This window comes from Thioflexithrix psekupsensis (assembly GCF_002149925.1).
Taxonomy (GTDB): domain Bacteria; phylum Pseudomonadota; class Gammaproteobacteria; order Beggiatoales; family Beggiatoaceae; genus Thioflexithrix; species Thioflexithrix psekupsensis.
Window position 1 is genome coordinate 519,045 of record NZ_MSLT01000006.1, and the last position, 55,506, is coordinate 574,550.

The 55,506-nt window shown below is 44.9% G+C and carries 70 protein-coding genes (2 of these 70 running past the window's edge); 50 read left to right on the forward strand and 20 right to left on the reverse strand.

The genetic code is table 11. The features are described 5' to 3' along the window. The 5 genes from TPSD3_RS03330 to TPSD3_RS03350 all read left to right on the forward strand — a co-directional run. On the forward strand, window positions 1–112 hold the final stretch of the coding sequence (locus tag TPSD3_RS03330; RefSeq protein WP_140048468.1) for a hypothetical protein. Its footprint begins 329 nt before the window's first position; 112 of the gene's 441 nt are visible here — the last part of the coding sequence; its start codon lies beyond the left edge, outside the window; its stop codon occupies window positions 110–112. Continuing rightward, on the forward strand, window positions 109–303 hold the full coding sequence (locus TPSD3_RS17425) for a hypothetical protein (protein WP_086487165.1): 195 nt from the start codon (window positions 109–111) through the stop codon (window positions 301–303). Before TPSD3_RS03330 ends, TPSD3_RS17425 begins: the two co-directional genes overlap by 4 nt. Further along, the gene (locus tag TPSD3_RS03340) at window positions 300–1,646 is read left to right on the forward strand and encodes a sigma 54-interacting transcriptional regulator (RefSeq protein WP_086487166.1); all 1,347 of its coding nucleotides are present in this window, start codon (window positions 300–302) and stop codon (window positions 1,644–1,646) included. The genes TPSD3_RS17425 and TPSD3_RS03340 overlap by 4 nt, the downstream gene beginning before the upstream one ends. Before the next feature lie 82 nt (window positions 1,647–1,728). Further along, window positions 1,729–1,923 (forward strand): hypothetical protein, encoded by a 195-nt coding sequence (locus TPSD3_RS03345; protein WP_140048469.1) that lies wholly within the window; start codon window positions 1,729–1,731, stop codon window positions 1,921–1,923. After that, entirely contained in the window at window positions 1,923–3,182 is a 1,260-nt protein-coding gene (locus TPSD3_RS03350; protein WP_086487168.1) for a zinc ribbon domain-containing protein, read from the forward strand. The genes TPSD3_RS03345 and TPSD3_RS03350 overlap by 1 nt, the downstream gene beginning before the upstream one ends. A gap of 7 nt (window positions 3,183–3,189) precedes the next feature. Here TPSD3_RS03350 and TPSD3_RS03355 read toward each other — a convergent pair whose 3' ends face one another. The 18 genes from TPSD3_RS03355 to TPSD3_RS03445 form a co-directional block, all read right to left on the reverse strand. Continuing rightward, window positions 3,190–3,663 (reverse strand): thioesterase family protein, encoded by a 474-nt coding sequence (locus tag TPSD3_RS03355; RefSeq protein WP_086487169.1) that lies wholly within the window; start codon window positions 3,661–3,663, stop codon window positions 3,190–3,192. Between the two features lie 37 nt (window positions 3,664–3,700). Continuing rightward, window positions 3,701–4,150 (reverse strand): ExbD/TolR family protein, encoded by a 450-nt coding sequence (locus TPSD3_RS03360; protein WP_176329709.1) that lies wholly within the window; start codon window positions 4,148–4,150, stop codon window positions 3,701–3,703. Between the two features lie 4 nt (window positions 4,151–4,154). Beyond that, window positions 4,155–4,925, reverse strand: coding sequence for a protein TolQ (gene tolQ, locus TPSD3_RS03365; protein WP_086487171.1), 771 nt, complete (start codon window positions 4,923–4,925; stop codon window positions 4,155–4,157). Then, window positions 4,922–5,341, reverse strand: coding sequence for a tol-pal system-associated acyl-CoA thioesterase (ybgC, locus tag TPSD3_RS03370; RefSeq protein ID WP_086487172.1), 420 nt, complete (start codon window positions 5,339–5,341; stop codon window positions 4,922–4,924). Before ybgC ends, tolQ begins: the two co-directional genes overlap by 4 nt. Before the next feature lie 48 nt (window positions 5,342–5,389). Next, window positions 5,390–7,024, reverse strand: coding sequence for an alpha-D-glucose phosphate-specific phosphoglucomutase (locus tag TPSD3_RS03375; protein WP_086487173.1), 1,635 nt, complete (start codon window positions 7,022–7,024; stop codon window positions 5,390–5,392). A gap of 24 nt (window positions 7,025–7,048) precedes the next feature. Further along, window positions 7,049–8,128, reverse strand: a complete 1,080-nt coding sequence (locus tag TPSD3_RS03380; protein WP_086487174.1) for a response regulator — start codon at window positions 8,126–8,128, stop codon at window positions 7,049–7,051. 141 nt (window positions 8,129–8,269) lie between these two features. Continuing rightward, window positions 8,270–9,022 carry a WecB/TagA/CpsF family glycosyltransferase gene (locus tag TPSD3_RS03385; RefSeq protein WP_086487175.1) on the reverse strand — a complete coding sequence of 251 codons (753 nt, stop codon included), beginning with the start codon at window positions 9,020–9,022 and terminating at the stop codon, window positions 8,270–8,272. Further along, entirely contained in the window at window positions 9,006–9,554 is a 549-nt protein-coding gene (locus tag TPSD3_RS03390) for a serine O-acetyltransferase (protein WP_086487176.1), read from the reverse strand. Before TPSD3_RS03390 ends, TPSD3_RS03385 begins: the two co-directional genes overlap by 17 nt. Beyond that, a complete protein-coding gene (locus TPSD3_RS03395; protein ID WP_086487177.1) occupies window positions 9,555–10,304 on the reverse strand; it encodes a DUF2259 domain-containing protein in 750 nt (249 codons plus the stop codon). Between the two features lie 456 nt (window positions 10,305–10,760). After that, window positions 10,761–11,888 (reverse strand): glutamate 5-kinase, encoded by a 1,128-nt coding sequence (gene proB, locus TPSD3_RS03400; protein WP_086487178.1) that lies wholly within the window; start codon window positions 11,886–11,888, stop codon window positions 10,761–10,763. Next, window positions 11,885–12,976, reverse strand: coding sequence for an Obg family GTPase CgtA (gene cgtA / locus TPSD3_RS03405; protein ID WP_086487367.1), 1,092 nt, complete (start codon window positions 12,974–12,976; stop codon window positions 11,885–11,887). Before cgtA ends, proB begins: the two co-directional genes overlap by 4 nt. A gap of 92 nt (window positions 12,977–13,068) precedes the next feature. Next, the gene (rpmA, locus tag TPSD3_RS03410; RefSeq protein ID WP_086487179.1) at window positions 13,069–13,335 is read right to left on the reverse strand and encodes a 50S ribosomal protein L27; all 267 of its coding nucleotides are present in this window, start codon (window positions 13,333–13,335) and stop codon (window positions 13,069–13,071) included. Window positions 13,336–13,362: 27 nt separating this feature from the next. Next, on the reverse strand, window positions 13,363–13,713 hold the full coding sequence (rplU, locus tag TPSD3_RS03415) for a 50S ribosomal protein L21 (protein WP_086487368.1): 351 nt from the start codon (window positions 13,711–13,713) through the stop codon (window positions 13,363–13,365). Window positions 13,714–14,178: 465 nt separating this feature from the next. Beyond that, the gene (locus tag TPSD3_RS03425) at window positions 14,179–15,141 is read right to left on the reverse strand and encodes an ImmA/IrrE family metallo-endopeptidase (RefSeq protein WP_086487181.1); all 963 of its coding nucleotides are present in this window, start codon (window positions 15,139–15,141) and stop codon (window positions 14,179–14,181) included. Continuing rightward, window positions 15,138–15,449 (reverse strand): hypothetical protein, encoded by a 312-nt coding sequence (locus TPSD3_RS03430; protein WP_086487182.1) that lies wholly within the window; start codon window positions 15,447–15,449, stop codon window positions 15,138–15,140. The genes TPSD3_RS03425 and TPSD3_RS03430 overlap by 4 nt, the downstream gene beginning before the upstream one ends. A gap of 9 nt (window positions 15,450–15,458) precedes the next feature. Then, complete coding sequence (locus tag TPSD3_RS18285; RefSeq protein ID WP_086487183.1) at window positions 15,459–15,698, reverse strand: colicin E3/pyocin S6 family cytotoxin; 240 nt, start codon at window positions 15,696–15,698, stop codon at window positions 15,459–15,461. A gap of 395 nt (window positions 15,699–16,093) precedes the next feature. After that, entirely contained in the window at window positions 16,094–16,957 is an 864-nt protein-coding gene (locus TPSD3_RS03440) for an FAD/NAD(P)-binding protein (RefSeq protein WP_086487184.1), read from the reverse strand. Further along, entirely contained in the window at window positions 16,950–18,050 is a 1,101-nt protein-coding gene (locus TPSD3_RS03445; RefSeq protein ID WP_086487185.1) for a 4Fe-4S dicluster domain-containing protein, read from the reverse strand. Before TPSD3_RS03445 ends, TPSD3_RS03440 begins: the two co-directional genes overlap by 8 nt. A gap of 65 nt (window positions 18,051–18,115) precedes the next feature. Between TPSD3_RS03445 and bioB the strand changes: the two genes are divergently transcribed. From bioB to TPSD3_RS03465, 4 genes are read left to right on the forward strand one after another with little or no spacing between them, the layout of a single operon-like run. Next, a complete protein-coding gene (bioB, locus tag TPSD3_RS03450) occupies window positions 18,116–19,093 on the forward strand; it encodes a biotin synthase BioB (protein ID WP_086487186.1) in 978 nt (325 codons plus the stop codon). Between the two features lie 23 nt (window positions 19,094–19,116). Further along, entirely contained in the window at window positions 19,117–19,569 is a 453-nt protein-coding gene (locus tag TPSD3_RS03455) for an outer membrane lipoprotein (RefSeq protein WP_086487187.1), read from the forward strand. Further along, a complete protein-coding gene (locus TPSD3_RS03460) occupies window positions 19,570–20,358 on the forward strand; it encodes a class I SAM-dependent methyltransferase (protein ID WP_086487188.1) in 789 nt (262 codons plus the stop codon). A 3-nt stretch (window positions 20,359–20,361) separates the two neighbouring features. Continuing rightward, window positions 20,362–21,108 carry an SDR family oxidoreductase gene (locus tag TPSD3_RS03465; RefSeq protein WP_086487189.1) on the forward strand — a complete coding sequence of 249 codons (747 nt, stop codon included), beginning with the start codon at window positions 20,362–20,364 and terminating at the stop codon, window positions 21,106–21,108. Window positions 21,109–21,188: 80 nt separating this feature from the next. Here the strand turns inward: TPSD3_RS03465 and TPSD3_RS03470 are convergent, their stop codons facing one another. Beyond that, the gene (locus TPSD3_RS03470) at window positions 21,189–21,548 is read right to left on the reverse strand and encodes a phasin family protein (RefSeq protein WP_086487190.1); all 360 of its coding nucleotides are present in this window, start codon (window positions 21,546–21,548) and stop codon (window positions 21,189–21,191) included. A 142-nt stretch (window positions 21,549–21,690) separates the two neighbouring features. Then, complete coding sequence (locus TPSD3_RS03475; RefSeq protein ID WP_086487191.1) at window positions 21,691–22,689, reverse strand: YhdH/YhfP family quinone oxidoreductase; 999 nt, start codon at window positions 22,687–22,689, stop codon at window positions 21,691–21,693. A 228-nt stretch (window positions 22,690–22,917) separates the two neighbouring features. On the opposite strand from TPSD3_RS03475, the gene rpoZ reads away from it, so the two are divergent. From rpoZ to TPSD3_RS03685, 41 genes are all read left to right on the forward strand, one after another. Beyond that, the gene (gene rpoZ / locus TPSD3_RS03480) at window positions 22,918–23,145 is read left to right on the forward strand and encodes a DNA-directed RNA polymerase subunit omega (protein WP_086487192.1); all 228 of its coding nucleotides are present in this window, start codon (window positions 22,918–22,920) and stop codon (window positions 23,143–23,145) included. A 20-nt stretch (window positions 23,146–23,165) separates the two neighbouring features. Beyond that, window positions 23,166–25,382 (forward strand): RelA/SpoT family protein, encoded by a 2,217-nt coding sequence (locus TPSD3_RS03485; RefSeq protein WP_086487193.1) that lies wholly within the window; start codon window positions 23,166–23,168, stop codon window positions 25,380–25,382. Between the two features lie 37 nt (window positions 25,383–25,419). Further along, entirely contained in the window at window positions 25,420–25,662 is a 243-nt protein-coding gene (locus tag TPSD3_RS03490; RefSeq protein ID WP_086487194.1) for a BolA family protein, read from the forward strand. Window positions 25,663–25,733: 71 nt separating this feature from the next. Next, window positions 25,734–26,993, forward strand: coding sequence for a UDP-N-acetylglucosamine 1-carboxyvinyltransferase (murA, locus tag TPSD3_RS03495; protein ID WP_086487195.1), 1,260 nt, complete (start codon window positions 25,734–25,736; stop codon window positions 26,991–26,993). A 336-nt stretch (window positions 26,994–27,329) separates the two neighbouring features. Then, complete coding sequence (locus TPSD3_RS03500) at window positions 27,330–28,361, forward strand: IS630 family transposase (RefSeq protein WP_086486662.1); 1,032 nt, start codon at window positions 27,330–27,332, stop codon at window positions 28,359–28,361. A gap of 82 nt (window positions 28,362–28,443) precedes the next feature. Next, window positions 28,444–29,484, forward strand: coding sequence for a TonB-dependent receptor plug domain-containing protein (locus TPSD3_RS03505; protein ID WP_086487196.1), 1,041 nt, complete (start codon window positions 28,444–28,446; stop codon window positions 29,482–29,484). Window positions 29,485–29,574: 90 nt separating this feature from the next. Further along, window positions 29,575–30,675 (forward strand): TonB-dependent receptor domain-containing protein, encoded by a 1,101-nt coding sequence (locus TPSD3_RS03510; protein WP_086487197.1) that lies wholly within the window; start codon window positions 29,575–29,577, stop codon window positions 30,673–30,675. Between the two features lie 423 nt (window positions 30,676–31,098). After that, window positions 31,099–31,473 carry a 30S ribosomal protein S12 gene (rpsL, locus tag TPSD3_RS03515; RefSeq protein WP_086487198.1) on the forward strand — a complete coding sequence of 125 codons (375 nt, stop codon included), beginning with the start codon at window positions 31,099–31,101 and terminating at the stop codon, window positions 31,471–31,473. Window positions 31,474–31,518: 45 nt separating this feature from the next. Then, window positions 31,519–31,995 carry a 30S ribosomal protein S7 gene (gene rpsG, locus TPSD3_RS03520; protein WP_086487199.1) on the forward strand — a complete coding sequence of 159 codons (477 nt, stop codon included), beginning with the start codon at window positions 31,519–31,521 and terminating at the stop codon, window positions 31,993–31,995. 309 nt (window positions 31,996–32,304) lie between these two features. Then, a complete protein-coding gene (fusA, locus tag TPSD3_RS03525) occupies window positions 32,305–34,398 on the forward strand; it encodes an elongation factor G (protein ID WP_086487200.1) in 2,094 nt (697 codons plus the stop codon). A 574-nt stretch (window positions 34,399–34,972) separates the two neighbouring features. Then, complete coding sequence (gene rpsJ, locus TPSD3_RS03535; protein ID WP_086487202.1) at window positions 34,973–35,284, forward strand: 30S ribosomal protein S10; 312 nt, start codon at window positions 34,973–34,975, stop codon at window positions 35,282–35,284. A 55-nt stretch (window positions 35,285–35,339) separates the two neighbouring features. Then, window positions 35,340–35,984, forward strand: coding sequence for a 50S ribosomal protein L3 (gene rplC, locus TPSD3_RS03540; RefSeq protein WP_086487203.1), 645 nt, complete (start codon window positions 35,340–35,342; stop codon window positions 35,982–35,984). 10 nt (window positions 35,985–35,994) lie between these two features. Continuing rightward, window positions 35,995–36,606, forward strand: a complete 612-nt coding sequence (gene rplD, locus TPSD3_RS03545) for a 50S ribosomal protein L4 (protein WP_086487204.1) — start codon at window positions 35,995–35,997, stop codon at window positions 36,604–36,606. Next, complete coding sequence (gene rplW / locus TPSD3_RS03550) at window positions 36,603–36,902, forward strand: 50S ribosomal protein L23 (RefSeq protein ID WP_086487205.1); 300 nt, start codon at window positions 36,603–36,605, stop codon at window positions 36,900–36,902. The genes rplD and rplW overlap by 4 nt, the downstream gene beginning before the upstream one ends. 39 nt (window positions 36,903–36,941) lie before the next feature. Further along, entirely contained in the window at window positions 36,942–37,763 is an 822-nt protein-coding gene (rplB, locus tag TPSD3_RS03555; protein WP_086487206.1) for a 50S ribosomal protein L2, read from the forward strand. A 64-nt stretch (window positions 37,764–37,827) separates the two neighbouring features. Next, window positions 37,828–38,103, forward strand: a complete 276-nt coding sequence (rpsS, locus tag TPSD3_RS03560) for a 30S ribosomal protein S19 (protein WP_086487207.1) — start codon at window positions 37,828–37,830, stop codon at window positions 38,101–38,103. A 12-nt stretch (window positions 38,104–38,115) separates the two neighbouring features. Beyond that, window positions 38,116–38,454 (forward strand): 50S ribosomal protein L22, encoded by a 339-nt coding sequence (gene rplV, locus TPSD3_RS03565; RefSeq protein WP_176329710.1) that lies wholly within the window; start codon window positions 38,116–38,118, stop codon window positions 38,452–38,454. 11 nt (window positions 38,455–38,465) lie between these two features. Next, window positions 38,466–39,134, forward strand: a complete 669-nt coding sequence (rpsC, locus tag TPSD3_RS03570) for a 30S ribosomal protein S3 (RefSeq protein ID WP_086487208.1) — start codon at window positions 38,466–38,468, stop codon at window positions 39,132–39,134. A 30-nt stretch (window positions 39,135–39,164) separates the two neighbouring features. Next, window positions 39,165–39,578, forward strand: a complete 414-nt coding sequence (gene rplP / locus TPSD3_RS03575; protein ID WP_086487209.1) for a 50S ribosomal protein L16 — start codon at window positions 39,165–39,167, stop codon at window positions 39,576–39,578. Between the two features lies 1 nt (window position 39,579). Then, window positions 39,580–39,774 (forward strand): 50S ribosomal protein L29, encoded by a 195-nt coding sequence (rpmC, locus tag TPSD3_RS03580; RefSeq protein ID WP_086487210.1) that lies wholly within the window; start codon window positions 39,580–39,582, stop codon window positions 39,772–39,774. 2 nt (window positions 39,775–39,776) lie between these two features. Then, window positions 39,777–40,055, forward strand: coding sequence for a 30S ribosomal protein S17 (rpsQ, locus tag TPSD3_RS03585; protein WP_086487211.1), 279 nt, complete (start codon window positions 39,777–39,779; stop codon window positions 40,053–40,055). A 107-nt stretch (window positions 40,056–40,162) separates the two neighbouring features. Next, a complete protein-coding gene (gene rplN, locus TPSD3_RS03590; RefSeq protein ID WP_086487212.1) occupies window positions 40,163–40,531 on the forward strand; it encodes a 50S ribosomal protein L14 in 369 nt (122 codons plus the stop codon). Window positions 40,532–40,543: 12 nt separating this feature from the next. Then, window positions 40,544–40,858 (forward strand): 50S ribosomal protein L24, encoded by a 315-nt coding sequence (rplX, locus tag TPSD3_RS03595; protein ID WP_086487213.1) that lies wholly within the window; start codon window positions 40,544–40,546, stop codon window positions 40,856–40,858. Between the two features lies 1 nt (window position 40,859). Beyond that, window positions 40,860–41,399, forward strand: a complete 540-nt coding sequence (gene rplE / locus TPSD3_RS03600) for a 50S ribosomal protein L5 (RefSeq protein WP_086487214.1) — start codon at window positions 40,860–40,862, stop codon at window positions 41,397–41,399. A gap of 89 nt (window positions 41,400–41,488) precedes the next feature. Beyond that, window positions 41,489–41,794 carry a 30S ribosomal protein S14 gene (rpsN, locus tag TPSD3_RS03605; protein ID WP_086487215.1) on the forward strand — a complete coding sequence of 102 codons (306 nt, stop codon included), beginning with the start codon at window positions 41,489–41,491 and terminating at the stop codon, window positions 41,792–41,794. Between the two features lie 21 nt (window positions 41,795–41,815). Next, window positions 41,816–42,208, forward strand: a complete 393-nt coding sequence (gene rpsH, locus TPSD3_RS03610; protein WP_086487216.1) for a 30S ribosomal protein S8 — start codon at window positions 41,816–41,818, stop codon at window positions 42,206–42,208. 15 nt (window positions 42,209–42,223) lie between these two features. Then, complete coding sequence (gene rplF, locus TPSD3_RS03615; RefSeq protein ID WP_086487217.1) at window positions 42,224–42,760, forward strand: 50S ribosomal protein L6; 537 nt, start codon at window positions 42,224–42,226, stop codon at window positions 42,758–42,760. Window positions 42,761–42,769: 9 nt separating this feature from the next. After that, window positions 42,770–43,123, forward strand: a complete 354-nt coding sequence (rplR, locus tag TPSD3_RS03620) for a 50S ribosomal protein L18 (RefSeq protein ID WP_086487218.1) — start codon at window positions 42,770–42,772, stop codon at window positions 43,121–43,123. 10 nt (window positions 43,124–43,133) lie between these two features. Continuing rightward, window positions 43,134–43,643, forward strand: a complete 510-nt coding sequence (gene rpsE / locus TPSD3_RS03625; protein ID WP_086487219.1) for a 30S ribosomal protein S5 — start codon at window positions 43,134–43,136, stop codon at window positions 43,641–43,643. 160 nt (window positions 43,644–43,803) lie between these two features. After that, on the forward strand, window positions 43,804–43,986 hold the full coding sequence (gene rpmD, locus TPSD3_RS03630) for a 50S ribosomal protein L30 (protein ID WP_086487220.1): 183 nt from the start codon (window positions 43,804–43,806) through the stop codon (window positions 43,984–43,986). Between the two features lies 1 nt (window position 43,987). Beyond that, a complete protein-coding gene (gene rplO, locus TPSD3_RS03635; RefSeq protein WP_086487221.1) occupies window positions 43,988–44,422 on the forward strand; it encodes a 50S ribosomal protein L15 in 435 nt (144 codons plus the stop codon). Then, a complete protein-coding gene (secY, locus tag TPSD3_RS03640; RefSeq protein WP_086487222.1) occupies window positions 44,423–45,751 on the forward strand; it encodes a preprotein translocase subunit SecY in 1,329 nt (442 codons plus the stop codon). A 65-nt stretch (window positions 45,752–45,816) separates the two neighbouring features. Further along, on the forward strand, window positions 45,817–45,930 hold the full coding sequence (rpmJ, locus tag TPSD3_RS03645) for a 50S ribosomal protein L36 (RefSeq protein WP_086487223.1): 114 nt from the start codon (window positions 45,817–45,819) through the stop codon (window positions 45,928–45,930). A 287-nt stretch (window positions 45,931–46,217) separates the two neighbouring features. Then, window positions 46,218–46,574, forward strand: coding sequence for a 30S ribosomal protein S13 (gene rpsM, locus TPSD3_RS03650; protein ID WP_086487224.1), 357 nt, complete (start codon window positions 46,218–46,220; stop codon window positions 46,572–46,574). A gap of 77 nt (window positions 46,575–46,651) precedes the next feature. After that, window positions 46,652–47,047: a 30S ribosomal protein S11 gene (rpsK, locus tag TPSD3_RS03655; protein ID WP_086487225.1), complete on the forward strand. Its 396-nt coding sequence runs from the start codon at window positions 46,652–46,654 to the stop codon at window positions 47,045–47,047. Between the two features lie 18 nt (window positions 47,048–47,065). Continuing rightward, on the forward strand, window positions 47,066–47,686 hold the full coding sequence (gene rpsD, locus TPSD3_RS03660) for a 30S ribosomal protein S4 (RefSeq protein WP_086487226.1): 621 nt from the start codon (window positions 47,066–47,068) through the stop codon (window positions 47,684–47,686). A 27-nt stretch (window positions 47,687–47,713) separates the two neighbouring features. Further along, window positions 47,714–48,718 carry a DNA-directed RNA polymerase subunit alpha gene (locus TPSD3_RS03665; protein WP_086487227.1) on the forward strand — a complete coding sequence of 335 codons (1,005 nt, stop codon included), beginning with the start codon at window positions 47,714–47,716 and terminating at the stop codon, window positions 48,716–48,718. Between the two features lie 33 nt (window positions 48,719–48,751). Continuing rightward, on the forward strand, window positions 48,752–49,141 hold the full coding sequence (gene rplQ, locus TPSD3_RS03670; RefSeq protein ID WP_086487228.1) for a 50S ribosomal protein L17: 390 nt from the start codon (window positions 48,752–48,754) through the stop codon (window positions 49,139–49,141). 513 nt (window positions 49,142–49,654) lie between these two features. After that, the gene (locus TPSD3_RS03675) at window positions 49,655–52,375 is read left to right on the forward strand and encodes a hypothetical protein (protein WP_086487229.1); all 2,721 of its coding nucleotides are present in this window, start codon (window positions 49,655–49,657) and stop codon (window positions 52,373–52,375) included. A gap of 103 nt (window positions 52,376–52,478) precedes the next feature. After that, entirely contained in the window at window positions 52,479–54,449 is a 1,971-nt protein-coding gene (locus TPSD3_RS03680) for a HEAT repeat domain-containing protein (protein WP_086487230.1), read from the forward strand. A gap of 50 nt (window positions 54,450–54,499) precedes the next feature. Next, a protein-coding gene (locus TPSD3_RS03685; RefSeq protein WP_086487231.1) for an ABC transporter substrate-binding protein crosses the window boundary here: on the forward strand, window positions 54,500–55,506 show its 5' portion. It continues 127 nt past the right edge of the window; 1,007 of the gene's 1,134 nt are visible here — the first part of the coding sequence; it begins with the start codon at window positions 54,500–54,502; the stop codon falls past the right edge of the window.

Sequence of the window (55,506 nt, forward strand, 5' to 3'; positions counted from 1 at the left end):
GCGCCATGCTGATCCAGAACAAGCCTTAAAATGGCTTGAAGGCTTTTCTGAGCAAGAATTGGAAACAGACCCTTCTTTACGGCTTATGTATCTTTATTACACAGCCAATTGAAACAGCAAGCCCAACAAAGCAAATTGCAAATGCAATTGCAAGAAAGTAAAATGCAGCAGGTGAAATTGCAAAGCGAATTGCAACAAACCCATGCCCAAAAAGCACAATTAGAAAGTAAACTGGAAGCTCTAAAAACCATAGAGACCCAATTTTCCAGTCGTCCCGCCATCACCCCCACGGTCACACCATGAATGTCCCTGCAAAAACCATCTTAATCGTTGATGACGACGAAGATTTGCGTCGTTTATTGGGTTTGCGTCTCAAAAGTGCGGGTTATCAGGTGGTTACAGCCGAAAGTGGGGAACAAGCCCTCGCCCACTTGAGCATCACCCAACCCCAATTGGTTATTACTGACTTACAAATGTCAGGGATGGATGGACTTACTTTTTTTCGCCAGCTTCACCAACAGCGACCCGCTTTACCCGTTCTGATTCTGACGGCACACGGCACTATTCCCAGTGCTGTCACCGCATTACAAGAGGGCGTTTTCTGCTATTTAACCAAACCATTTGAACCTGACGAATTGTTAGAACAAGTGGCAAAAGCACTATTATTAAACACAGAAATTCCCCTTGCTTCAGACAGCGAACAATGGCGCGCTGATATTATCACTCGCAATTCTGAATTATTAGAATTATTAAATGAAGCAAAATTAGCAGCGGCCAGCGAAGCCAATATTTTTATTAGTGGAGAAAGTGGCACAGGAAAAGAATTATTAGCACAAGCCATTCACCGTGCCAGTTTGCGCCATGAGAAACCCTTTATTGCCGTCAATTGCAGTGCCATTCCTGAACATTTATTTGAATCGGAATTATTTGGTCATGTGCGGGGAGCATTTACGGGGGCAATTGCGCACCATCAAGGTTTATTTCAAGCGGCGCATGGGGGGACTTTATTTTTAGACGAAATTGGCGATCTTCCACTTCCATTACAAACCAAATTATTGCGTGTGTTGCAAGAGCGGCAAGTGAGAGCGGTAGGCGCGACCCAAACCGTTGATATTGATGTGCGCATTATTTCTGCCACGCATTTAAATTTAGAACAACGAATGCAAAGCGGACAATTTCGAGAAGATTTATATTATCGGTTAAAAGTAGTGACATTTAATTTGCCGCCATTAAGTGCGCGTCGGGAAGATATTCCTTTGTTGGCTCAACATTTTCTCAACCAATTGGCACAACGCAATCACAAAGTCATTACAGGATTTTCGCCCGAAGCATTAGAATTACTGGTTCATGCTAATTTACCGGGTAACGTTCGGCAACTATTTAATATTATTGAACAAACAGTAGTACTTTCTGTCAGTCCCATTATCCCTGCGGCTTTGGTACAAAAAGCGTTACAGACAAAAGAACCTGATTTATTGTCTTTTAATGAAGCGCGCAGTCGTTTTGAACGTGATTATTTGGTGCAATTATTAAAAATTGCTCACGGCAATGTTACGCAAGCGGCTCGTATGGCTAAACGCAATCGCACTGATTTTTATAAATTACTGAATCGGCATGAATTAGACCCTAGTTTTTTTAAAGAATAAAAACTACCATGATAGATGTATCGTCTGAATTAGAATTGTACAGAATTTTTTAATTGAATGATTTAACTTTCTACAGGTAAAAATGATGATAAATCCAAACTCATCTCAAAGTGAATCAGATCGTTTTGATCCCCAAGTGCATTTAAGTTTTAGCCTGCATTTTCACGAGCGAGAACAGTTAAAGCAACTGGCCATCACACGCGGTTGCAGTGTGGAAGAATTACTGCAACAACAAGTGCGGCAATTATTAGATCAACAGGCGCAAATGAAAAAATAATGATGCCTGATTTTGATCGCTGTCCCGTTTGCGAATTTAACATCGATTCGACGGCGAATCGCTGCCCACAATGCGGTTGGGAATTGCCTTATTTTCTTAATTTAACTCCAGAAGATATTGCCAATTATCGCGTGGCGTTAAAACAAGCACAATTGGCGTGGCAGCAGCAGCAACAACAGCCCCCTCCATCGCCTTCCACAAGCGCACCGTCTGCCCCTGCAACGCCACCATTACACAGCGAAGCCGAAGAATCAGCCCACGATTTTGCCCAACGTCTCTATGAGAGTGGTCCCCACGCAGCGGGGTATGCTAATGTGTTATTGGGGCATTATGATGAGAAAAAGCACAGTTTACCGTTATTAATCACGTGGCCGTCATGGATGTCTATGTCACTCAATGGCTTATATGTTCACGTAGAACCAGAAACGGTGAAAACGCTAACCGCACAAACCCGCTATCCTGTGTGGGTGCAACTAGATGCTGATGAACAAAAACACATCATTGTGCGCGGTTTGTCCTTAGAAATGCCTGACAAGCAACATTTAGGCATTAAACAGTTTGAAGATGAGCAATACTGGACGTGGGCAACGCAGCATCACACATTAGGCGGCTATCAACAATATTTGGCTGCACACACCTTAAAAAATCATCACCAAACCGCACGCGATTGTGTACAAACATTACAAAAACAACAACGTAGACAAGAACAATTAGTATTAATTAGCGGTTTTGTGATTGCGGGATTTGGCAGTGCATTAGGGACGGGATTAGCGTTTCATTGGTTTGAACATTTCGCTTTAATTATTGCGGGAGGATTAGTTGGTACATTACTGTTATTAGGCAGTAGTTTCTTAATTTACATGGCCATGACCACATTAAGTGTTTGTCAAGAAGCTACTTTATTTGCCATTGAGTCGATCAATGGACAGCGATTAACGCAAAATTATATCCGAATTAATCGCCACGATACGCCCGTGATGCAAATTCGCGGTTGGGCGATTGATAAAGTGGCTGAAATGCCCGCAGGTGGCGTGCTAATTGTTGCGGGTTCGGATGTAATTACCGCGCTATACGGGCGCGAACGTCCTGATGTGGTGCGCACTTTGGGGGGAGAACAATATCGTTATTGCGGTTTTTCTGCGGCATTTTATAGCGAATTATTGCCTCAAGGTCATTATGATTTACCATTAAGAATTTTACGCCATGATCGCAGTGCTTATTTTTCTCCTGAGAAAACAGTGCGTTTATTGGTTGAATAAGCAATAATTAACCGACCAAATAACTGCCCGTTCCCACCGCAATTAACACATTTTCATCGTTAAATAATTCCATTCGCGTCACCGCAACTTTACGTCCACTACGCAACACGTTTGCCGTCGCAATAAAATATTGACCGCGTCCCGGCCGCAAGTAATCAATCCGAATGTCAATGGTGCTGGTTTTATCGATCCCTTCCATGCGTTCATTTTCCGAGAGATTCTCCTTAGTTTTAAAGGCATTGGCAATCGCAATCATCCCACCCGCCACATCTAACACCGATGCAATCACGCCTCCGTGCAAAATGCCGTGGACATAATTGCCAATTAATTCCTCGCGCATTTCCAAACGCAAACGCACTTCACCTAAATGCAGACTATCAATTTTTAAACCCAGTAATTTATTAAATGGCATTTTGTTTTCAAACGCCACCAATAAGCGATTTAATAATTCATCTAAAGATTGTTCTTCGCGGCTGTCCATAACGTTCTCGTGATGTGAATGGAAATAGAAAAATGCACTATTCTTTTTGGATCACTAAACTGACTTTAACAAAATCCATTTCGCGCAATTTTGCCATTAATCTTATCACTTCTCCATAAGGTAAACGCTCATCGGCTTTTAAATGTACCGTGGGGACTTCTTGCATATTTTTTTTATAGTCCATTACTAAAGACAATAAACGCGCTTTTAATTCGTCTTCAGAAATAGAAAAATCCTCATTTTGAAAGAAAATCTCACCCGCTGCATTTAAACTAATGACCATTAATTCGCCTTTATCATTGGCTTTAATATCATCCATTTGTGCCGAAGATTTAGGCAATTGAACATTCACGCCTTCAACCAACAAAGGCGAGGTGATCATGAAAATAATCAGTAACACTAACATCACATCAATATACGGCACCACATTCATGTCTGCCATGCGATGTTTACGGCGACGGTGTTGGCGGGGAACTGCGCTGGCCATAACGTTATACTCCAAACTCTGGATTGTGATCCAAATCAATGACGGGCGCAGGCGCAGGCGTTGGATTGGACGCAGGTGCGGCACGCGCATAGGCTTGACGCTGTAATAATCCTGTAAACTCGTCTAAAAATGCGTCATAACGGGTGGTTAAACGGTCTAAATCATCCGCATAATGGTTATACGCCATGACCGCAGGAATCGCCGCAAATAAACCCATCGCCGTGGCAATTAACGCCTCCGAAATACCAGGCGCAACCATCGCCAATGTCACCTGTTGTACGCCTCCAAGCGCATGAAACGAACTCATAATGCCCCACACCGTACCAAATAAACCAATGTAAGGACTGACCGAACCAATGGTCGCTAAAGTGGTCAAATCGCGGTCTAACAAGTCCAATTCTCGATTAAATGTCACACGCATCACACGCTGGCAACTCTCAACAACACTTTCCGGCAGAATATGATGCTGCCGCCGCAATTTTGCGTATTCGGAATAACCCGCAGCAAAAATATTAGCCATGCCAGTGGGCGGTTTTTTGAGGCTATTTAAGCGATTGTATAAACCATTTAAATCACGACCTTTCCAAAATTCTTCTTCAAAATCATTAGCTTGTTTTTTAGCACGATGCAATACCCGACTGCGCCGCAAAATCAGCATCCATGATAATACGGACAATAACAACAACAATGCCATCACGCCTTGGACTAAAGGGCTGGCATGTAAAACAAGTTCAACAAGAGATAATTGGCTGGCGGCTTGGGTAAATTCATTCATGATGTGAGTATGTTTACAATAGACAAAGGAATCGCCCGCGCTCGCCCTGTGCTGGCATTGACGGCAGCCAACGTTATTTGTGCTTCATTGAGTATTTCAATATCCCGACAAACCCATTGCCGTAACACTAAAGAAGCCCGACGACAATCGATCAGTTGTACACCAATCAACAAGTGATCATCAAAACGAGCGGGCTTTATGTAATTTATTTCCAGTCGTTTTACCATAAAAATCACGTCGTGATCAGCTTTTAAAAGCGATTGTTGAAACCCTAATTGCCGCAACCATTCCGTACGAGCGCGTTCTAAATATTTTAAATAATTGGCGTAATAAACTACACCCGCCAAATCGGTGTCTTCATAATAAACTCGGACTGGCCAGAGAAATTCAGGATAATGCTTGGTTATTTCTGCCATTTTTTACCTATTTTTTAGCGATAAAAATAAGGTTCATTTCACAATAAATTAGGTAATGACAGAAGGTTCTGTTCTCCCTGTTAATTCAGTAATCTTTGCCAATTCATTTGCCACTTTAATTAAAGGAGCTAACACGTGTTGTGTGTCTTGCGTATGTTCCGCATTATCGTTGGACATGGCTTCAATATAAACGCGCAATGTTGCACCTTCAGTACCTGTTCCAGATAAGCGGAAAATAATGCGCGCTTGATGATCGAATAAAATGCGCAATCCTTGATTTTCACTCAAACTATTATCGACAGGATCGCGGTAACTAAAATCATCACAATGCTGCACACAATAGCCCGCAAAACATTGTTTAGATAATAAGGGCATTTGTTGTCTTAAATGCGCCATGACACGATGAGCCGCTTCTGTATCAATGGCTTCATAATCGTGGCGCGTGTAAAAATTACGCCCATATTTTAACCAATGTTCCCGTACAATTTCACTGACAGATTGCTGTTTGACGGCTAAAATATTTAACCAAAATAAAACAGCCCACAAACCATCTTTTTCTCGCACATGATTAGACCCCGTGCCGAAACTTTCTTCACCGCACAAGGTAACTTTTCCTGCATCCAATAAATTACCAAAAAATTTCCACCCTGTTGGCGTTTCAAAACAAGGAATTCCTAATGTTTCCGCGACCTTATCGACGGCTGCGCTGGTGGGCATAGAGCGTGCCACGCCCGCTAAACCGTGTTGATAGCCCGGCACCAAGTGGGCATTGGCGGCTAAAATTGCAATACTGTCTGAGGGCGTGACAAAGAAATTCGCCCCTAAAATCATATTACGGTCGCCATCCCCATCCGAAGCCGCGCCAAAATCGGGCGCGTTATCGCCATACATAATACGAACCAGCTCGTCCGCGTAAGTCAAGTTAGGGTCTGGATGGCCGCCCCCGAAATCAGGCAACGGCATGCCATTGATCACACTGCCTTCTGGCGCACCCAATTGTTTTTCAAGGATAAATTTCGCATACGGCCCTGTCACCGCGTGCATGGCATCGTAGCAAATACGAAATCCTGAGTGAAATAAGGCTTGAATCTTTGGAAAATCAAAAATCTGTTGCATTAATTCAGCATAATCTAACACCGAATTAACCACCTCAATGTGCATTTCGCCTAAACGGTGATGTCCCAATTGACTTAAATCAATAAAGGTTTCATTTTTTATCATGCGATAATGGCTAATTTCTTGGCTGCATTGATAAATTAAATCCGTTATTTTCTCTGGTGCGGGGCCACCATTCCCCATATTATATTTAATGCCGAAATCGCCTTCTATTCCCCCAGGATTATGACTGGCTGATAAAATAATGCCACCAAACGCCCGCGATTGACGAATTAATGCTGAAGCGGCAGGGGTCGATAAAATGCCATTTAAACCGACTAAAACCCGCCCAAATCCATTTGCTGCTGCCATTTTTAAAATAATTTGAATCGCTTCAACATTATAATAACGCCCATCCCCTCCTAAAACTAAAGTCGTGCCTTGAAAATTATCTAAGGCATTAAAAATAGACTGCACAAAATTCTCTAAATAATGCGGTTGTTGAAACACCGTTACTTTTTTGCGTAAACCAGAGGTGCCGGGCTTTTGTCCTGCAATGGGATGGGTAGAAATGATTTGTAATGTCATAAAGGCATTCCTTAATAATGTAAATTAAGCCAAAGGTAAAGTAAAAGATAAAATATTGCCATTGCCTTTATTGGGAACGTCTAAGCCCAATTGTCCTTTCATACGCTGTATTAAACCATTAATCACTGCAAATTCTAACGTTTTACTGTCTAGGCTATTTAACTCGTTAATAATATCAGTATTAATCCATTGCAGCCACTGAGAACGTGACCACGTGACACCATAATCTCGCAACCAAAATTGCGCCTGTTTAGAGGACACCGTCACCCCAATATCAAGCTGCGCAGAAAGGCTATTTTGAACCAAAGCATGACGAATATAAACCTCCCAAATCTTCGCCAACCACGGACGATAACCTAACACAATGGGAAACGAGTGAGATACTAAATTAATTTTAGCGTTATATTTATCCAATAAATAACTTAATTGCACGCGAGTATCCTGAATAATATCCCGCATCATAATTTTTTCTACATCCACATTAGGCTTACGAATATCTTCTAGCAATAATAAGTTATCAATACTCGCTAACATGTGATAACGGCTGTCTTCAATTTCTTGCACATAAGACTGTGGATTCGTGGATAATTTATCCCAATCTTTTAATAAAATTTTAGTAAAACCACTCATGCGAATTAATGGAGCTTTTAAATCCTTTGCGGCAATTTTAGAAAAATTACGCAATAGTTCATTTTGCTGTTTTAATAAGCGTTTTTGCGAAATTAATTGCAAATGATTATAAATGCGGGCTAACACCTCTTCTTTTTGAAATGGCTTGATAATATAATCAATTGCACCGGCTTGAAAGCCTTTTACTTTCTGTTCCACATCATCTAAAGAAGTGATAAAAATAATCGGAATATCACAAGTTTTCTTATCTTCTTTTAAAGCTTTACACGTCGCCAAACCATCTAATTTTGGCATTAAAATATCAAGCAAAATTAAATCAGGAATGGCCTGTTCGACTTGTTTTAAGGCTTCGATACCATTTGTGGCGGTTCGTACCGAATAACTTGCCCGTGTTAAGACCAATTTTAAAATGTCTAAATTAACAGGAGTATCATCGACAATTAAAATATCAGCGGCTTGGGTGTGATTTAACATGGGTTTTATGTTCCTAAAAAGAATGGTTTAAAATACGTGCTTTTTCTACCGCTATTTGCTGAGGAAAGAGAAAAATAAAATTAGAGTATTTTATTAAAATTTAATAATAAAAACAATTTGTTATTCTCTCTCCGAGTCTGGTTATCCTCTTCGTTTTTCTTGCCACACCAAATAAAAAAAGCGTAAATCGCCCCAATAACGTTTGGTTAAACGTTTCGGGTCTTGTCCCCAGCGAAACAACCATTCTAAACCCACTCGTTGCATCCAGCGCGGAGCGCGTTTTTCCGTGCCTGCGGCGAAGGCAATGGCCGCACCAATGCCTAACATCACTCCGACATGAAGTTGTGATTGGTATTTTGCCATCCAAAACTCTTGTTTTGGCGATCCCAAGCCGACAAATAAAATATGTGGTTTTACGGCATTGATTTGTCGAATTATTTTTTCAATTTCTTCCTGATTTTTCTCAAAACCCAACGGTGGGCTATACGTGCCAACCACGGACAAAGCCGCGTAACGTTTTTGCAAAATTTCCGCGGCTTGCTGTGCCACACCAGGCGGCGCACCCAACAGGTAAACACTCAAGCCATTTTTTGCCGCTTGTTCACACAACGCAGGCAGCAAATCTGCGCCCGTTACGCGCTCAGGCAAGGGATTTTTTAACCACCGAGAAGCCCAAATCAACGGCATTCCATCCGCAACCCGTAAAGCCGCTTTAGCATACACTTCACGAAAAGCCGCGTCATCGGCCAAGCGCACAATGTGATCGGCATTGGGGGTGACGATGAGTTGAGATTGCTGTTGACGGGCTAATTCGATAATTTTCTCTACAGTCTCAGCAAAAGTTAAATGATTGATCGCAATTCCATTTAAAATCAAATCATTCCGTGCTTTCATGTTGCATATCCTGCTGGTTTTGTGAGGTGGTTTTTTGTCTGGGTTTGACGCGGGCAGGAACACCCACCGCGATGCTGTTGGCGGGTACATCATGTATAACAACTGCGTTGGCACCAATCACCACATCATCGCCAATCGTAATCGCTCCCAGTAATTTCGCACCCGCACCAATATCCACTCGATGGCCGATTTTGGGTGCGCCCCGCCGATCCGTGTGGCGCAAACCAATGGTGACTCCATTGCGAATAATCACATCATCTCCTATTTCCGCATCACCACTGATGATAATGCCACCAAAATGATCAATACGTACCCGCCGCCCTAATTTTGTCTCACAAGGCAGTTCGATCCCCGTCAAAATTTGTACCAGTAAATACAAAAATTTGTAGAGAAATGAAAAAGGTAAACGCAACCAGCGCGATTTTATACCATAACGCCACTGCCCAAAGCGATACACCACCATCACCCAAAGCCCTTGCCGTGCTGGATTACGATAGTGAGTACGCCAATCTTCTCTCAAGTTATCAAACATTTAGCCCTTCACCGCGTCGCGTTGATCCGCCGGTACGGGCAAGCGTCCCGTCACCACTAGGTAACGCATACTTTGCCCTTCAAATCCCAAAGTAAATAGGTTAAGAAAAACACTAACCCATTGATTATCATAAATATAAACATCTTGAATACGATAACCTAACGCACAGCCCCGACTGGGGGGCAATTGACGATCTGCTTGTAGAACTTGTGTTGTTTTGGTTTGATCGTGGGTAATTTTTAAACGAAACCGCTTGGCTTCACCAAAACCAAAACAATCCGCCTCATTCGCCGCATTAATTTCTTCTAAAGTCACCGTGTAAGTATCTTGCATTAAAGGAGCTAATGGCGGATGTAAAGAAAACTGCACTTTGCCACGATCTGCACCTATATCTGTGAATAAACGACCCACCACTTGCTGTCCTTTATTGTCAGGAATAATTTGATAAGGCGCAAGAAAAGTATGTTGTAATGAAGCAAGGCTTTGACGAAAATCAGATAGCGTTAAATGACCTTCTACATTTTCGTGAAGTTGGGGCTTAATCGCATATTTATTTTTAGCCACATCTATCACATAAGTATTGGAAAAATGACCGCCTTGTCCATCGTAAGTACCAAACTGCTCAAAAGCTAAATATTGACCTTCTTGAGAAAAGCCAATGAAATTTAAAACAGCCGCTTCCCCCGCTTGTGTCCACACGGGAAACAGTAAAAAAACCAGTGATAATACTTTACGCGATAATTTAAACACTGATAAACTCCTTTATGCACAAAATGTAAAACAGAAAATAGCACCACTCCCATCACTTTCCTTATGGTTTGGACAATTTCCTGCGTTTTCAATTCGTGGCGCATTATCCTTTGTTGAAAGGTTAATGTGTTCGCCCAATTTTTTAAATTGCTCTTTCAAGTGCTGAAACGATAGAGACTGGCTGAAAAACATCATTCGCATAACGTTTAAGAGCCGATCAATAGGGTTCAAAATCGGATTTTAACTTGAAAAGCACGCTGAGTGTGATTTTTAGGTGGTTTGGTAGGGTTTAAATTGAGAATGGTTGGATGGCCTAAAGTGGGCTTGATTTAGGCCATACGGATAAAAGTACCCAAACAAAAATAATTTCTCTCCCGCTCTCACATTCCAGCGTGGGAGCGAGAAATGGCGAGAATAATCAGAAAATATCTATTTATATTAATAACATTAATCCATTCACAATAATACTAAATTATCCCGATGAATTAATTCAGATTCAGACACATAGCCTAATAATTCAGCAATGCGGTGACTCGGTTGGCGCATAATTTTTAATGTTTCTTCAGCGGAATAATTAATTAAACCCCGCGCAATTTCTCGTCCTTCGCTGTCCACACAACTGACCATATCACCGCGGGTAAATTGTCCGCTGACTGCGGTGACTCCAATGGATAAAAGACTACTGCCCGAACGGGTTAATTTTTGTACTGCGCCTGCGTCTAAAGTAATCTCGCCTCTGACTTTTAAATGCGCGGCAATCCATTGTTTTCTGGCTAATAATTTCGGTTGAGCGGGTAATAATAACGTGCCATAATCCGCGCCTTCAGCGATTTTGAGTAAAACAGAAGGCACTCGTCCCGACACAATCCACGTCGCTGTATCCGAACGAGCGGCTAAACGAGCAGCACGTAATTTAGTCAACATGCCACCACGACCTAAACGGCCACCACTGCCACCGGCCATGGCTTCTAACTGTTCATCTCCTGCAAAACCTTGTTTTACCAACGCAGCGGTGGGGTCTTGGCGCGGATCACGTTCGTATAAGCCTTGTTGATCCGTTAAAATCACCAATAACTGGGCTTCAATCAAATTTGCCACCAAACCGCCTAAAGTATCATTATCACCGAAACGAATTTCATCTGTGGCGACGGTATCATTTTCATTGATCACGGGAACAACGCCTAGACTTATCAAGGTTTTCAAGGCACTGCGGGCATTTAAATAACGTTTACGATTCGACAAATCATCATGCGTCAACAACACTTGTGCAGTATGAATGCCGTGTTGTTCAAAAAATGATTCGTAAGCCCGCACCATGCCCATTTGTCCCACAGCAGCCGCGGCTTGTAAGTGATGCAACTCGTCGGGGCGTTCTTGCCAGCCCAAACGCTTCATGCCCTCGGCCACCGCACCCGATGACACCAGCACCAATTCAATACCGCTTTGGCGCAATCGCGCCATCTGCGCCACCCAATCGGCAATTGCTTCTTTATCTAAACCACGGCCTTCGTTGGTCAGCAAAGCACTGCCGATTTTGACTACCCAACGTTTAGCCCGACCTAAATTTTCCCGTTCCGTCGTCATGTTGACTCTCTGTCAATGTCTAAATCAGTTTTTGGACGTTCTTCTTCTGCTTGGGAGAATGCTGCAACGGCTGATTTTGGCGGAGGAAGTGTTTCTAAATACTGCATCACTTGCTGACACAAGTTTAAACATCCCGCGCCCGTTGCCGCAGACACGTGAAACACTCGCCCTGTCCAACCCATTTCTGTCACCAACGTTTCAACCCAATCTTCTTGTTCATCGCTGGCCAATAAATCCAATTTATTCAACACTAACCAACGTTCTCGCTGTGCTAAATCTGCGCTATATTCGGCCAATTCAGCTTCAATCGTGTGAAAAGCCGACACAGGATCGCCCTCCACCGGCATCACATCCACGATGTGTAACAACAAACGAGTCCGCGCCAAATGTTTTAAAAACTGAATCCCCAAACCCGCGCCGTGCGCTGCTCCCGCAATCAAACCGGGAATATCAGCAATCACAAAATTCTGCTCATAAGACAACTGTACCACGCCCAATTGTGGGTATAACGTGGTAAAAGGATAATCAGCCACTTTCGGCCGCGCCGAAGAAACCGCACGAATAAACGTGGATTTACCCGCATTGGGCAAACCCAACAAACCCACATCGGCTAACACTTGCAATTCTAAACGCAATTCGCGCTGCTCACCGGGCGTACCGGGCGTGGCATAATGTGGGGCGCGATTGGTGCTACTTTTAAAATTAAGATTACCCAAACCGCGCAGCCCACCGCGTGCCACTAACAGCGTTTGTTCATGTTTCACCAAATCGCCTAAATATTCGTTGGTTGTTTGATCAAAAACCACCGTACCAATAGGGACGCGAATATAAAGATTCTCACCACTTTTACCGGTGCATTGGTTGCCTTTGCCGTTTTCACCGGGTTGGGCGCGGTAAAGGCGTTGATAACGAAAATCAGCTAATGTATTCAAGCCGCTGTCTGCGACCAAATACACTCCGCCCCCGTGGCCGCCGTCGCCCCCGTCGGGGCCACCGAAAGGAATAAATTTTTCGCGGCGAAAGCTCATTGAACCGTCTCCACCGCGGCCAGCGATAACTTCTATCGTGGCTTCATCGACAAATTTCATAGTGACATGCCAAAAAAAACCCCAAAACGGGGCTTTTTTAAAAAAATACAGCGCAGAACGCAAAAATGCACATTCCAATCAATTAATACGAACTAAGCCGTTGCATGAGGAATAATGCTGACAAATTGGCGATTTTTGGGGCCTTTGACTTCAAATTTAACCGTGCCATCCGCCTTAGCAAATAAAGTATCATCTTTACCGATACCAACATTCAGACCGGGGTGGAAACGTGTTCCGCGTTGCCGTACCAGAATGTTACCGGCCAGCACGTCTTGGCCGCCAAAGCGTTTAACGCCCAAGCGTTTGGAATGGGAATCGCGGCCGTTGCGACTACTGCCGCCTGCTTTTTTGTGTGCCATTTGGGCTATCTCCAGAAAAAAACGGGTTTATTTATCCAAACTCGTGTGAATGGCCGTCGTGAAACCATCGGCAGCAATTTGGGTGACTTGCACTTCAGTATAATACTGGCGGTGTCCCATTTGTTTGCGGTAATGTTTGCGGCGGCGGAATTTGATAATTTTTACTTTTGGCGCACGGGCTTGTAAGCGCACCGTGGCAGACACTTTGCCTCCGCTGACGATGGGGGTGCCGACTTCAACCTTGTCATCGTCGCCAACCAGCAATACTTGATCAAAATCAACATTTTCGCCGGCTTCGGCGGTTAATTTTTCAATTTTCAACACATCGCCGGGGCGTACTTTGTACTGTTTGCCTCCGGTCTTGATCACAGCATACATCATTCCCAGTTCTCCCAAAATAAATGCGCGCTCCCTGAGCTGAACACGTGAGGTTTTTTGGGAGCAGCCGTAAAAAACAGTGAAGTATAGCGTTTTTTTAATAATCACACAAGTATTTAGACGCGCCCGCAGCAATTCTCAATTTAACCCTTTACCCCCAACAATGTTTTTGTAACTGATTGAAAGTAAAGATGATGAACAAACTTAACGTATTTTTCCAAGAATCGTGGAAATGTCTGAAAACTTACCTGATAGTCGTAAGACTAAAACGGCAAACAATCTTACACCATTCTGAACATAACTTTGGTCATGGCAAGATGCAGTATTTGGTCTTCGATAATTGGCAGCATTTATCAGAATTAGAATTTATAGAATTTAAGAACAAAAAACTAACAGAGTTAATTTCCAGAAAATATTTATTTTGAAAATTCTGTAAATGAAAGAATATAAATTTCGTTCATATTTCTATGTGTTGTTAGATTTTTCTTTTTTCCTCAGTTCCTTAACTCGCTTCATTACATATTGTGGAAATAATGGATGAGAAATAATTTCATCATATTTACTCCGTCCATCGTATGCCCGCATTATTAAAGAGCAAAGCTCTTGCTCAGATTTATCTTTGTTTGAACTATACTTTGCAGGTAAAATTGCATTAATGCTGCTTAATAACTCTTGTTTTCCAGTCTCATTGAGAATTTGGGCAAGAATGTTACGCCATGCACTAGGTTCCACTTCTATAATCTCTATTTTACCAAAAATCCACGACTTATAGATTCTGTCCCCAAGACTAAAAGTTTCTTCTGAAGTGGCTGTTACAAAAGATTTTGACTCAAAAAGATTTTTACCACACAACGAATCTGTTTGCGGAGCAGTACGGGTACGATAATTTTGTTTTAACTCACCATTATCACCCACCCATGCACAAACAATTGGGGTGTTAATTGTCTTAAAAATTTGAATTAGTGCCGCATCCCTAGATACACCTGTATAATTCAAAACCATTCTTATAAGGAATGCTAAAGAGTTACATTCTTTATTTAGCTTTTGGATCCAGTCTCGAGGCATCAACAACTCTGCCGCAAACTGGTTGGCTTCCAACTCCATTTCCCTATACTCAAAATATTCAAAATTCGTATTGACACAGTCCGTATGAGAAATAATTGTTCCTGTGTGCCATGGGATTATTATGTGACCCAATTCATGGGCAAGAGTAAATTTTCTTCTCGTTTTTGGTGTAGAAGAATTTATTAGAATTTGAGGTTTGCTTTTTCCGCCGATGCCAATAGTAATTCCATCAGCGGATAAGGCATGTGGAAAGCGGAGGTATTCAACCGAAGCATAATCAGCAACCAGAGCATCCAAATCGAAGGGCGGTTGCAAATTGCGCCGTCTCAGCAAGCGCATCGCCATTTTTTCAACGGGAGTCACTGTATTTTACCAATTTGTTTTAGCCAAGACTCCAAACGTTTTGCTTCTTCTACCGTCTCAGTTCTAGCTGCTAAAGCTAATCGTTCTTGATTAAGTTCTATATCAAATGTGGTGTTTCTTTTTCTTGCAGACAAAATAAATGGAAGAATGGATGGCCGAGTTGCCCAAACTGAGTATTCCTCCCAAGTCATCCCCAAATATTCATGCAATTCACAGTTTATGGTTTCATCTTCATGCCAGTTATCGACGAAATCATCGATCTCATCTTCCAGTACATCACCATCAAGGCATAATTCTATAAAAGTCATGTTAATCTCCTAGTTCTGCTTACTTATTTTTCGTCCTTTTACAGGGGGTTTAATGGATAACCCAGTTTTAGGACAGACAACCCCTAAATGCCGACCATTTTTATTGAAAGCCTCTAGTTCCCCATGGAGTGAATCCCATGTGTAGTAAATATTTTGAGAATCATCCTTAAACACTTTTCTCCCGCCTTCTATAGCAACAACTCTCAACGTATCTAATATAGAAGGTTTAGGAATTGGTAATCCACCCAAATTAGTACTCCAAAAGTAACATGATCTATAAGATAGTTATATCGTATTTGAAAATTTCGATCAAGTTTAAGTGGGTTAAACAAAATATTAATGTTTTGAGTCTATTTGGCAATAAATAAACGTTTTTTAATGGCTGAATGTTTCTATTTAACTACTATACCCAAAAGATGTGGTTCATAGAATCTTTATTTTGTCAGAATCAGAATTTACAGACACAAGAATTTTCAAAATTGACTCTTGCAAGTCGTTTATTTTCAATCGATTTTTTATTCTTTAATTCTGAAAATCCTAAAATTCTGTAAATTCTGATTCTGACAGAAAAATTTTATGAATGACTTAATTTTGGTATATTTACTGCTGAATTTAGGGCAGATATAAAAATCTGCCCCTACTCGTTAAAACCCACGCACCCCCAATAACGGCTCTAATTCAGGATAAGAATAAACAGGGCCATTCTTACAAATAAAACTCGCCCCAAATTGACAATGTCCGCAATGTCCTACTGCACATTGCATATTACGCTCCATGCTGAGATAAACCGAACGCGCTAACACCCCTTTTTCGATCAAATGCTGCGCGGCAGAACGCATCATGCCCTCTGGGCCACACATCATCACCATCGTGCGATCCGTGTGTACTTTTACTTCTTCAATCACCTTAATCCGCGGACTCACTTCCCACGGCCAATTGGGCGCGCCTTCGGTGGAAGCCACCAACACATGAGTATCTGGCACTTTTTGCCAACGTTCATAACGATCTGGCCAAATGAATTCATCCACATGTTTCACTTTCTGCACAATAGTCAAACGACCAAACCGCTCCCGCCGCCGCAAAATGTAATTAATCACCGACACCACCGGCGCACAACCCAATCCCCCCGATACAATAATTAAATCTTGTCCTTCAGCCTCACGCAGCGGCCAACCGCGTCCGAAAGGCCCCCGAATACCAATCCGTTGCCCTTGTTTTAATGCGGCAAAACCTTTGGTAACTCGGCCGACCCGATTAATCGTATGAATCAATAAATCTTCGTGTTCTGGATCGGAAACAATAGAGATCGCCACCTCTCCCACCCCGTATAAATACAACATATTAAATTGGCCGGGATGATAAGTGTACGTGGCATGAGCGACGGGATCGGTTAGACGCAAATGCAGGGTAAAAATAGTTTTCGATTCCTGCACAAAACGCACAATTTCCGCTTCTTGTGGCAAATACAAATTGTCTTCTTGCGTATTGGCAAAAGATTGACTAGGCATGAGCAGACACTCCTGAAATGATATTGGCTTCTTCTGTAATATCTATTCCTACGGGACACCAAGTTATACAACGACCACAACCCACACAACCACTGCGCCCATACTGCTCATGCCAACTGCCTAATTTATGCGTCAACCACTGGCGATAACGCAGTAACGCCGAATCTCGCAAAACAAAACTGTGCATGTAACTGTGACCTGACGTAAAACACGAATCCCATTGGCGATAATGGGTGCTGTTTTTCCCGTCAAAACTCGCTTCTTCGGTCTGATTGTGACAAAAACAAGTGGGACAAACTGAGGTACAATTGGTACAAGATAAACAACGCGCCGCCACCTCCGCCCAACGCGGATGGTCTAATTGAGAAAATAAGGCTTCTGACAAATGACGTGAGGCTAAATGTCGGGTTTGTGCGGCGATAGCGGCTTGATGTTGTGCGGTTGCGGCTTGATAGTGTTCTGGGCGGGCTTCGATTAGGGGCAATTGTGCGGCGATTTCTTTGGCTTTTTCGCTTTTAACGCGCAACAAAAAACCATCGTCCAACTCCGTCAACGCCATGTCAAAACCCGATTGCACATCTGGCCCATCGCCCGTACTGTGACAAAAACACGTGTCGGCCGGATGCGCACAGTCCAAAGCAATTAAAAACAAACTACGGCGACGACGGTTATAATAAGTATCCGCATAGTCTTGATAACAAAAATGTTGATCTTGCAATTGCAAAGCAGCCAAATCGCAACCGCGCACGCCAATCACGGCAGTGGGAATCGGAGTGGGCAGCGTTTCGACGAAACTTAAATTGCCGCGGGTATCACGTTCGACTTTCCACAACACTTCTCGCGGCGCGAAAGTGAGCGGTTTTAACGCCTGCGGCCCATTCGCCCATAGAAAATAACGCGGATCGTCGCTGTCAGTGAGTTGATAACGGCCGGGACTTTGTTGATCGCGCACGCCTCGCGGTAACTGGCTCACCAACGTGAGCGTATCAAATACAATGGCACCGTCTCGAATCTGCGGCCCCAAACAACGATAACCTGAACGTATTAAGACATCCAGTAGGCTCTGTAAATGATCTCGTGCTAAGAATTGCATGGGTGTTTTATCCTTTTATTTCCAAAATCATTTAACCACATTGACCCCTAAAATACAGTTACAATATGATTTCCATTAACGATCTTACGCCAAACCGTTTTCCTATTCGTCATGATTGGCAATTGCAAGAAATTCTTGATTTATTCGCATTACCGTTTAACGATTTATTATTTTACGCTCAATGTGTACATCGGAGCTATTTCCCCGCAAATCAAGTGCAATTAAGCACCCTTTTTAATATTAAAACAGGACGTTGTCCAGAGGATTGCGCGTATTGTTCGCAGAGTGTGCGTTTTGATACGGCGGTTGAAAGTACAGATTTGGCTGATTTTACGGATATTTTAGCCGCCGCGTATCAAGCAAAAGCCAATGGGGCGACTCGTTTTTGTATGGGTGCTGCATGGCGACAACCAAAGGATCGAGATTTGCCGCAGATCGTAGCCTTAATTCAAGCGGTAAAAGCCTTAGAGTTAGAAACGTGTGTGACATTAGGCATGTTAAACCCGAATCAAGCCCATGCCTTAAAAGCGGCAGGATTAGATTATTACAACCATAATTTAGACACTTCTGCGGCTTATTATGAACAGATCGTTAGCACGCATACTTATACGGATCGCTTGACGACTTTAAATCATGTCCGCGATGCGGGGATTAAAATCTGTTGCGGTGGCATTATCGGTTTGGGCGAAAATGAGACGGATCGCGCTGAATTATTACGTACTTTGGCCAATTTGCCGCAACATCCTGAAAGTGTGCCGATTAATCGTTTAGTGAAGATTGAAGGCACGCCTTTGGCGAATGCAGAAGCGGTGAGTGAATTAGATTTTGTGCGGACGATTGCGGTGGCGCGGATATTATTACCGGCTTCGTTTGTGCGCTTGTCGGCGGGGCGGGCTGAGATGACAGAAGAGTGTCAGGCTTTGTGTTTTTTAGCGGGTGCGAATTCTGTTTTTTACGGCGATAAATTATTGACCACTGCCAATTCAGAAATGAATCAAGATCAGCAATTATTTGATCGTTTGGGTATGGAGATGTACCCATAGGCGACAACGAGAGGTTTAACATCATGAAATCGATAAGATTAATCATCATCGCATTGTGTGTTTTAACATTAACGGCGTGTGCCAGCAGTCGTTCGGCTGAAATTTATACGCGGGATCAGGCGCGACAGGCTTATGTGGTGCAAACGGGAGTCGTGACGGATATTCGTGCCGTGCGCATTGAAGGCACAAAAAGCCCAATTGGTGCGTTGGGTGGTGCGGCCATTGGCAGTATTGCGGGTGGGAGCGTGGGCGGCGGACGCGGCAGTCAAGTGGCTGCAATTTTGGGCGGAATCGGCGGTTGGATTTTAGGCGCAACGGCCGAAGAAGCAGTGACACAACGCGATGGTTTTGAACTCACGGTGCGTTTAGACAGCGGAAGAATGATCGCGGTGGTGCAAGAAGCCGATGTGGCTTTTCGTTTAGGCGACCGCGTGCGCGTACTCAGTCAAGGCGGTGAAACGCGAGTGCGTTATTAGATGTTGCCTGTTGTTCCGCTCCTTAACACGCCTGACAATGCGGCATCGATTGAAAAATTACAGCAACAATTTGCGTTACCATTAATCACGCACTTGGATGATCGGGTGGATTTGTATTTGCAATTTCACGCGCAAGGCTTAGGTTTGTGTCAACGGGGTTCTGCGTTTAATCCTGTAGTGGTGGATTTTTTACACGGTCGGGTGGCATTTCGGCAACGGCAACAGGAAGGACGACGGCAACCTTTGGCGCGAGCGGTTGGTTTTGCGAAAAATCCCCAGCCCATTGTGATCGATGCAACGGCAGGTCTGGGACGCGATGCGTTTGTTTTGGCGAGTTTGGGCGCGCAGGTGATGATGGTAGAGCGTTCGCCCGTCATTGCTGCGTTATTAAGCGATGGCTTGCAACGTGCCATAACTGCGACTTTACAGCAAACCCAGCACGCGCCATTATCTGTTTTATTCACGCAACAATTGCAGTTATATTATGGTGATTCGCGCCATTATTTGGCTGAATTATTAAAAAAATATCCGCACGCGGTGATTTATCTCGATCCCATGTATCCGCATCGAGAAAAATCCGCGTTGGTAAAAAAAGAAATGCGTTTATTTCGCTTAGTGGTGGGCGATGATATGGACAGTGGCGATTTATTAATGCAAGCGTTGGCATTAGGTGCGCGGCGAATTGTGGTGAAACGGCCGAAATTAGCCAATGATTTAATGGCTCAATCGCCGACGATGCGTATTGTCAGCGAACAAACCCGTTATGATGTTTATTTAAATGGAAATTAACTGATGCAAAAGCGAATTTTAATCTTAGGGGCAACGTCAGCGATTGCCCAAGCAACAGCGCGTGAATGGGCAAATGAAGAAAACGCGCAATTTTTTCTCGTGGCGCGAGATCAGGCTAAATTAGATGCCGTGGCGGCTGATTTAACTGTGCGTGGGGCGAATAGGGTGGAATGTGAAGCGATAGATTTAACGCAATTGGCGTTATTGCCTGCATTAATTCAGCGGGCTGAACAGGCGTTAAATGGGATTGATATTGTTTTAATTGCGCACGGGATATTGGGCAATCAACACGCCGAAGAAAAAAACAGCACGCAAGCGATGGCAAATTTTCAGGCGAATTTGCTCAGTCCAGTGGTGTTATTAACGGCACTTACACCTATTTTTATGCAGCAACGTTATGGTTGCATTGCGGTGATTAGTTCAGTTGCAGGAGATCGGGGACGGCAGAGTAATTATTATTATGGCGCAGCTAAAGGCGGTTTAACCTTGTTTTTACAAGGATTACGCAACCGTTTACAACCTTATCATGTGAATGTATTAACGATTAAACCCGGCTTTGTCGATACGCCCATGACCGCGGCCATTCAACCCAAAGGCGCGTTATGGGCTAAACCAGAAGCAATTGGTAAAGGCATTGTTAAAGCGGTGAAAAAACAACGTGATGTGGTTTATTTGCCGAGTATTTGGTGGTTAATTATGTTGATTATTCGCAGCATTCCTGAGATGGTATTTAAACGGTTGAAATTGTAACTTTTATTTTCAACGCAGAAATAAAAAAGACAGTCTTAAAAAAAGACTGTCTTCTTTACAATGCACCCGACTTAAATAAATTAAGCGGCGACTTTAGCAAAAGGATTGTAGCTGGCAGCTTGTTTAAAACTGGTTTCTAACAATTCGTTGACCTTGTTCTTGCCATCAACTAAAATTTCCATCGTAGAACGGCTGTTTTCCAACACTTTCTTGCTCAGGTCTTGCATGGCTTGGGCTTGGATGGACATTACGTCTTGTACGCGCTTGGCTTCGCTCAGTGATTTGAGGTGTTTCGCGCTGCTGTCAGCATAGCTGCCAACCACTTCCATTTGTTGGTTTAACAAAGAGTTGGCGATACCGGTGTTGATGTCAGCCAATTTTTGCATGGTTTCTACGGCAGATTTGTTTAAGTCAGCCCATTGTTTCATTTGTTCTTTCATTTGGAATACTCCAGAGTCGTTTAAGGTAAGGTTTATAGGTGAGGTAAAAAACTTGTGCAATGCAGCATTGATGCAATGCACAATAAAGCATTCGACAGGGGCTGTCAAGACTTTTTTTGTCTTACTTCACATCATTTTCACCTTAGGCCAATTTCACCACGACTCGCCCTTGTACCTGACCATGTAGAATTTTATCGATATAAACCGTGTTAAGCGTTTCCAAATCGGTGACGGTCATCAAACTTTCCAATTCAGGAAATCGCCACTCATTGGCCATCAACGTCCATAATATGGCGCGTTCATCGGCAGGAAATTCTACCGATTCCACGCCGATCAAGGTGATTCCGCGCAAAATAAAAGGAAAAACAGAAGTGGCAAACTCCGCCGCCGACACCAAACCACAACAGGTCACTGCCCCAGCATAATCCACTGATTTTAAAGCCGTGGCTAAAATATCTCCGCCAACGGTATCCAATACACCCGCCCACCGCGCTTTTAACAACGGACGCGGGCTGAGATCGATCAATTCTTCCCGCCCAATAATACGATGCGCGCCCAAGCGTTCCAATAACGGCTTGGCTTCTGGTTTTCCTGTTGCGGCCACCACGCGATAACCCAAATGTGCCAGTAAACCCACGCCAATACTGCCTACGCCGCCGCTAGCACCGGTGACTAAAATTTCTCCGTTTTGCGGCAAAATCGCATGTTGTCGCAAACGATAAACGGAAATGGCCGCGGTTAAGCCTGCTGTGCCGTAGAGCATGGCAGTTTGTAAACTTAAATTTTCTGGACAACGCACCAACCAACTCGCTGGCACGCGCACATAACGCCCATATCCCCCAGAGGTATTCATTCCCAAATCATGTCCCGTCACAATCACTGGATCGCCCACTTGCCAATCAGGATGTTGTGTTTCAACAATAATCCCTGCGGCATCAATCCCCGGCGTATGGGGATAATGGCGAGTGACTCCTTTATTCCCCGTTGCGGAAAGGGCATCTTTGTAGTTTAACGAAGACCAGTGGACTTCTATCAACACCTCGCCTGCCGGTAAATCGTCAATCGAACGTTGAATGATGCGCCGTTGAAAATGTTGCGCTGCATCTTCTTCAATCCATAAGGCGTTAAATAATTGGCTCATAACGGCTCCTTTTTTGGTGGTGTGGTAATGGGTTAATGAAATGCTCCCAATGTTATTTAATAATACATTAATCACAATAATTACAATGGGAAAATAAGCAGTTATTGTAAGACTTTTACCTCCGCTTGTTGAAAGGCCACCAGTTGGGTAAACTAACAGACCGTTGATAAAAATCAGCAGAATTATTTTTTCTTTTCTGCTCCCTTTTCTCCCATTTTGAGACCCAACATGGCACGTTTAACTGTAGAAGATTGTTTAGATCACGTAGAAAATCGTTTTGAATTGGTGATTGTTGCCAGCAAACGCGCTCGACAACTGGCGATGGGCGCAACCCCCTACGTTGCCCCCGAAAAAGATAAACCCACCGTTATCGCATTGCGCGAAATTGCCGAAGGCAAAATTAACGCGCAAAACGTCAATAAAACCTCACCCACAACCTCCGCTCGATTTGAATAAATTTGGGGAACTAGCACCTTATGTTGGGTACGCCGCGAGTGTTAATCAGTGATTTGTGCGAATTGGCAGAAACTTATTTAGAACCCGCACACGTCAAATCCATTTTTGCCGCCTACCTTTTTGGTGCTGAAGCCCACGAAGGGCAGTATCGTCGTTCTGGGGAAGCCTTTATTTTTCACCCTGTTGCTGTGGCACATATTTTGGCACAAATGCGCATGGATGCACCGACTTTGTGCGCGGCGATTCTGCACGATGTGATTGAAGATACGCCTTGTTTACAAGAAGAAATCACGCGACTGTTTGGCGAAGATGTCACCCGCTTGGTTGATGGAGTCAGTAAATTAACCCGAATGCCCTCGCAAACCCGCGAAGAAGCACAAGCCGAAAGTTTTCGCAAAATGATCCTTGCCATGAGTAAGGATATTCGTGTGATTATCATCAAGTTAGCGGATCGCCTGCATAACATGCGCACCATCGCGCACATGAAACCCGAATCACAAAAACGCATTGCACGCGAAACGCTTGATATTTATGCGTTAATTGCGGGACGTTTGGGTATGAATGCCATTCGTACCGAATTGGAAGATTTAAGTTTTGCGGTGCTGTATCCCGTGCGTTATCGGGTGATTGAGCAAGCAGTGACCCGACATTCCCAGATTCGTCGAGACATTTTACAGCACATTGAAACCGCCATCAGTCAACGTCTGGCACAACATCAATTAACCGATGCCCAAGTGATTCGCACAGATCGGCATTATTACGGCATTTACCGCAAAATGCGCGAAAAAAAACGCGACATCGACAGCGGCAAGCATATTGATACGTTCAAAAGTGTGATAGAAGCTTGTCGTTTTGCCATTGTCGTTAAGGACAGTGCGCAATGTTATAGTGCGCTTGGTGTTTTACATAATTTGTATAAACCTGTTGCTGAACAATTTAGAGATTACATTGCCATTCCGCGTATGAGTGGTTATCAGGCTTTGCATACAACTTTATTTGGCCCGCAGGGATTAAAAATTGCCGCACAGATTCGCAGCCAAGCCATGCAAGAAATTGCCGACATGGGGATTGCGTCACAAGGATTGTATCGGTTTAACGAGGTGTCTCACGAAACTCGTCAAGTGACGCAACAACGTGCCATTGATTGGTTGCGCAGTTTGCTAGAAATTCAACAAAGTGCGGGTAATTGTCAAGAATTCTTAGAAAATGTGAAAATGGACTTATTTCCCAATGAAGTGTATGTTTTTACTCCCAAAGGTCAAATTTTACAATTGCCAAGAGGTGCGACGGCATTAGACTTTGCTTATGCCGTACACAGTGAAGTGGGTTTGCATTGTCATTTGGTGAAAATTGATAATAATTATGTTCGTCCTGGTACTGTTTTAGAAAGCGGTCAAACCATTGAAATTTTTGTCAATAAAAACAGCTACCCCATTCCTAAACATTTAAATCAAGTGGTGACCGCCAGAGCGCGTAGCCAAATTCGTTCTTTTTTGCGCAATCAAGAAACCACCGATGCCAAAAAATTAGGACGAAGATTATTAGAAAATGAATTAGCTCCTTATCGTGTTCGTTTAAATCAATTGAGCGAAGAGCAATTACAACAATTATTAATAGTAGCGAATTGTCAGCATTTGGATCAATTGTTAATTCAAATTGGATCGGGACATCCCCTCACCGCGGTGTTGACCCATCAAATTGCCGCCATGTTTGACACGGCAACAAAAACAGAGGCTTCGTCTAGGGACAATGAGGCGACGACAGAAGAGCCTTATTCCCCACCCGAAACGAAAACTTTACTGATTAAAGGCACAGAAGGTGTCATGTTGCAATATGCGCGCTGTTGTCGGCCGATTCCCGGTGATGATATTGTTGGATTTGTCAGTGCGGGACGAGGTTTGGTGATTCATCGCAGTCATTGCAAAAATGTCCGCGATCATCGCCAGCAAACGAATGATAAATATATCAATATTGCTTGGGACAATCATGTGCAAGGGGAATATTTGGTGGATGTGCGTTTAGATGTCACCAATGAGGTGGGCGTACTTGCTACCATTGCGACTACGCTAACTGCCATGAATGTAAATATCGAAACGATTGCCAATGAAAATGAAAGTGTCCACACCAGTGTCTTGTGTCTGTGTATCTCTGTGCGAGATCGACAACATTTAGCCAGTATTATCCGTGACTTGCGTCGTTTAAGGGTCGTCACCAAAATTCAACGAATGCGGTCATGATTTTTTCTTCACTTTTTAAGAATCTGAGAATGTTACTATGGAAATTTCTGAAATTCAGCAACTCATTCAAGCCGGGTTACCCGGTGCCGAAGTGCAAATAGATGGCGACGGCAGTCATTTTAATGCGCATATTATTTACGAAGGATTTGAGGGTAAAACCTTAATTAAACAACACCAAATGGTTTATGCCACATTAGGCGAACATTTCCAAACCAATGCCATTCACGCATTAAGCCTAAAAACGTACACTCCTGAACAATGGAAAAAAGTGATTAAATAACTTTTTTCTTTTCTTTTTAATTTCTATTTTTAACCGCTTTTTCTTACGATTTTTTTCCACACAGTAAAAATATGGATAAATTATTAATTCGCGGTGGCCATCCGCTTCATGGTGAGGTGCGCATTTCAGGAGCGAAAAATGCTGCATTACCGATTCTTGCTGCCACTTTATTAGCCGACTCTCAATGTTACATTCGCAATGTGCCGCATTTACAAGACATTACGACCATGATGGTTTTATTAGGGCGCATGGGAGTGGAATTGGTGGTGGATGAAAAATTGAATATCGAAGTCAATAGCAATCAAGTCCACAGTTGTAGCGCACCTTATGAATTGGTGAAAACCATGCGGGCTTCAATTTTGGTGTTGGGACCATTGTTGGCGCGGTTTGGGGAGGCGCACGTGTCGTTGCCCGGCGGCTGTGCGATTGGAGCGCGTCCTGTGAATTTACACATCAAAGGCTTAGAAGCGATGGGCGCGAGTATTCAGGTTGAAAATGGTTACATTACGGCCAAAGCCAAGCGATTACGCGGTGCGCGTTTGTGTATGGAATTGGTGACGGTGACTGGCACGGAAAATTTGATGATGGCCGCCGCATTAGCCAACGGGGAGACGGTGATTGAAAACGCAGCACGTGAGCCTGAAGTGGTTGATTTGGCGCGTTTACTCAATGCGATGGGGGCAAAAATTGTGGGCGCAGGCACGGATACGCTGCATATTCAAGGGGTTGAAACCTTACACGGCGCAGAACATGAAGTGTTACCCGACCGCATTGAAAGTGGGACATTTTTAGTCGCCGCGGCGATTACGGGCGGAAAAGTACGATTACATGATACCGATCCCAGTTTGCTTGATGCGGTGTTGTTCAAATTGCAAGAAGCGGGGGCGACGATTGAGACGGGAACGGATTGGATTGAATTAGACATGCACGGGCAACGTCCTAAATCAGTTGATGTTTACACTGCGCCTTACCCGGCATTTCCTACGGACATGCAGGCGCAATTTTTCGCGCTCAATGCGATTGCTGACGGGGTGGCGACGTTACGCGAAACCATTTTTGAAAATCGGTTTATGCACGCTTTAGAATTACAACGACTTGGGGCGCGTATTCAAATTGAAGGCAACACGGCGGTGATTCGCGGTGTCTCCGAATTACAAGCGGCTCCTGTTATGGCCACAGATTTGCGTGCTTCAGCCAGTTTAGTCTTAGCTGGTTTGGTGGCCAAAGGCGATACTTTGGTAGATCGCATTTACCATATTGATCGCGGTTACGAACGCATTGAAGAAAAATTAACGTTATTAGGTGCGGATATTCGCCGCGTTAGACATTAATTTTATTTGTTTTATTTGCTTGATTAGTTCCTTTCATTTTAAGTATACCAAAAAGATATGATTCATAGAATCCTTAATTTGTCAGAATCAGAATTTACAGACACAAAAATTTTCAAAATTTATTCTTGTAAGTCGTTTATTTTAAACAGATTTTTTATTCTTTAATTCTGAAAACTTAAAATTCTGTAAATTCTGATTCTGACAGAAAAATTTTATGAATGACTTAATTTTGGTATAGAATAATGTCGCTGTCATTGTCCAGTTAGGCCAGCACCAACATCTCTATACCAATTTTTTCAGAGTCGTATAATAATACTTTTCAAATAGGAGAGAATAATGAACAAGAGATATGAAGATTTAGAAGAGTTAATGTCAACAGGTGAAGCGAGAGAAGTGAAGCGAGCGATGGCAGTAAGAATGTCTTTGCTTGGTTTTGTGCGTGCGGAAGCGGCTTTAGCGTGTTGTGTCAGTGTGCAATTTGTGGATAAATGGAAAGCCATTTATTTAGCGTCAGGGGTGGAAGGATTAAAGTTAGCGTATAAAGGCTCGCCAGGGTATTTAAAGCCGCGTGAACGAGAAGATGTGATTAATTGGATACAAGAAAAGAAGACAATAACAATAGAGGAACTAAAGAGATACTTAAAAGAGGAGTATGATGTTTTCTATTCTTCAAATACTTCTTATACTAAATTATTAGAAGAAGCGAATTTAAGTTATAAGAAGACACACAAAGAGAATTCGGCAAAAGATGAGGTAAAAGTAGAAGCTAAAAAAAAAGAGATTAAGGATTTAATAGATAAGGAGCGTGAACAGATAGAAAGTGGAGAGGTAATGTACTGGATGCAAGACGAAAGCCATCAGTTGTGGGGAGATATTTGTGGTTATGTTTGGTCGAAAAAAGGAGAAAGAACGTCAATAAAGATGAGTAATTATCGCACTTCTCAAACGTGGTATGGAGCGGTGAATATTTATACGGGAGAATTTATTTTAGATAGGGCAAAGAAAGCTGATACAAAATATACGATAGACTTTATTAACTGGCTCATTTACAGATATAAAGAAGCCCGTCATGTGATTATTTGGGATGGTGCAAGTTATCATCGTTCTGAAGGTTTAAGAACTTATTTAGAGAAATTAAATGGGGGACTTCCAGAATCAGAATGGAAAGTTCGTTTATTAAGATTTGCGCCCAATGCCCCAGAGCAAAATCCAGTCGAGGATATTTGGCTTCAAGGTAAGAATTGGGTCAGAAAGAATTTTCATCGTCTATCAAGCTTTAAAGAAGTCACTAGTATGTTTGAGACCTTTTTGTCAGGTAAAGTGTTTAAGTTTAATAAAATTAAACAGTATCTTATACCTAATATCTAGCTAGATATTAAAACTTAATTTGTTTTTATATCTCACATAATTTTGGTATATCTTATTCGCCAATAACTTTTGGACGGAAATAATGACATTATTCTACCCCTCAAGTTGTAATAAATTTATCACTGTATTAGCATTAAGTGCTGTATTTAATGTTGCATTTGCCAGTCAGATCGATTTGGATAAATTAAAAACGATGGATTTGGCCGATCTGCTCAACATTACTATCGAAACCGCCTCTGGTGTAGAAGAAAAATTATTCGATGCGCCCGCTACGATGGTGGTTGTCACGGCAGAGCAAATTGCCCAGCGCGGTTATCATCATTTGACTGAAGTATTGCAGGATTTACCCGGATTTGACGTGGTCATCGCAAATGGTGCTTTTTATAGCAACAGCTACCAACGTGGCTATCGTTTACCTACCATGAGTCGAACGTTACTCATGATTGATGGGGTGGTAGATAACTTATTGTGGTCGCAAGAAGCCACTATTTCTCGACAATATCCTTTGTCTAATATCCAACGTATTGAAGTGCTTTATGGACCTGCCAGCGCAATTTATGGCCCTAATGCGTTTTTAGGTGTTATTAACCTCATTACTAAGAACGGCAGCGAATTAGAAAAAGGACAAATTAAAGGTGAAATTAATGCCTTAATGGGCAGTTTCAATTCTAAAGGTGCAGAGGTCACTTTGAGAGGTCGCCCAGCCGAAGAGTTATCTTTTTCTTTAGCGGCTAAATTATTTCACAGTGATGAAGCTGATTTAACAGGACGTTGGGGATTTACTAATGCTGAACAATTGGCAAATCGGGATATTTGGGGGCCGATTTTAGATTTAGAACACCAAGGAAAACGCTTTGGGGAATATCATGATCCCACTGAAGATTATGGCGTTATTGCCAGTGTAAATTATAAAGGACTTAAATTGGGTGTGATTCACTGGCGACTTAAAGAAGGTTATGGTGCTTTTTACGCCAGCGACCGGACGCAGCCTAACACATTTTGGAGCAGAGATAATGATCAATTATATGTAGATTATAAAAAATCTCCTCATGCCGCTTTAACATTAACCAGTCATATTTCTTATCAGAAAACCCATATTCATGGTTATTGGGCGGAAGCGTAACCAGATAGAGAAGAAGGACGCGAAGATTATTCTTATATCAGCTTAACGCGATGGAATTCAGTGAATAATCGTTGATTATTTAAACAAGATGTGGAATATCAAATCAGTGAACCATTATTTTTATTAGCGGGTGTTAAATATCAACGTAATGAATTAACTAAAGGTTACGATGTTCCCGGTTATTGGCCGCCTGCATTCAGTTCAACGGCTGAACCCGGATCAGCCATTGGACGCAGCACAGATGAGTTTTACCACGTTCCTCCCCCACCTCAAGAAAATGTACCTGATGCGCTCCTCACCACCACCAGAGACGTAGGCGGCTATTTGCAAGCAACATTTGACAAAGCCCCTTGGCGTTTTAATGTCGGGGTGCGTTACGATAAAAATTCGGTGTATGGCAGTGTGGTTAATCCGCGTTCTGCCATTATTTATCATTACGATGAGAATTGGACATTTAAATTATTACACGGGCGCGCCTTTCAAGAACCCGCAGCTTTGCAATTGTGGGGCGGTTGGAGCGGTCGCTTTGCCAATGAAAATTTAAAAGCGGAACGGGTGCAAAATATGGAAGCCGTAGTGATGCACCGTCATCGCCAATTGTTACATGAATTATCAATTTATAATGCCCATTACAGCGATGTCATTAAGGAAGAAGCAGAAAATGGCGGCGAACGTGACATTTTCGGTCTTGAATATCGTTTGCAAACGCCCGTGAGCAATCCCTTATACGAAAAAGATATTGAACTTTATTTTAATTACAGCTATGCCCGTCCTAAAAGCGGCACTCACTACGATCACGATGAGGGACAATGGCGATTAGGCAATGCTGATTTAGGAGATATTGCACGGCATAAATGGAATCTTGGTTTTAATGTACCATTCAACGCCCATTGGAATTTTAATATCAGAGCCAACTATGTGGGATCGCGGGAACTTTATTTACGCAATCCTTTACGGCAATCTCGTCAAATTGATGCTTATTTTCTTTTAAACAGCGCGCTGACTTACCACTACGATCCGTTTTCTGTGACGCTGAAAGTGCTTAATTTATTGGATAAAGAATATTTACATCCCGGAGGCGAAACGGCTAGTTCAGGCGATGATTTTTCTCAACGTTCATTGGGTTATCAAAACTCTTTAATTCCTCAAGAAGGGCGATCTTTTTGGCTAAATGCGCAGTGGCGATTTTAGCGCATCTGGTCAGAACTTCAGTCGATCCATCCTAACGACAACCCTTAATGTTTACAATAAAAAATACACTCTCTGCGCCAACCAACCAAAAAATAAAATATTCCCTTGACGTAACCCTTTTTTTTCCTTAGAATCCTCCGGCTTTAGGCGCGTCAACCTTTTGAGATTTGTTCTTGAGACGCGCTTTTATCTGAATTTTTGAAAGGACTCGGCGGGTTTATCTTTCAACCCGTGCGAACGTGTGCTATATTGCCCAATTTTAACAAAACTTTATGGCCAAACCACACCCAAAGCCGCTGCTTCGTTTTGTTGGCTTTTTGTGTTGATCACCGGTCACTTTACTCGTGTTCTTTCAAATTCTGGCAAAACAGGAAAATTATCACCTCCTGTTCCATAAAGTCACCGATTTAGCCCGGAGCAATGATGGCAACCATTAATCAGTTGGTGCGTAAACCACGTAAACCCCAAAAAGTTAAAAGTAACGTTCCCGCGCTTGAAAGCTGCCCGCAAAAACGCGGCGTTTGTACTCGTGTTTATACCACAACCCCCAAAAAACCTAACTCGGCGATGCGTAAAGTCGCACGGGTACGCTTAACCAACGGCATGGAAGTGACCACCTACATCGGCGGCGAAGGACACAACCTGCAAGAACACTCCGTGGTCTTGATTCGCGGCGGTCGGGTAAAAGACTTACCTGGCGTGCGTTACCACACCGTGCGCGGCTGTTTAGATACCTCTGGTGTCAACAAGAGACGGCAAGGTCGTTCTAAATACGGGGCGAAACGTCCTAAAGGTTAAGTCTTACATTTTTGCTGCTACTCCATTGATTGAGGTAAATCATTCATGCCAAGAAGAAGAATTGTCGCCAAACGCGCTGTCTTACCTGATCCCAAATTCGGTGACGAAACCGTTGCCAAATTTATCAACATGGTCATGGTTGACGGGAAAAAAGCGGTCGCTGAACGCATTGTTTATGGCGCATTAGACCGCGTTATAGAAAAAAGTAAGGGTGAAGTAGACCCTTTAACCATTTTCAACAAAGCCTTAGAAAATGTCCGTCCTGTGGTTGAAGTGAAATCCCGTCGCGTGGGGGGATCAACCTACCAAGTGCCTGTGGAAGTTCGTCCTGTGCGTCGTACCGCATTGGCGATGCGTTGGTTGGTCGATTCTGCCCGTAAACGCAGTGAAAAAACAATGGGTTCTCGTTTGGCCGGCGAAATTTTGGATGCTTTTGAAAATAAAGGCACCGCCATCAAGAAACGGGAAGATGTACATCGTATGGCAGAAGCCAACAAAGCCTTCTCTCATTTCCGTTGGTAATAAACCGTTCATACTCCCCTTTTCACAGAAAAATGTGAAAGCAAAAATCGCCCTACTTTAAAAAATGGGCGTTTTTTACTTGAAACGCAGTAAAAACTGTGTGATAATTGTCCGATTATGGTGTAGTAAAAATGTTCTTGTGGGAGCGGCAAACGTTGAATTTGCCCGTTGTTTCTTTTTTCACCCCAATGAAGCAAAGAAATCTCACTAACACAAACACTACCCGTTACATTATTTTTTGGGCGGCAAGTCGAAACGTCATTTTGGAGACTCTGCCAGCAAGTCGAAACGCAACAAAGGTTTAAGTCCGTGGCACGTAAAACACCCATTGAGCGCTACCGTAACATCGGCATCATGGCGCACATTGATGCGGGTAAAACGACAACCACTGAACGCATCCTCTATTACACGGGTGTCTCCCATAAAATTGGTGAGGTACACGATGGGGCGGCGACAATGGATTGGATGGTACAAGAGCAAGAACGTGGAATTACCATCACGTCTGCTGCCACCACCTGCTTTTGGAAAGGAATGGGGAAACAGTTCCCAGAACACCGTATTAACATTATTGACACCCCCGGACACGTCGATTTTACCATTGAAGTTGAGCGTTCTTTGCGGGTACTGGATGGTGCGTGCGCATTATTTTGTGCGGTGGGCGGTGTTGAGCCACAATCAGAAACCGTTTGGCGACAAGCCAATAAATACGGCGTGCCACGTTTGGCATTCGTGAATAAAATGGATCGCGCCGGTGCGAACTTTTTGCGCGTGGTAGAACAGATTAGAAAACGTCTGGCCGCTAATCCCGTACCTATTCAGTTGCCTATCGGGGCAGAAGAGAATTTTAAAGGTGTGGTTGATCTCATTAAGATGAAGGCCATCTTTTGGGACGACGCGACAATGGGAATGACGTTTGAAGAACGTGACATTCCAGCCGACATGCAGGACGCTTGCGAAGAATGGCGCGATAAAATGATCGAAGCCGCCGCTGAAGCCTCCGAAGAGTTGATGAATAAGTATTTGGAAGGCGAAGCACTGAACGAAGAAGAAATTCGTCAAGGCTTGCGCGCTCGTGTATTGAAGAATGAAATTATTTTAGTCTTGTGCGGTTCTGCGTTCAAAAACAAGGGCGTACAAGCGATGTTAGATGCAGTGGTTGAATTTTTACCTTCTCCCGTCGATGTTCCCCCCATTGGTGGCGTGTTAGAAGATGAAACCACAGAAGCAGTACGTCATTCTTCTGATGATGAGCCGTTTGCTGCCTTAGCGTTTAAAGTGGCAACCGATCCTTTCGTGGGAACGTTGACCTTCTTCCGTGTCTATTCGGGTGTATTGAACTCCGGCGACACCATTTACAACTCGGTGAAACAAAAGCGTGAGCGTGTTGGCCGTATTCTACAAATGCACGCCAATAGCCGCGAAGAGATCAAAGAAGTTCGTGCCGGCGATATTGCTGCCGCCGTTGGTTTAAAAGATGTGACCACGGGCGAAACCTTGTGTGATAAAGAAAATATTATCACTTTGGAGCGCATGGATTTCCCTGAACCCGTTATTTCTGTTGCCGTAGAGCCGAAAACCAAGGGCGACCAAGAAAAAATGGGAGTTGCGTTAAGCAAGTTAGCCGCTGAAGACCCTTCGTTCCGGGTTCACACCGACGAAGAATCAGGGCAAACCATTATTTCTGGCATGGGCGAGTTGCATTTGGAAATTATTGTTGACCGGATGCGTCGTGAGTTCAAAGTAGAAGCCAATGTCGGTGCGCCACAAGTGGCTTATCGTGAGACCATTCGCAAATCGGTGGAACAAGAAGGCAAGTTTGTCCGTCAATCGGGTGGACGCGGTCAATACGGCCATGTGTGGTTGCGTATTGAGCCTAAGGCTCCCGGTGAAGGCTATGAATTCTGCAATGAAATCGTGGGCGGCGTGATTCCTAAAGAATACATTCCTGCGGTGGACAAAGGAATTCAAGAGCAGTTGCAAAATGGAGTCATTGCAGGCTATCCCGTTGTGGATGTCAAAGTCAGCTTGTTCGATGGCTCTTACCACGAAGTAGACTCCAGTGAAATGGCATTTAAGATCGCCGGATCAATCGGATTTAAGGAAGGCGCAAGAAAAGCCAGCCCTGTTTTATTAGAGCCGATTATGGATGTTGAAGTGGTCACTCCAGAAGATTACATGGGCGATGTCATGGGCGACTTGAATCGTCGTCGCGGTATCGTGCAAGGCATGGATGATATTCCTACCGGTAAGAGTATTCGTGCTGAAGTTCCTCTGGGAGAAATGTTTGGTTATGCCACTGATTTACGCTCCTTAACCCAAGGACGTGCCAGCTATACCATGCAATTTGGACGTTATGCTGAAGCTCCAGCCAGTATCACTGAAGCTGTGATTAAGAAAAGTTAATTGTATTAACCCTGTTTAACCCATGTCACCCTATTCATTTAGTGGTGTCCGTTCTTTAACGATGAAGGAAATAACCGTGTCTTCGACCCTGTCCAGACGCAACGCTGTTTATTTTGCGCCACTGTCGCGTTTCTCCGCCGTTTATTCGTGCGTCAGAGAAAGAGCGAAGGGTCGTGTGCGGTTTTTTTCCCTTCATGGGTTTAAACGGGTCTATTCGGCAGACAAAAATAATTTTTTTCCTTTTGTGATGCCGTCTTGTTCTGATGTGTTGGCTCGTGTTCAGTTTTCTGTGCTGACACGCCCGCATTCCGTGTTCTCCCCAAAAAACACGAACCTTGTACAAAATCCCCTTTGTGCAACAATTTATGTCTCCAGCGCAGCCGTGTTGGGTTCATACCGCACGTCTGGCTGCCGTCGCTTACGTCCGCAATTTTATTTTCATACCCCCAAATCCAATTCGCGTCCCCACCCCCCGTTGACACAACCGATTGCCTCGGTTGCCGTTGCAGTGTCGTTTAAACGAGGTGTGAACGCGGATTTCGGTTTGGGTGAGTATTCTAAGGTGGTTCACTAAATGGCTAATCAAAGAATTCGTATTCGTCTGAAGGCATTTGATCATCGTCTGATCGATCAGTCGGCGCGGGAAATTGTGGAAACAGCAAAACGGACCGGGGCGCAATTACGCGGCCCAATCCCCTTGCCCACAAAAAAAGAACGTTTTACCGTGTTGATTTCACCGCATGTCAACAAAGATGCTCGCGATCAATACGAGTTACGCACGCATAAACGCTTGCTTGACATCATTGATCCCACGGATAAAACCGTTGATTCATTAATGAAATTGGATCTCGCCGCCGGTGTGGATGTCCAAATCAAGTTAAATTAAGGCATGAGACCACTGTGATTTTCACAGTGAATTTCTGAGACAAGAGGTTATAAACATGGCGGTTGGTATTGTCGGTCGAAAATGCGGCATGACTCGCTTCTTTACTGAAGACGGGGTTTCTGTGCCAGTGACCGTAATTGAAGTCGATCCGAATCGCGTCACTCAAGTGAAAACTGAGCAAACAGATGGTTATCGTGCCATTCAAGTCACTTGTGGTACTCGTCGTGCGATTCGTGTCAATAAAGCCCAAGCCGGACATTTTGCCAAAGCCACCGTAGAAGCAGGACGTGGTTTGTGGGAATTTCGCTTGGCAACAGATGAAATGAATGATGTGGCTCCCGGCAAAACCTTAGGAGTCGAATTGTTTACCGAAGGGCAAAAAGTCGATGTCACCGGTACCACCAAAGGCAAAGGCTTTGCCGGTACGGTAAAACGACACCACTTCCGCACCCAAGATGCCACCCACGGTAACTCGCGCTCACACCGTGTTCCCGGTTCTATCGGTCAAAACCAAACACCGGGTCGCGTATTTAAAGGCAAAAAAATGTCTGGACATATGGGTGATGTACAACGCACTATCCAAAATCTGGAAATTGCCCGCATTGATACGGCGCGCAACTTGTTATTAATTAAAGGGGCAGTTCCCGGTGCACCGGGTGGCGATGTGATTGTACGCCCCGCTGTTAAAGTGAAACACTAGGAGCGCAGGCATGGAATTACAATTAACCGGCGGTCAAACCGCAGCCGTCTCCGTTGCTGACACGGTGTTTAATGTTCCTTTTAATGAACCCTTGATTCATCAAGCGGTGGTCGCTTATTTAGCCGGTGGACGTGCTGGCACCAAAGCACAGAAAACCCGCGCCCAAGTGAGCGGCGGTGGCATCAAGCCGTGGCGACAAAAAGGGACGGGACGCGCCCGCGCAGGAAGTATTCGTAGTCCTTTATGGCGTGGCGGTGGTAAGGTGTTCGCAGCGACTCCGCGTGATCACAGCCAAAAATTGAATAAAAAAATGTTTCGCGGCGCATTGCGTTCTATTCTTTCCGAATTAGTGCGTCAAGAGCGTTTAACCTTAGTCGAACAGTTCCATGTTGATGAACCCAAAACCCGCTTAGTATTAACCCAGTTAAGCGAGTTAAAGGTTGATCCAGAAGTGTTAATCATCGTCGATGAATTGACTGAAAATCTTTATTTAGCCACACGTAATCTTTATAAAGTCAGCGTGCGCGAAGCGGATTATATTGATCCTGTGAGCTTAGTTGGACATCCCAAAGTGGTGATGACCACCGCCGCCCTGAAAAGACTTGAGGATAGACTCGCATGAATACCACCCAAAAAATGCGCTTGATGCAAATTTTGCTTGCACCGCGGGTCTCAGAAAAGACCACTGTCGTTGCCGAACAAGGACAACATGTTTTCACCGTGTTACCCGATGCCACCAAAGCAGAAGTAAAACAAGCGGTTGAAATGATGTTTAATGTCAAAGTGGCCAGCGTGCAAACCTTAAATGTTAAAGGCAAACGCAAAAATTTTGGTCGTACACGTGGTAAGCGTTCCGACTGGAAAAAAGCCTATGTTTGCCTGCAACCGGGCTTTGACATCAACTTGATAGGTGAATAAGCGCGTGGTTCTCCATTGCCGCTGTGAAGGAAATTAAACATGGCACTTGTAAAAGCAAAACCCACGTCTGCCGGTCGTCGTTTCGTGGTGCAGGTCAAAACGCTCGACTTGCACAAAGGCGAACCGTATCACCCATTATTGGAAAAACAAACCAAAAAGGGTGGACGCAATAACAACGGACGCATTACGGTCAGACATCAAGGCGGCGGTCATAAACAACATTACCGCGTGGTCGATTTTAAACGGGATAAAGATGACATTCCCGGTAAAGTAGAACGGATTGAATACGATCCCAACCGTAGCGCACATATTGCCTTAGTGTTATATGCCGATGGCGAACGTCGTTACATTATTGCGCCTAAGGGCGTATCGACGGGAACGCCCGTGATGTCAGGCGCACATGCCCCGATTAAACCCGGTAACGCCATGCCCTTGCGCAATGTCCCTGTCGGTAGCACTGTTCACTGTATCGAACTGAAACCCGGTAAAGGGGCGCAGTTGGCTCGTAGTGCAGGTGCTGGCGTGCAATTGGTTGCCCGCGAAGGTCAATATGCCACTTTACGCTTACGTTCTGGTGAAATGCGCAAAGTGTTAAGCGATTGTCGTGCGACTTTAGGCGAAGTCGGCAATGCCGAACACAACTTAACGTCTTTAGGCAAAGCCGGTGCGTCGCGTTGGCGTGGCAAACGGCCGACCGTGCGCGGTGTGGCGATGAACCCTGTCGATCACCCTCATGGTGGTGGTGAAGGTCGGACTTCTGGCGGTCGTCATCCTGTGACACCGTGGGGCTTCCCGACCAAAGGCGCGAAGACTCGTCACAACAAACGCACTGATAAGATGATTGTGCGTCGTCGCAAATAATTTTTAAGGGCGGTTATCCCACGGGATAACCGATAAACAGTTACTGAGCAAAAGAGATTTAACCGTGCCACGTTCCATTAAAAAAGGCCCGTTCATTGATTTGCACTTGCTGAAAAAAGTCGAAGTCGCTGTGCAAACCAGTAACAAACGCCCCATCAAAACTTGGTCACGCCGTTCTATGGTGATTCCAGAGATGGTGGGTTTAACGATTGCAGTACATAATGGCCGCCAACATGTTCCCGTCTTCGTGACAGAAAACATGGTCGGACACAAACTCGGTGAGTTTGCCATTACCCGTACTTTCCGCGGTCATATTGCTGACAAAAAATCTAAACGTTAAGAGAGTGTGAAGATGCAAGTGCAAGTTTATAGCAGACATCGTAACGCCCGAATTTCTCCGCAAAAAGCTCGGTTAATTGCCGATCTGATTCGTGGAATGCCAGTGTCTCAGGCTTTAGACACGCTGACTTTTACCAACAAAAAAGCAGCCGGTCTGGTCAAAAAAATATTGGAATCCGCCGTGGCGAATGCCGAAAACAACGAAGGGGCTGACATTGATGATTTATACGTGTCAGAAATTTGCGTGGATGAAGGCCCGGTGATGAAACGGATGCACGCCCGCGCCAAAGGACGTGGCAATCGTATCATCAAACGAACCAGTCATATCACTGTCGCTGTGACCGAGAGTTAAGAGAGAGTATTATGGGACAAAAAGTACATCCAGTGGGCTTGCGACTAGGGATTATCCGTGACTGGTCTTCCAAATGGTACGCCAACAGCCAACAATACGCGAATTACTTGTATACCGATTTACAAGTGCGTGAATTTCTGAAGAAAAAACTGGCACAAGCCTCAGTCAGTGAGATTCGTATCGAACGTCCTGCGCGCAATGCCAAGATCATTGTCCATACGGCACGGCCGGGGATTGTGATTGGTAAGCGCGGCGAAGACATTGACGCACTGCGTAAAGAAGTCTCTGCCATGATGGGCATTCCTGTCCATATCAGTGTCGAAGAAATTCGCAAACCTGAAATCGACGCTTATTTAGTCGCTGTGAGCGTGGCGCAACAATTAGAAAAACGGATCATGTTCCGTCGTGCCATGAAGCGTGCGGTGAGTAATGCGTTACGTTTAGGGGCGCAGGGGATTCGGATCAATGTCAGTGGCCGTCTCAATGGGGCGGAGATTGCGCGGATGGAATGGTATCGAGAAGGGCGTGTGCCGTTGCACACCTTACGTGCCGACATCGACTATGGCTTTGCTGAAGCAAAAACCACTTACGGCATTATTGGCGTAAAAGTGTGGATTTTCAAAGGCGAAATCATCGGCAAGCAACAAGCCCAAGAAGCGATGGCTAACCGCGAGCGTTAATCGCCGTGTTCTACCAAGAGTAAACCAACGATGTTACAGCCTAAACGAACAAAATTTAGAAAACAACACAAAGGCAAAAACCGCGGGCTTGCCCAACGCGGTAGCAGTGTGAGTTTTGGTGAATTTGGCCTCAAAGCCACGGGGCGCGGTCGCATTACCGCTCGGCAAATCGAAGCCGCCCGTCGTACTATTACCCGTCGCGTTAAACGGGGCGGTAAATTGTGGATTCGCGTTTTTCCCGATAAACCCATTACCAAAAAACCCCTAGAAGTGCGGATGGGGAAAGGGAAAGGTAATGTGGAATACTGGGTAGCTTTGATTCAACCCGGTCGTATGCTCTACGAAATTGAAGGCGTTCCTGAAGCCACAGCGCGGGAAGCCTTTCGTTTAGCCGCGGCTAAACTGTCTGTTCCAACCACATTTGTCAGTCGCACGGTGATGTAATATGAAAGCCAGTGAACTCCGCGAAAAATCCGTTGCTGAATTGAATGAAGAATTACTCGCTTTAGGGCGGGAACAATTCAATTTGCGGATGCAAAAAGCCAGTCAACGCCTGACCAATCCGGCGCGAATTCGTGCTGCTCGTCGTGATGTTGCGCGTATTAAAACCGTTTTGCACGAGAAGAAGAAGGCAGGCTAAACATGGTGACAGAATCTGAGAACACCGAAAACAAAAGCAACCGTGGCTTAACCGGCCGCGTAGTCAGCAATAAAATGAACAAAACCATTACCGTGTTGATTGAACGTCGCGTCAAACACCCGAAATATGGCAAATTCATTACACGTTCTACCAAATTACACGCGCACGATGAAGAAAACACTTGTCGAGAAGGCGACATCGTGACGATTGTACAAAGCCGTCCCCTGTCAAAAACGAAGGCATGGCGTTTGGAAAGCATCGTGTCACGAGCAGAGATGTAACGACAAAAGATTTTGTCAATCAATGCTTTTCAAATGATACTGAATTTGGTATCATTCCAACCTTTTTTGTGGTCGGCCGTGTGCCGAACCGTTTTGGAGCGTAAAAAATGATACAAATGCAATCCATGCTGGATGCCGCCGACAACAGCGGCGCACGGCGGTTAATGTGTATCAAGGTGCTGGGTGGCTCGCACCGTCGCTATGCCCACATTGGCGACATCATCAAAGTTTCGGTGAAAGAAGCCATTCCTCGCGGCAAAGTGAAAAAGGGCGAAGTCTATAACGCTGTTGTTGTACGTACCCGCAAAGGGGTGCGCCGTCCCGATGGTTCTTTGTTGCGTTTTGATGGCAACGCTGCGGTGTTGTTGAATAACCAAAAACAACCGATTGGTACACGTATTTTTGGGCCAGTGACCCGTGAATTGCGTACTGAACAGTTCATGAAAATTATTTCATTGGCACCCGAAGTCCTGTAAGGCGAGGCAACTATGCGCAGAATTAGACGTAATGACGAAGTGATCGTCATTGCCGGTAAAGACAAAGGCAGAATCGGTAAAGTCATCCGCGTGATGGACGACCGTGTGGTGGTGGAAAACACCAATATTGCTAAACGTCATACCCGTGCGAACCCTGTCAGCGGGCAAGCCGGCGGCATCGTAGAAAAAGAAATGCCATTGCATATTTCTAACGTTGCTTTGCTGAATCCGGTCACTGGAAAAGCCGACAAAGTCGGATTTAAATTCCTAGAAGACGGCAAAAAAGTCCGCTATTTTAAATCCAATGGCGAAGTCCTAGAGGCATAAGATGGCAGCAAGGCTAGAAGAATTTTATAAAAGCACCGTAGTCCCCCGCTTAAAAGAGCAGTTTGGCTACAAAAGTGTGATGCAAGTTCCACGTATCGAAAAGATTACGTTAAACATGGGCTTAGGCGAAGCGGTGGGCGATAAGAAAATTATCGAACGCGCACTGGGTGATATGGTTGCCATTGCAGGACAAAAACCCGTCGTCACTAAAGCCCGTAAATCCATTGCCGGGTTTAAAATTCGTGAAGGCTGGCCGATTGGCTGTAAAGTCACATTGCGCCGTGCGCGGATGTACGAATTTTTAGATCGTCTGGTGAGCATTGCCATGCCACGAATTCGTGATTTTCGTGGAGTCAGTGGTAAGGCGTTTGATGGTCGCGGCAACTACAGTTTAGGTATTCGGGAGCAAATTATTTTCCCTGAAATCGATTATGACAAGATTGACGTGTTGCGTGGTTTAGATATTACAATAACCACCAGCGCGAATACTGATGCAGAAGCCAAGGCACTGTTACAAGCCTTCAGTTTCCCGTTTAAATAATGACAAATGGGGTCTGAACGCCCTCCCCTATTGGGGGGGCGTTGAAGGATTGACTTATTTCCAAGCTGTTTTTCAAGGAACATTAGATTATGGCAAAACTCTGTATGGTGAACAGAGAGATAAAGCGCGCCCGCATCGTCAGTAAACACGAGGCCAAACGAGCTGAACTGAAAAAAGTAATCAGCAGCGTCAGTGCCACTGCGGAGCAAAAAGAGACTGCACAAATTCAATTGCAATCTCAACCGCGTGATGCCAGTCGTTGTCGGTTGCGTAATCGCTGCCGTTTGACCGGTCGTCCACACGGATACTATCGCAAATTTGGTTTAGCACGTAACAAATTGCGTGAAGAAGCGATGAAAGGAAACATTCCAGGTCTGGTTAAGGCCAGTTGGTAAGCGCAGAGGATTTAATCAAAAATGAGTATGTCTGATCCCATCGCTGATATGCTGACTCACATTCGTAACGGTCAAACCGCGAAAAAAGCAACCGTCGTGATGCCTTCTTCCAAGAAGAAAGTGGCCATCGCACAATTGTTAAAAGATGAAGGTTATATCAGTGATTTTAGTGTGTCTGAGGATGCCAAACCTCAGCTTAAAGTGGTTCTCAAATATTATCAAGGTCGTCCTGTCATCACACTGTTAAAGCGGGTGAGCCGTCCGGGCTTGCGTATTTACAAGTCTAAAGATCAACTTCCCAACGTGTTAGGGGGATTGGGTATTGCTGTCGTGTCAACCTCTAAGGGGATTATGACCGACCGTGCTGCGCGATCTGCGGGACACGGTGGTGAAGTGATATGTTACGTTTCTTAACCGTGTGGGTGTGCGATGTCAAGAATTGCTAAAAGTCCAATTACTGTGCCTAAAGACGTAACTGTCAACCTAGAGGTACAACAACTGACCGTCAACAGCAAACGTGGCGAATTAAGCCACAGCATTCATCCCAGCGTGCGCGTGGCGATGAATGAAGGCGTGTTGACCTTTACTCCCACCGATGACAGCGCGGAAGCAGATGCCTTTGCCGGCACCACGCGAGCGTTGGTCAATAATATGATTATTGGTCTAAGTCGTGGTTTTGAACGCAAATTAACGTTAGTGGGTGTGGGTTATCGGGCGCAGTTGAAAGACAGCAAATTATTAAGTCTGTCTTTAGGCTACTCGCATCCGGTGGAGTATCCGATTCCAGAAGGCATCACCATTGAGTCCCCCTCACAAACTGAAGTGATTGTGAAAGGTGCGGATAAGCAATTGGTCGGGCAAGTGGCTGCGAATATTCGCAGTTTCCGTCCACCAGAGCCGTATAAGGGCAAAGGTGTGCGTTATGCCGATGAAGTCATCATCATGAAAGAAGCCAAGAAGAAGTAGGTAGCCTCGATGGACAAAAAAACAACCCGTTTACGTCGCGCTCGTCGTACTCGTGCCAAAATCCGGGAATTGGGCGTGCATCGCTTGTGTATTCATAAAACACCGCGGCACATCTATGCCCAGCTAATCGCACCCACCGGCTCGGCCGTTTTGGCCAGTGCATCCACTTTGGACAAAGCGTTCAAAGAAACCGGTGCTTATAGTGGTAACGTGGATGCCGCCACGTGGGTGGGCAAGGCCATCGCCGAACGTGCTAAAGCCACTGGAATCACCGTGGTGGCATTTGATCGGGCTGGTTTTAAATATCATGGTCGGATCAAAGCGTTAGCCGATGCGGCGCGTGAATCTGGTCTCAGCTTCTAGGTAATGGCAAATGGCGAATTACGACGTACAAACCAGTAAAAATGACGATCTCGTTGAAAAATTAGTGACCGTGAATCGCGTCGCCAAAGTGGTTAAAGGTGGACGAATTTTCAGTTTCACCGCATTGACCGTGGTTGGAGATGGCAAGGGTAAAGTGGGTTTCGGCTATGGCAAGGCCCGCGAAGTTCCCGCTGCGATTCAAAAAGCAATGGAAAATGCCCGTAAAAACATGAAAACAGTCCCGTTAAACGGCACAACCTTGCATTATCCCAGTACTTCTCGTCACGGTGCAGCTAAAGTTTACATGCAACCGGCTTCAGAAGGGACAGGAATTATTGCGGGTGGAGCGATGCGGGCTGTCTTTGACGCATTAGGTGTGCGCGATGTGTTGGCAAAATCGATTGGTTCTTCCAACCCTATGAACGTGGTACGTGCCACTTTCAAAGGACTACAGCAGATGCAAAGTCCAGATGCCATCGCCGCCAAACGCGGTAAAACGCTTGAAGAGATTCGCAGCTAGTCTCGGCTTGCATTGCAGTCAACACAACAGTCTCGCCGCTTCAGGCGGTCGAGAGCGGTCTAACCAACGTAGCAAGACAGAAAACGGAGGAAGCGAGACAGGCGGCAAATTGCCGATGCTATCCCTCTTCGATTGAGCGAAGAGTCTCGCGTACAGTGTGATGAGCAAAAAGTTGAAAGTCACGCAAATTCGCAGTATCCATGGACGTTTACCTAAACATAAAGCCTGTGTGGCCGGTTTGGGCTTGCGTCGTATGCACCACAGCGTTGAACTCGATGATACTCCCGCAATCCGCGGTATGATCAACAAAGTCTCCTATCTGCTAAAAGTAGAGGAAGTGTGAGATGTTTTTAAACACATTGAAACCGGCTGAAGGATCAAAACCCGTCGCCAAACGAGTAGGACGTGGAATTGGTTCTGGCTTGGGTAAAACTTGCGGACGCGGTCACAAAGGACAAACTTCGCGTGCTGGCGGCTTCCATAAAGTGGGTTTTGAAGGCGGTCAAATGCCATTACAACGCCGCTTGCCTAAAGTGGGTTTTATTTCCCGTACTGCGCGGGCGCGGTCTGAAGTTCGTTTACACGAATTGGCGCGTGTCAGCCAAAGCCCTATTGATTTGGCCGCACTGAAAGCAGCAGGGGTTGTGCCTCGTTACTGTGAACATGCCAAAGTGATCGCTTCTGGCAAAATAACTACCGCGGTTCAGTTAAAAGGAATCGCAGTCACCCCCGGCGCACGAAGCGCAATTGAAGCGGCTGGCGGCAGCATCGAGGACTAAGTGGCTATTAACACCGCAGAGTTAGCCCGATTGGGCAGACTGGACGAATTAAAGCATCGCTTGCTGTTTTTGCTAGGTGCGATTGTGGTGTTTCGGATCGGGACGTTCATTCCCGTGCCGGGCATTGACCCGGTGGCGTTGCAACAAATGTTTGAAGCCCAACGTGGCACTATTTTGGACATGTTTAATATGTTCTCTGGTGGTGCGTTGGAGCGGTTCTCTGTATTTGCTTTGGGCATTATGCCTTATATTTCGGCTTCAATTATCATGCAACTGCTCACCGCAGTGCATCCAAAACTGGAGCAGTTGAAAAAAGAAGGCGAATCCGGACGGCGCAAAATTACTCAATATACCCGTTATTTCACCTTAGTATTAGCCACATTCCAATCCATTGGGGTGGCGATTGCCTTAGAAAGTCAAAACGTGGTGATTGATGCAGGGATCGCTTTTCGGATCACTGCGGCATTAACCCTCGTGACTGGCACCATGTTTTTAATGTGGTTGGGTGAACAGATTACGGAACGGGGAATTGGTAATGGGATTTCCATGATCATTTTCGTGGGGATTGTGGCAGGATTACCCGCTGCAATCGGCGGAACGTTGGAACTCTCGCGCACCGGACAATTGCACTTTTTCACCTTGATTTTGTTGTTGATCATCGTGTTATTGGTGACTGCTTTCGTGGTCTTTGTCGAACGCGGACAACGGCGAATTACGGTAAACTATGCCAAGCGTCAAGTCGGTAATAAAGTTTATGCCGGTCAAACCAGTCATTTGCCCTTAAAACTCAACATGGCTGGCGTGATTCCACCGATTTTTGCTTCAAGTATCATTCTGTTCCCTGCGACCTTGGGGGGCTGGTTTGGTAGTGCAGAAGGCATGACGTGGTTACAAAATCTGTCACAAACGCTGTCACCGGGTCAGCCATTGTATGTCATGTTATTTGCGGTGGCGATCATTTTTTTCTGCTTTTTCTATACGGCATTGATGTTTAACCCGAAAGAAACTGCGGATAATTTGAAAAAGTCGGGAGCTTTTATTCCCGGCGTGCGTCCCGGACGACAAACGGCTGAGTACATTGATAAAGTGATGTCACGTTTGACCATGGCAGGGGCTATTTACATTACAGCGGTCTGTTTACTGCCTGAATTTTTAAATCTGCAATGGAATGTTCCGTTTTATTTTGGGGGAACGTCTTTGTTGATTATTGTGGTGGTGGTAATGGATTTTATGGCGCAGGTGCAGGCGCATTTGATGTCGCACCAATACGAAGGCTTAATGAAGAAGGCAAACCTGAAAGGGGGCGGCCGCAATCCTTTGTTGCGTTAAAAGCGAAATGATTGGCGTATTATTTAATAATACGCTATCGTGAATCAGAGTTGGAGTAGAAATCGATGAAAGTCAGAGCGTCTGTAAAAAGAATTTGTCGCAACTGCAAGATCATCAAACGTAAAGGGATTGTCCGTGTGATCTGCACTGATGCACGTCACAAACAACGACAAGGCTAACGTTTGTCAGTATCCATCATTTCCTCAGTGGGATAATGGAGAACTGAAAATTATCGCGGCCGAATTTGGGAACTTACCTCAAGTGGTTCAGGTGCCATAGCCCATCACGGTGGTGATGTGAATGCAGCGATTAAACCCACTCCCCTGTGTGTTTCTGTCGCGTTTCTTGTGGAAAAATGACACTTGGGTTTATCCCCAAAAGTGAGTCTGCCCCTGATACTCGGCGGAAACCCACCTTAACTTGTGGGTTGAGTTGGTTTACCTAGTTTAAGAAAACGGAGAAAAGAATGGCACGTATTGCCGGTATTAATATCCCAGTGCAGAAACATGCCGTCATTGCACTGACCTCGATTTATGGCATCGGCCCGACCCGCGCAAAGGCCATTTGCCAAGCCACAGGCATTGCCCCCGACACGAAAATTAAAGACCTCGATGAAGGTCAATTAGAAGCGTTACGTGGTGAAGTCGCTAAATACAATGTGGAAGGTGACTTGCGCCGTGAAATTTCCATGAACATTAAACGGTTAATGGATTTAGGATGTTATCGTGGCTTGCGTCATCGTCGTGGTCTACCTGTACGCGGTCAACGGACTCGCACCAATGCGCGGACACGTAAAGGTCCCCGTAAAGCGATTCGTAAATAAAGCCTTGCGTTAGTTGACGGTGGCATGGCGTGCTGTGGCACTTCAACTGACATGAAAAGAACTCTTCAGGAATTGTTATGGCAAAAGTAGCTTCTCAACGCGTTGCTCGTAAAAAAGTTAAAAAAAGCGTCACCGACGGCATTGTGCATGTCCATGCCTCGTTTAATAACACCATCATCACCATCACTGACCGTCAAGGGAATACTTTAGGTTGGGCAACTTCAGGTGGCAGTGGTTTCCGTGGTTCACGTAAAAGCACGCCCTTTGCAGCGCAGGTTGCCGCCGAACGAGTGGGTAATGTGGTCAAAGAATTTGGGGTTAAAAATTTAGAAGTGCGGATTAAAGGACCCGGTCCAGGACGTGAATCTACCGTGCGGGCATTACATGCCAACGGATTTAAGATCACCAGCATCACTGATGTCACCCCGATTCCGCACAATGGATGCCGCCCCCCCAAACGGCGACGTGTTTAAATTCAGGAGTGAAAGGGAATGGCGAGATATTTAGGCCCCAAATGTAAGTTAAGTCGTCGTGAAGGTACAGACCTCTATTTGAAAGGTCGTTCGCGTGCGTTAGACACCAAATGTAAATTAGATAAAACCCCCGGTCAGCATGGGGATAAACGCCAACGTTTGTCCGATTATGCTGCGCAGTTGCGGGAAAAGCAAAAATTACGTCGTATTTATGGCGTGTTAGAGCGTCAGTTCCGTAATTATTACCAAAAAGCCAGTGCGCAAAAAGGCTCTACCGGTGAAAATTTATTGCGTCTATTAGAATGCCGCTTGGACAATGTGGTGTATCGCATGGGTTTTGCGGCCACTCGTGCTGAAGCGCGGCAATTGGTGAGTCACAAAGCGGTTTTGATCAATGGTCAGAGCGTGAACATTCCTTCGTACCAAGTCAAGCCCAGTGATGAAATTCGTATTCGTGAGAAAAGCCAGAAACAATTGCGCATTACCAGTGCATTGGATACGGCTGCACAATATGGCTTTCCTGAATGGGTTGATGTTGATGTTAAGGGCATGAAGGGTATTTTCAAAGCGGCCCCCGAGCGCATGGAACTGCCCAGCGAGATTAATGAACAACTGGTCGTTGAGTTGTACTCGAAGTAATCCTGATCCACTGTACAAGAGGGGATTATGCAATCATCCGGTGTAATGGAATTATTAAAACCCCGTATCGTTGATGTAAAACATGTCAGCGATACCGTCGCCAAAGTCACACTGGAACCTTTGGACCGTGGTTTTGGGCATACTTTAGGCAATGCCCTGCGTCGTGTTTTACTGTCATCTTTGACGGGTGCTGCGGTAGTGGAAGTGGCCATTGATGGCGTACTGCACGAATACACTACAATTGAAGGTGTACAAGAAGATGTCACCGATATTTTGTTAAATCTTAAAGGATTGGCCATTCGGATGCACGGGCGCAATGAGGTTGAGTTGCGATTAAGCAAAGCCGGCCCAGGGCCGGTGCGTGCTTCGGATATTGTCTTAGATCATGATGTAGAAATTCTCAATCCTGAGCATTTAATCGCGCATCTGACCAAATCGGGCGAATTAAACATGACCCTTAAAATCATGTTAGGCCGGGGGTATCAAGCCGTCGGTCAACGCCAGCGAGATGATGATCATGATGGTACGATTGGCACGCTGAAATTGGATGCTTCTTTTAGTCCCGTGTCGCGGGTGACGTATTCAGTTGAGCGGGCGCGGGTAGAACAACGCACTGATTTGGATAAGCTGATCATTGAGTTAGAAACCAATGGTACGGTAGACCCAGAATCAGCGATTCGCCAAGCCGCCACCATTTTGCAAAATCAATTGTCAGTGATCGTTGATTTACAAGGTGATATTACAACCGAAGAGCCAGAACCCGAAATTGATATTGATCCGATTTTGTTGCGTCCGGTTGACGAGTTGGAATTGACAGTGCGTTCAGCCAATTGTCTCAAAGCGGAAAACATACATCATATCGGCGATTTGATTCAGAAAACAGAAAATGAACTGTTAAAAACGCCTAATTTGGGCAAAAAATCGCTGACAGAGATTAAAGATGTACTGGCTTCCAAGGGCTTATCGTTGGGTATGCGTTTAGAAAATTGGCCGCCGCCCAACTTGTATGATGAACAGAAAAGCAGTAGCTGATCAAGTTACTCTATTGATTTAGGATAAGTTATTATGCGTCACCGTAATGTAGGCAGACAGCTCAGTCGTAACAGTTCGCATCGCAAGGCGATGTTAAAGAACATGGCGGCTTCGCTGATGCGTCATGAGTTGATTAGAACGACCTTGCCCAAGGCGAAGGAATTACGGCGAGTGGCCGAGCCATTGATTACTCTGGCGAAAGAGGATTCGGTTGCCCGTCGGCGTTTGGCCTTTGCGCGTTTGCGGGATCGGGATATTGTTACCAAGTTGTTTAATGAGCTTGGCCCGCGTTACAAAGAGCGTCCGGGTGGCTATTTGCGTATTTTAAAATGTGGCAATCGTCCAGGCGACAATGCCCCAATGGCCATTGTAGAATTGGTTGATCGCGCTGAAACCGCAACAGAAGCAGTCGATGCCGATTAATTTTTTTTCTTAGAAACGGATGTTTCTTTAAAACCGTTATTGATTCTGTAAAGATTCGATGACGGTTTTTTCTTTTTTAAAAACAGGGTGTTAAATGTAAAAGTGATTGGGTAGGGGATTATATTGAGAATTGCTCTACTAAAATTTCTTGCTTTTATTTTATGCCTAGAGTAGGCTAATCGGCGACTTAGATGGTTTTTTGCATTACCATCAGTTTACGTTTTTTTATCCCACAGGAGTGTAACTGCTATCTTAGTCCACGGTTAAAAAGTGAGTTTACTCATCTCGCTTAGAACAACCGCCTGCCTTTGTCATTATAAAAAATACGATAATAAACTACGACGTTTGCACACTAATTCTTGATTTTAATTAAAGAAATTTGGCGCATTTTCTAAGGATTTTAAAATTCTAAGAAATAACGCGAAACGCGCTTTTTTGGCCAAAAATTCAGTAAATAAAATCAATAAATTAGCACTAATATTTAAAAAATCTCAATAAGCAATAGGTTTGCTCATGAAACAACACAAATCCCTTTATTCTGCCTTGCTCGGCTTGGCGGGAGTGGTGTCGTGTGCTGTGGCGTATGCTGCGCCGCCGCCCGCCCCTCAACTTCATGCCGAAACACAAGGCTTAGAAGCCACTTTGTCGTGGTCTCCGCTGGCGGAGGCAACAGGCTATCGGCTCTTTTTTGCCAATTATCCCGATGGCGGCGACATCACCAGCGTCGATTTAGGTCTGGCTACGTCGATTTCTAAAACGCTGTGGGATGGCGCGGCGTTTTACGTTGCGGTGTCCGCCTATAATGCCGATGGAAACGGGGCTTATTCTAATGTCGAATGGATTCAAGCCACTGATCTCAGTCAAATTGATCCTGAAAATTTGCCTTTAACGGTCAATGTTGAAGTCGATACGCCCATCGCTTTTTTACCCGAAGCCGAAGCCGAACGCACCGCTCGGCGACGCGCCGCAGAAGACACGGGCGAACTGACCTTGTCTGAGGTGGATTACGAAGAAGGCTTAATTGGTATGACGCTGCACATCGCGCCTACCCTGCTTGAGCGCGAAGATTTACCGCTTAGTTTCTGCTTGGATGTCGGCGTGGCGTGTGAATCGTTGTTGGTGTGGAATTCGGAATTGGGGGATTTTGCAGAAGGGCTGCGGGTCTCCAAAGTCTATACCGATGTCGAAACCAGTTTGTATTTAGAACTGAAATTACCCGACGACTTAATTGAAACATTACGCCCACAATTAACCCAACCGCAATCATTTACCATTCGCACGACTTTATTGAATTCGTCGAATACCGCAAATGTGGGCGTGGCTTTGGCACAAGTGGCTTTAGTGGATTTACCGCCCGCAACGCGCAGCGAACGTCGCACCCCTAGAAATAATATTGGGATGAAATTTGGCCGCGAATATGCTAAAACATTCGGTGGTCGTGTGGCAGGGATTGAGTTTGGCGTAAACGGTCAAGCCTTGATTTATCACTACAAACCAAAAAAAGAAAAGGAATCAGACCCTGAACCAATTCCCCGCACAGGCGCGGCTGTCACCGCAGATGGATCAGTGAAACCGACTATTTTTACCATTGATTTTACCTTATTAAGCAGCGACGCTTATTTTATTATTGAAGATGAACATCCTCTACATTTCCACTTTGATATTAAAGCCATTAACAAAGAAATTGCGCTTTACATTAAAGATTTTGTTTATGATGCCAGCGCGCCTAATAAATTCCGTGAATTAACGGCCGATGAAGCGAAAAAAGCACCGACTCCGCCTTCTGAAAAAGATTTAAAAAGCATGACCATGATTGACGTAGGCAGTCAGTCAAAAGTGAAAGGGAATTTGCTCAGTGCCAAAATTGGCGGTTTAGTGCCGAAGTTGGAACATAAAAAGGGTTACAAGAAAATCTTTTTTGTCGGTTGGGTGCCGTTGACTTTATCACTGGAAGCCGTTGGCAAATTAGAATTAGCAGGCGCGGTCGGAATTAGACTGAATGAAACCAGCCAAGTGGTGTTATTTGCTGCGGGAGTGGGACCTGCGCCTTCTGTGGGCGTGAGTGCCAGTGCAGCGGTTGATTTTGTCATTACTTCGGCGGGCGTTGAGGCTGAATTGACATTGATTAAAAATGTACTCGGTGTAGATGCCGATTTGCCCATTGTGGCAGGATTGGAGAGCGGTAAAAGTCTTCGATTTGCCTTAGTGAATGATTTACAAGGCCCCAGTGGAAAAGTCGAAGCCTTTGTCACTTATCCTATGTTGGTGTGGAAAAGACTGTTTCCTGAATTTGAAACCAGAAAATCATCGACAAATATCGTGAAATGGGAAAGTTTTAGCAAAAAAACAACGCTATACGAACTCAAGTTAGACGGTCAATCCAACAAGAGCGATGTTGATGGCACGGCCAAAAACGAAGAGCCTAAATTGCCTGAATTTAAGTTTACAGACACTCCCCAACAAACGCGGCCTGATAATGAAACACCGTGGGCGTGTTTTTATCAAAATCTTGATTTTCAAGGTAAATCTTTATGTCTCCCTCTTCCTAAAGACATCGGAGATGGCTCTGTCAATTTCCCCTTAGCGGCGGGAGTGAAAGAATTTAACGACCAAATTAGTTCCATAAAATTATGGGGTAGTCCTGATTTTGGTATCGAAGTGCGTACTTTTGAACATGGGGACTATACAGGCGACCAAATGATTTATGTGACGCATGGCGAAGAGCAGCATGCTAATTTCGGTGCCAGTCATCCTCACATGAATTTGAACGACCACATCAGTTCTATTGTTTTACGCAAAGCTCTGCCGAGAATTGAAGGCGCAACAACGCAAAATGTCAATTCACTCGTTCCACCCAACACAGAACCCTGGGGCGCAGGCATTTGTTTGTGGGAACACATCAATTATGAAGGAACTAAAGGCTGTACGCTGAATGGCGTTGAAATGAAAGACGGCGGCCGTCCTGATTTCCAAGTGAAAAGAAATCAAGCCAGTTCTCTGAAAGCGTGGGCGGCTTTGGGTGATTTTGATGTTTACTTGGCGCAATTCTTAACTTCATCTGGCAAAATTGAAAGAGGCAATGTGATTGGTATTCGTATCAACAAGGGAGAACAAGTCGCTTTTCCCACAATGGGATCACCGGGTAACAAGCATTATCTCAATGATGATCTGGTGGCGGTTCTCGTGCGCTTGCGCGAAGGACAACAGTTTGATTGGGTTGTTCCGCGTAATTAAGCGTTAAAGCAGTGAAGATATGGGGAGAGTCGAGAGACTGTCCCCAGATCGTGAGATCGTGATTTTTCTCTGGTTTTTTCGATGTTGACACAATGGGTAGCCCATGAAAAATACTGTAACTTGGATTGTTTTACTGTTGGGATTGGTGATTGGGGGGGTGGGATTAGTGATTTTATGGAAATTGCCGACTCCGTCCGTTGATTCTTCGCTTGAAACACAAGCACCGCTTACGCCTGTTGTAGAAGAAAAAACGCCAGCATTAACCGACAATTCGACGGTTTCACTGCCGCAGTTTCACTGGCCGAGTAGCGAACCGCGCCACACTTACCGCTATCAATTAGACAGTCAAATTCGTTTGAATCCCAGTCTAGGCGCGGGCGATCAGGCGCAATGGCAACTTATCCCATTGATAATGCAGGGAACATTGAATGTGCGACGCTTTAAGTCAAACGCAGATGAACCTGTTTATGTGGGATTTCAATTGTCCGATCTGACAGTACGACATGGTGATCAAGTGGTGCCTGAATTGGCGCAGTTATACGGGCGTTTTTTTGTGGTGGCCTTATCGCCATTGGGGACGTTTTCGGGCTTTCATTTTCCTGCTTACATGAGCGAAAGCGAAGAACAAACGGCATTAACGGAGTCCATTTCCCCATTACAACTGGTGTTGTCAGACGGAATAACGCAGGCTCCAGCAGAATGGGACAGCGTCGAATCTCACGCCTCTGGAAGTTATACGGCACATTATCGCTGGTCAGAACCCAATACCGTACATAAACGCAAAATCGCTTATGAACAACTCAGTGATTCTCTAGGCGAATCGTTGCAAGGGATTGCTTTAAAAGCAGAAGTACTTGAATCAGAAACAAAAATCGAGTTAAGCCCATCAGGATTATCCCGTGTTGCTGCACAAGAACACGTGGTTTTTTCTGCCCAATACGGCACTTTTTCCGAAAGTAAAACCCAATTTACAGTAGAAAAAATCACTGCCATACAAGATGCCCATTTGGATATATGGCAAATGCCAGACGATGCCGTAGACATGCTAAAACGTTTGGCCGCCATGACTGTGCCGAGTGCGGGGCCGGTTTCTGTGTTGGAATCTATGCGTTTGGATCGGTTACGGGAAAAATTCGCGGGCGTATCGGTTAATGCCTTGTTCGACAGCTTAGTGGCTTCGCAAGATGAAGATGCTTGGCTGACTTATGGGGAGCAATTAACGGATTATTTGCGGGCTTATCCTGACTCTGCTTTAGAACTGTCTCGTTTACTGCGGGAGAATGTGTACGATAACGGCATCACCATGACCGTGATCGCGGCCTTAGAACGCGCTGGCCATTTACCTGCACAACGCGCTTTATTGGAACTGATCAATGACTCGCGTCCCGAAGCCCATTTACAAGTGGCACAAGCCACGGTGTCTGCGGGTGGAATTGTCAAACCCGATCCGAGCTTAACCCAAGGCTTGTGGCAACGGGTAGAAAATCGCGCCTCTGAGTATGACACCGCATTATTGGCTTTAGGGCGTTTAAGTGCGACGCTGGATAACGGGGGCGCAAGTGCGGAAGCGTGGCAAATTCGCCAACAATTAGCCCAATTGTTACAGCAATCGCCAGAAGGCAATCCTGAACAATTCTACACGCTGTTGGGTTTAGGCAATGCGGGAGCTGATGAGATGTATCCCATCATTGAACCGTATTTGCAAGCCGAGAGTTCTCGTATTCGCGGCGCAGCGGTGCAAGCCTTGCGGACGTTCAATGATGCGGCCAGTTATCAAGCCTTGTTACAGTCCAGCACGCAAGAAGTGGAAGATCGCGTTCGTCGCCAAGCCTTTGAATCTCTGACGATTCGCACGGAAAAACAAGCTCCTGATACGCAAACCATCAGCACCATCGCCCAACATCTCACAGAAGAATCCAACAGTGATATACGGGCAGACATGATTCAGTTTTTGGGTCAACATCGACATACCCATCCAGAAGCCCTCACTGCGCTACAAACTCAGTTACAACAGGAAACGGATCGGGAAATGTTAAAAACCATTTATCAAGCTTTGTATCAAAACGCAAAATAGATTCATATCCAAATTCCTCTTTATTTTTACTTTTTAATAGGAGAGCGTGAATGCGCACATCCCCTTATGTATTTCGTCAATCGCTAAAATGGCTCACGGGCGGATTACTTTTCATCGCCTGTTTACTGCCTGCGCTGAGTTACGCGGCCAATAAAATTGTTCTCGTATCCAACATGAAAACCCCGTCGCAATTGGCAGCGGCCGAAGGCTTAGTGACGGCCTTATCACAAACCTTTAACCCAGAACAACTGAGTTATCCCTTAGATAACGGACAAACACTTGAGATTGAATTGGACTTAAATCGTATTCCTGAATTAACCCACAATCCTGATGTCTTGACGCTGGTGTGTATTAATTCGGTGGCTTGTCGTTTAGCCGCCGATGACGCGGCCAATAAAGAATTATTGGTGATCAGTTTAACCGCCACTTCTTCTCAATTAACCATTGCAGACAACATGTTACGCATGGCACCGTCCAACATCAGCCAAGCCAATGCGATTTATAAACGCTTGAAAGAAGGCGTTAAAACAGGACGTTTTGCCGTGGTGTATGAACCTGATGCCTATGGCGCGGATTTATACGAAAACTTTATTTTTAACTATCTGAATGAAAAGATTTTAGAACAAGAAACCCCGCATTGGGTGATGGGCATTGCGTTACACGATCACTTATTGCTGGATGCCAGTCAAAAAACCGTGAACGCGGCTAAAGTGTTACAAACTCTTGCCACGCAATCGCTGGATGCGGTGGTGTACATGGGCATGGATGCGGGCTTTTTAGACTTAACTGATGCTGCCCGCGGTGGCAATGCGCAAGTCGCTGCGCGCTGGTATGCGGGAGATGGCGTAGAAGAAATTCCCACTGAAAAAGGCTTTAATGGTTTAGAAATCATTCGCTTAGCTGGTTCAGGCCGCGAAGGGCCAGGGGGCATTCCGCGTTCAGCGTCCTATTTCTATGCGCAGGATGCGGGTTTGTTTATTGCCGAAGTCAAAAAGCAATACATCAGTCAAAACGCCACCACTCGCGCTCAATGGTTAGACATCGCCAAAACAGTGCA

Excerpts from the sequence above, each read along its gene's own strand:
- murA (WP_086487195.1), top strand. The coding sequence starts at position 25,734 with ATGGATAAATTATTAATTCGCGGTGGCCATCCGCTTCATGGTGAGGTG.
- rplE (WP_086487214.1), top strand. The coding sequence starts at position 40,860 with ATGGCAGCAAGGCTAGAAGAATTTTATAAAAGCACCGTAGTCCCCCGC.
- TPSD3_RS03445 (WP_086487185.1), bottom strand. The coding sequence starts at position 18,050 with ATGCAATTCTTAGCACGAGATCATTTACAGAGCCTACTGGATGTCTTA.
- rplV (WP_176329710.1), top strand. The coding sequence starts at position 38,116 with ATGCAAGTGCAAGTTTATAGCAGACATCGTAACGCCCGAATTTCTCCG.
- rplQ (WP_086487228.1), top strand. The coding sequence starts at position 48,752 with ATGCGTCACCGTAATGTAGGCAGACAGCTCAGTCGTAACAGTTCGCAT.
- TPSD3_RS03355 (WP_086487169.1), bottom strand. The coding sequence starts at position 3,663 with ATGGACAGCCGCGAAGAACAATCTTTAGATGAATTATTAAATCGCTTA.
- rpmJ (WP_086487223.1), top strand. The coding sequence starts at position 45,817 with ATGAAAGTCAGAGCGTCTGTAAAAAGAATTTGTCGCAACTGCAAGATC.
- rpmA (WP_086487179.1), bottom strand. The coding sequence starts at position 13,335 with ATGGCACACAAAAAAGCAGGCGGCAGTAGTCGCAACGGCCGCGATTCC.
- rplW (WP_086487205.1), top strand. The coding sequence starts at position 36,603 with ATGAATACCACCCAAAAAATGCGCTTGATGCAAATTTTGCTTGCACCG.
- TPSD3_RS03665 (WP_086487227.1), top strand. The coding sequence starts at position 47,714 with ATGCAATCATCCGGTGTAATGGAATTATTAAAACCCCGTATCGTTGAT.
- rpsQ (WP_086487211.1), top strand. The coding sequence starts at position 39,777 with ATGGTGACAGAATCTGAGAACACCGAAAACAAAAGCAACCGTGGCTTA.
- rpsD (WP_086487226.1), top strand. The coding sequence starts at position 47,066 with ATGGCGAGATATTTAGGCCCCAAATGTAAGTTAAGTCGTCGTGAAGGT.
- bioB (WP_086487186.1), top strand. The coding sequence starts at position 18,116 with ATGATTTCCATTAACGATCTTACGCCAAACCGTTTTCCTATTCGTCAT.
- rplO (WP_086487221.1), top strand. The coding sequence starts at position 43,988 with ATGTTTTTAAACACATTGAAACCGGCTGAAGGATCAAAACCCGTCGCC.
- TPSD3_RS03360 (WP_176329709.1), bottom strand. The coding sequence starts at position 4,150 with ATGGCCAGCGCAGTTCCCCGCCAACACCGTCGCCGTAAACATCGCATG.
- rplF (WP_086487217.1), top strand. The coding sequence starts at position 42,224 with ATGTCAAGAATTGCTAAAAGTCCAATTACTGTGCCTAAAGACGTAACT.
- rpsJ (WP_086487202.1), top strand. The coding sequence starts at position 34,973 with ATGGCTAATCAAAGAATTCGTATTCGTCTGAAGGCATTTGATCATCGT.
- TPSD3_RS03470 (WP_086487190.1), bottom strand. The coding sequence starts at position 21,548 with ATGAAAGAACAAATGAAACAATGGGCTGACTTAAACAAATCTGCCGTA.
- rpsL (WP_086487198.1), top strand. The coding sequence starts at position 31,099 with ATGGCAACCATTAATCAGTTGGTGCGTAAACCACGTAAACCCCAAAAA.
- rplN (WP_086487212.1), top strand. The coding sequence starts at position 40,163 with ATGATACAAATGCAATCCATGCTGGATGCCGCCGACAACAGCGGCGCA.
- rpsE (WP_086487219.1), top strand. The coding sequence starts at position 43,134 with ATGGCGAATTACGACGTACAAACCAGTAAAAATGACGATCTCGTTGAA.
- TPSD3_RS03380 (WP_086487174.1), bottom strand. The coding sequence starts at position 8,128 with ATGTTAAATCACACCCAAGCCGCTGATATTTTAATTGTCGATGATACT.
- rplB (WP_086487206.1), top strand. The coding sequence starts at position 36,942 with ATGGCACTTGTAAAAGCAAAACCCACGTCTGCCGGTCGTCGTTTCGTG.
- rpsC (WP_086487208.1), top strand. The coding sequence starts at position 38,466 with ATGGGACAAAAAGTACATCCAGTGGGCTTGCGACTAGGGATTATCCGT.
- proB (WP_086487178.1), bottom strand. The coding sequence starts at position 11,888 with ATGACGACGGAACGGGAAAATTTAGGTCGGGCTAAACGTTGGGTAGTC.
- rpsG (WP_086487199.1), top strand. The coding sequence starts at position 31,519 with ATGCCAAGAAGAAGAATTGTCGCCAAACGCGCTGTCTTACCTGATCCC.
- TPSD3_RS03440 (WP_086487184.1), bottom strand. The coding sequence starts at position 16,957 with ATGCCTAGTCAATCTTTTGCCAATACGCAAGAAGACAATTTGTATTTG.
- TPSD3_RS03430 (WP_086487182.1), bottom strand. The coding sequence starts at position 15,449 with ATGACTTTTATAGAATTATGCCTTGATGGTGATGTACTGGAAGATGAG.
- TPSD3_RS03485 (WP_086487193.1), top strand. The coding sequence starts at position 23,166 with ATGTTGGGTACGCCGCGAGTGTTAATCAGTGATTTGTGCGAATTGGCA.
- rplP (WP_086487209.1), top strand. The coding sequence starts at position 39,165 with ATGTTACAGCCTAAACGAACAAAATTTAGAAAACAACACAAAGGCAAA.
- rplU (WP_086487368.1), bottom strand. The coding sequence starts at position 13,713 with ATGTATGCTGTGATCAAGACCGGAGGCAAACAGTACAAAGTACGCCCC.
- rpsM (WP_086487224.1), top strand. The coding sequence starts at position 46,218 with ATGGCACGTATTGCCGGTATTAATATCCCAGTGCAGAAACATGCCGTC.
- TPSD3_RS03500 (WP_086486662.1), top strand. The coding sequence starts at position 27,330 with ATGAACAAGAGATATGAAGATTTAGAAGAGTTAATGTCAACAGGTGAA.
- TPSD3_RS03345 (WP_140048469.1), top strand. The coding sequence starts at position 1,729 with ATGATGATAAATCCAAACTCATCTCAAAGTGAATCAGATCGTTTTGAT.
- rplR (WP_086487218.1), top strand. The coding sequence starts at position 42,770 with ATGGACAAAAAAACAACCCGTTTACGTCGCGCTCGTCGTACTCGTGCC.
- TPSD3_RS03390 (WP_086487176.1), bottom strand. The coding sequence starts at position 9,554 with ATGTTTGATAACTTGAGAGAAGATTGGCGTACTCACTATCGTAATCCA.
- rplD (WP_086487204.1), top strand. The coding sequence starts at position 35,995 with ATGGAATTACAATTAACCGGCGGTCAAACCGCAGCCGTCTCCGTTGCT.
- TPSD3_RS03475 (WP_086487191.1), bottom strand. The coding sequence starts at position 22,689 with ATGAGCCAATTATTTAACGCCTTATGGATTGAAGAAGATGCAGCGCAA.
- TPSD3_RS03505 (WP_086487196.1), top strand. The coding sequence starts at position 28,444 with ATGACATTATTCTACCCCTCAAGTTGTAATAAATTTATCACTGTATTA.
- rplC (WP_086487203.1), top strand. The coding sequence starts at position 35,340 with ATGGCGGTTGGTATTGTCGGTCGAAAATGCGGCATGACTCGCTTCTTT.
- TPSD3_RS03385 (WP_086487175.1), bottom strand. The coding sequence starts at position 9,022 with ATGAAAGCACGGAATGATTTGATTTTAAATGGAATTGCGATCAATCAT.
- rpmC (WP_086487210.1), top strand. The coding sequence starts at position 39,580 with ATGAAAGCCAGTGAACTCCGCGAAAAATCCGTTGCTGAATTGAATGAA.
- TPSD3_RS03675 (WP_086487229.1), top strand. The coding sequence starts at position 49,655 with ATGAAACAACACAAATCCCTTTATTCTGCCTTGCTCGGCTTGGCGGGA.
- ybgC (WP_086487172.1), bottom strand. The coding sequence starts at position 5,341 with ATGGCAGAAATAACCAAGCATTATCCTGAATTTCTCTGGCCAGTCCGA.
- TPSD3_RS03350 (WP_086487168.1), top strand. The coding sequence starts at position 1,923 with ATGATGCCTGATTTTGATCGCTGTCCCGTTTGCGAATTTAACATCGAT.
- rplX (WP_086487213.1), top strand. The coding sequence starts at position 40,544 with ATGCGCAGAATTAGACGTAATGACGAAGTGATCGTCATTGCCGGTAAA.
- TPSD3_RS03340 (WP_086487166.1), top strand. The coding sequence starts at position 300 with ATGAATGTCCCTGCAAAAACCATCTTAATCGTTGATGACGACGAAGAT.
- TPSD3_RS03375 (WP_086487173.1), bottom strand. The coding sequence starts at position 7,024 with ATGACATTACAAATCATTTCTACCCATCCCATTGCAGGACAAAAGCCC.
- rpsK (WP_086487225.1), top strand. The coding sequence starts at position 46,652 with ATGGCAAAAGTAGCTTCTCAACGCGTTGCTCGTAAAAAAGTTAAAAAA.
- cgtA (WP_086487367.1), bottom strand. The coding sequence starts at position 12,976 with ATGAAATTTGTCGATGAAGCCACGATAGAAGTTATCGCTGGCCGCGGT.
- TPSD3_RS03455 (WP_086487187.1), top strand. The coding sequence starts at position 19,117 with ATGAAATCGATAAGATTAATCATCATCGCATTGTGTGTTTTAACATTA.
- rpsN (WP_086487215.1), top strand. The coding sequence starts at position 41,489 with ATGGCAAAACTCTGTATGGTGAACAGAGAGATAAAGCGCGCCCGCATC.
- rpsH (WP_086487216.1), top strand. The coding sequence starts at position 41,816 with ATGAGTATGTCTGATCCCATCGCTGATATGCTGACTCACATTCGTAAC.
- tolQ (WP_086487171.1), bottom strand. The coding sequence starts at position 4,925 with ATGAATGAATTTACCCAAGCCGCCAGCCAATTATCTCTTGTTGAACTT.
- TPSD3_RS03680 (WP_086487230.1), top strand. The coding sequence starts at position 52,479 with ATGAAAAATACTGTAACTTGGATTGTTTTACTGTTGGGATTGGTGATT.
- rpoZ (WP_086487192.1), top strand. The coding sequence starts at position 22,918 with ATGGCACGTTTAACTGTAGAAGATTGTTTAGATCACGTAGAAAATCGT.
- rpmD (WP_086487220.1), top strand. The coding sequence starts at position 43,804 with ATGAGCAAAAAGTTGAAAGTCACGCAAATTCGCAGTATCCATGGACGT.
- TPSD3_RS03465 (WP_086487189.1), top strand. The coding sequence starts at position 20,362 with ATGCAAAAGCGAATTTTAATCTTAGGGGCAACGTCAGCGATTGCCCAA.
- TPSD3_RS03490 (WP_086487194.1), top strand. The coding sequence starts at position 25,420 with ATGGAAATTTCTGAAATTCAGCAACTCATTCAAGCCGGGTTACCCGGT.
- TPSD3_RS03460 (WP_086487188.1), top strand. The coding sequence starts at position 19,570 with ATGTTGCCTGTTGTTCCGCTCCTTAACACGCCTGACAATGCGGCATCG.